General features: G+C 65.8%; 52 protein-coding genes (1 of these 52 running past the window's edge). 29 read left to right on the top strand and 23 right to left on the bottom strand.

Going from position 1 to position 56,018, the window contains the following annotated elements:
- From ACQ3DC_RS15210 to purB, 3 genes are all read right to left on the bottom strand, one after another.
- Nucleotides 1-522: the 5' portion of a histidine phosphatase family protein gene (locus tag ACQ3DC_RS15210; protein WP_157240296.1), read on the bottom strand. The gene continues 150 nt to the left of window position 1, outside the view; 522 of the gene's 672 nt are visible here — the first part of the coding sequence; its start codon is at nt 520-522; its stop codon lies off the left edge, out of view.
- Between the two features lie 93 nt (nt 523-615).
- Nucleotides 616-1,620, bottom strand: coding sequence for a hypothetical protein (locus tag ACQ3DC_RS15205; RefSeq protein WP_430752621.1), 1,005 nt, complete (start codon nt 1,618-1,620; stop codon nt 616-618).
- Between the two features lie 49 nt (nt 1,621-1,669).
- Complete coding sequence (purB, locus tag ACQ3DC_RS15200) at nt 1,670-3,112, bottom strand: adenylosuccinate lyase (protein WP_430752620.1); 1,443 nt, start codon at nt 3,110-3,112, stop codon at nt 1,670-1,672.
- Nucleotides 3,113-3,295: 183 nt separating this feature from the next.
- Here purB and ACQ3DC_RS15195 point away from each other — a divergent pair, with 183 nt between their 5' ends.
- Nucleotides 3,296-3,598 carry a hypothetical protein gene (locus tag ACQ3DC_RS15195; RefSeq protein WP_323058013.1) on the top strand — a complete coding sequence of 101 codons (303 nt, stop codon included), beginning with the start codon at nt 3,296-3,298 and terminating at the stop codon, nt 3,596-3,598.
- A complete protein-coding gene (locus tag ACQ3DC_RS15190; protein ID WP_430752619.1) occupies nt 3,598-4,968 on the top strand; it encodes a hypothetical protein in 1,371 nt (456 codons plus the stop codon). Before ACQ3DC_RS15195 ends, ACQ3DC_RS15190 begins: the two co-directional genes overlap by 1 nt.
- 32 nt (nt 4,969-5,000) lie before the next feature.
- Here the strand turns inward: ACQ3DC_RS15190 and ACQ3DC_RS15185 are convergent, their stop codons facing one another.
- Nucleotides 5,001-5,426 carry a phage holin family protein gene (locus ACQ3DC_RS15185; protein WP_321214761.1) on the bottom strand — a complete coding sequence of 142 codons (426 nt, stop codon included), beginning with the start codon at nt 5,424-5,426 and terminating at the stop codon, nt 5,001-5,003.
- A gap of 91 nt (nt 5,427-5,517) precedes the next feature.
- Between ACQ3DC_RS15185 and ACQ3DC_RS15180 the strand changes: the two genes are divergently transcribed.
- From ACQ3DC_RS15180 to ACQ3DC_RS15160, 5 genes are all read left to right on the top strand, one after another.
- Nucleotides 5,518-6,636: a histidinol-phosphate transaminase gene (locus ACQ3DC_RS15180; protein WP_430752618.1), complete on the top strand. Its 1,119-nt coding sequence runs from the start codon at nt 5,518-5,520 to the stop codon at nt 6,634-6,636.
- Between the two features lie 149 nt (nt 6,637-6,785).
- Entirely contained in the window at nt 6,786-8,027 is a 1,242-nt protein-coding gene (gene pdhA / locus ACQ3DC_RS15175; protein ID WP_321214759.1) for a pyruvate dehydrogenase (acetyl-transferring) E1 component subunit alpha, read from the top strand.
- Entirely contained in the window at nt 8,027-9,007 is a 981-nt protein-coding gene (locus ACQ3DC_RS15170) for an alpha-ketoacid dehydrogenase subunit beta (protein WP_430752617.1), read from the top strand. The genes pdhA and ACQ3DC_RS15170 overlap by 1 nt, the downstream gene beginning before the upstream one ends.
- Nucleotides 9,008-9,028: 21 nt before the next feature.
- Nucleotides 9,029-10,561: a dihydrolipoamide acetyltransferase family protein gene (locus tag ACQ3DC_RS15165; RefSeq protein ID WP_430752616.1), complete on the top strand. Its 1,533-nt coding sequence runs from the start codon at nt 9,029-9,031 to the stop codon at nt 10,559-10,561.
- A gap of 9 nt (nt 10,562-10,570) precedes the next feature.
- Nucleotides 10,571-11,191 carry a phosphatase PAP2 family protein gene (locus ACQ3DC_RS15160; protein WP_421092648.1) on the top strand — a complete coding sequence of 207 codons (621 nt, stop codon included), beginning with the start codon at nt 10,571-10,573 and terminating at the stop codon, nt 11,189-11,191.
- 31 nt (nt 11,192-11,222) lie between these two features.
- Here ACQ3DC_RS15160 and ACQ3DC_RS15155 read toward each other — a convergent pair whose 3' ends face one another.
- From ACQ3DC_RS15155 to ACQ3DC_RS15130, 6 genes are all read right to left on the bottom strand, one after another.
- Nucleotides 11,223-11,558, bottom strand: coding sequence for a hypothetical protein (locus ACQ3DC_RS15155; RefSeq protein WP_157240310.1), 336 nt, complete (start codon nt 11,556-11,558; stop codon nt 11,223-11,225).
- A 149-nt stretch (nt 11,559-11,707) separates the two neighbouring features.
- Nucleotides 11,708-12,136 (bottom strand): universal stress protein, encoded by a 429-nt coding sequence (locus tag ACQ3DC_RS15150; protein ID WP_157240312.1) that lies wholly within the window; start codon nt 12,134-12,136, stop codon nt 11,708-11,710.
- 45 nt (nt 12,137-12,181) lie between these two features.
- Complete coding sequence (locus ACQ3DC_RS15145) at nt 12,182-13,474, bottom strand: PLP-dependent aminotransferase family protein (protein ID WP_321214755.1); 1,293 nt, start codon at nt 13,472-13,474, stop codon at nt 12,182-12,184.
- Nucleotides 13,475-13,570: 96 nt separating this feature from the next.
- Nucleotides 13,571-14,341, bottom strand: a complete 771-nt coding sequence (locus ACQ3DC_RS15140) for a hypothetical protein (RefSeq protein ID WP_421092649.1) — start codon at nt 14,339-14,341, stop codon at nt 13,571-13,573.
- Between the two features lie 127 nt (nt 14,342-14,468).
- The gene (gene ligD, locus ACQ3DC_RS15135; protein ID WP_157240315.1) at nt 14,469-15,713 is read right to left on the bottom strand and encodes a non-homologous end-joining DNA ligase; all 1,245 of its coding nucleotides are present in this window, start codon (nt 15,711-15,713) and stop codon (nt 14,469-14,471) included.
- A gap of 87 nt (nt 15,714-15,800) precedes the next feature.
- Nucleotides 15,801-16,358, bottom strand: coding sequence for an NAD(P)H-dependent oxidoreductase (locus ACQ3DC_RS15130; protein WP_321214753.1), 558 nt, complete (start codon nt 16,356-16,358; stop codon nt 15,801-15,803).
- 123 nt (nt 16,359-16,481) lie between these two features.
- Here ACQ3DC_RS15130 and ACQ3DC_RS15125 point away from each other — a divergent pair, with 123 nt between their 5' ends.
- The 6 genes from ACQ3DC_RS15125 (at nt 16,482) to ACQ3DC_RS15100 (ending at nt 24,656) form a co-directional block, all read left to right on the top strand.
- Nucleotides 16,482-17,090: a TetR/AcrR family transcriptional regulator gene (locus ACQ3DC_RS15125; protein WP_421092651.1), complete on the top strand. Its 609-nt coding sequence runs from the start codon at nt 16,482-16,484 to the stop codon at nt 17,088-17,090.
- 357 nt (nt 17,091-17,447) lie between these two features.
- Nucleotides 17,448-18,431 (top strand): ABC transporter permease, encoded by a 984-nt coding sequence (locus ACQ3DC_RS15120; RefSeq protein ID WP_157240320.1) that lies wholly within the window; start codon nt 17,448-17,450, stop codon nt 18,429-18,431.
- Nucleotides 18,432-18,433: 2 nt separating this feature from the next.
- A complete protein-coding gene (locus ACQ3DC_RS15115) occupies nt 18,434-19,423 on the top strand; it encodes an ABC transporter permease (RefSeq protein WP_430752615.1) in 990 nt (329 codons plus the stop codon).
- Nucleotides 19,420-21,657 carry a dipeptide ABC transporter ATP-binding protein gene (locus tag ACQ3DC_RS15110; RefSeq protein ID WP_430752614.1) on the top strand — a complete coding sequence of 746 codons (2,238 nt, stop codon included), beginning with the start codon at nt 19,420-19,422 and terminating at the stop codon, nt 21,655-21,657. Before ACQ3DC_RS15115 ends, ACQ3DC_RS15110 begins: the two co-directional genes overlap by 4 nt.
- Before the next feature lie 52 nt (nt 21,658-21,709).
- Entirely contained in the window at nt 21,710-23,413 is a 1,704-nt protein-coding gene (locus tag ACQ3DC_RS15105; RefSeq protein WP_321214749.1) for an ABC transporter family substrate-binding protein, read from the top strand.
- 178 nt (nt 23,414-23,591) lie between these two features.
- The gene (locus tag ACQ3DC_RS15100) at nt 23,592-24,656 is read left to right on the top strand and encodes a Gfo/Idh/MocA family protein (RefSeq protein WP_157240326.1); all 1,065 of its coding nucleotides are present in this window, start codon (nt 23,592-23,594) and stop codon (nt 24,654-24,656) included.
- A gap of 69 nt (nt 24,657-24,725) precedes the next feature.
- Here ACQ3DC_RS15100 and ald read toward each other — a convergent pair whose 3' ends face one another.
- Nucleotides 24,726-25,844 carry an alanine dehydrogenase gene (gene ald, locus ACQ3DC_RS15095; protein WP_157240328.1) on the bottom strand — a complete coding sequence of 373 codons (1,119 nt, stop codon included), beginning with the start codon at nt 25,842-25,844 and terminating at the stop codon, nt 24,726-24,728.
- Nucleotides 25,845-26,077: 233 nt separating this feature from the next.
- Here ald and ACQ3DC_RS15090 point away from each other — a divergent pair, with 233 nt between their 5' ends.
- On the top strand, nt 26,078-27,298 hold the full coding sequence (locus ACQ3DC_RS15090; protein ID WP_157240330.1) for a PucR family transcriptional regulator: 1,221 nt from the start codon (nt 26,078-26,080) through the stop codon (nt 27,296-27,298).
- A 12-nt stretch (nt 27,299-27,310) separates the two neighbouring features.
- Here the strand turns inward: ACQ3DC_RS15090 and ACQ3DC_RS15085 are convergent, their stop codons facing one another.
- On the bottom strand, nt 27,311-27,718 hold the full coding sequence (locus ACQ3DC_RS15085) for a helix-turn-helix domain-containing protein (RefSeq protein WP_430752613.1): 408 nt from the start codon (nt 27,716-27,718) through the stop codon (nt 27,311-27,313).
- Between the two features lie 48 nt (nt 27,719-27,766).
- Here ACQ3DC_RS15085 and ACQ3DC_RS15080 point away from each other — a divergent pair, with 48 nt between their 5' ends.
- Nucleotides 27,767-28,549 carry an alpha/beta fold hydrolase gene (locus ACQ3DC_RS15080; protein WP_157240333.1) on the top strand — a complete coding sequence of 261 codons (783 nt, stop codon included), beginning with the start codon at nt 27,767-27,769 and terminating at the stop codon, nt 28,547-28,549.
- 24 nt (nt 28,550-28,573) lie between these two features.
- Here the strand turns inward: ACQ3DC_RS15080 and ptsP are convergent, their stop codons facing one another.
- Nucleotides 28,574-30,259 (bottom strand): phosphoenolpyruvate--protein phosphotransferase, encoded by a 1,686-nt coding sequence (ptsP, locus tag ACQ3DC_RS15075; RefSeq protein WP_321214746.1) that lies wholly within the window; start codon nt 30,257-30,259, stop codon nt 28,574-28,576.
- A gap of 162 nt (nt 30,260-30,421) precedes the next feature.
- Here ptsP and ACQ3DC_RS15070 point away from each other — a divergent pair, with 162 nt between their 5' ends.
- From ACQ3DC_RS15070 to ACQ3DC_RS15055, 4 genes are all read left to right on the top strand, one after another.
- The gene (locus ACQ3DC_RS15070; protein ID WP_321214745.1) at nt 30,422-31,150 is read left to right on the top strand and encodes a TetR/AcrR family transcriptional regulator; all 729 of its coding nucleotides are present in this window, start codon (nt 30,422-30,424) and stop codon (nt 31,148-31,150) included.
- 75 nt (nt 31,151-31,225) lie between these two features.
- Entirely contained in the window at nt 31,226-33,217 is a 1,992-nt protein-coding gene (locus ACQ3DC_RS15065) for a PTS mannitol transporter subunit IICBA (RefSeq protein WP_321214744.1), read from the top strand.
- Nucleotides 33,217-34,380 (top strand): mannitol-1-phosphate 5-dehydrogenase, encoded by a 1,164-nt coding sequence (locus tag ACQ3DC_RS15060; protein ID WP_430752612.1) that lies wholly within the window; start codon nt 33,217-33,219, stop codon nt 34,378-34,380. The genes ACQ3DC_RS15065 and ACQ3DC_RS15060 overlap by 1 nt, the downstream gene beginning before the upstream one ends.
- 178 nt (nt 34,381-34,558) lie before the next feature.
- A complete protein-coding gene (locus ACQ3DC_RS15055; protein WP_430752654.1) occupies nt 34,559-35,050 on the top strand; it encodes a GNAT family N-acetyltransferase in 492 nt (163 codons plus the stop codon).
- A 102-nt stretch (nt 35,051-35,152) separates the two neighbouring features.
- On the opposite strand, the gene ACQ3DC_RS15050 is transcribed toward ACQ3DC_RS15055, so the two are convergent.
- The 3 genes from ACQ3DC_RS15050 to rraA form a co-directional block, all read right to left on the bottom strand.
- Nucleotides 35,153-36,592, bottom strand: a complete 1,440-nt coding sequence (locus ACQ3DC_RS15050) for a sugar porter family MFS transporter (protein WP_157240339.1) — start codon at nt 36,590-36,592, stop codon at nt 35,153-35,155.
- Between the two features lie 202 nt (nt 36,593-36,794).
- The gene (locus ACQ3DC_RS15045; protein WP_430752611.1) at nt 36,795-38,447 is read right to left on the bottom strand and encodes an MDR family MFS transporter; all 1,653 of its coding nucleotides are present in this window, start codon (nt 38,445-38,447) and stop codon (nt 36,795-36,797) included.
- A 110-nt stretch (nt 38,448-38,557) separates the two neighbouring features.
- Complete coding sequence (rraA, locus tag ACQ3DC_RS15040; protein WP_321214741.1) at nt 38,558-39,055, bottom strand: ribonuclease E activity regulator RraA; 498 nt, start codon at nt 39,053-39,055, stop codon at nt 38,558-38,560.
- A gap of 122 nt (nt 39,056-39,177) precedes the next feature.
- Here rraA and ACQ3DC_RS15035 point away from each other — a divergent pair, with 122 nt between their 5' ends.
- From ACQ3DC_RS15035 to ACQ3DC_RS15010, 6 genes are all read left to right on the top strand, one after another.
- Entirely contained in the window at nt 39,178-40,464 is a 1,287-nt protein-coding gene (locus ACQ3DC_RS15035; RefSeq protein WP_157240345.1) for an MFS transporter, read from the top strand.
- A gap of 129 nt (nt 40,465-40,593) precedes the next feature.
- Entirely contained in the window at nt 40,594-41,202 is a 609-nt protein-coding gene (locus ACQ3DC_RS15030; protein WP_157240347.1) for a TetR/AcrR family transcriptional regulator, read from the top strand.
- A gap of 284 nt (nt 41,203-41,486) precedes the next feature.
- A complete protein-coding gene (locus tag ACQ3DC_RS15025) occupies nt 41,487-42,686 on the top strand; it encodes an NAD(P)-dependent malic enzyme (RefSeq protein WP_321214740.1) in 1,200 nt (399 codons plus the stop codon).
- Nucleotides 42,687-42,801: 115 nt separating this feature from the next.
- Nucleotides 42,802-43,305, top strand: a complete 504-nt coding sequence (locus ACQ3DC_RS15020; protein WP_157240349.1) for a DUF456 domain-containing protein — start codon at nt 42,802-42,804, stop codon at nt 43,303-43,305.
- A 39-nt stretch (nt 43,306-43,344) separates the two neighbouring features.
- Nucleotides 43,345-43,719: a nuclear transport factor 2 family protein gene (locus ACQ3DC_RS15015; RefSeq protein WP_157240351.1), complete on the top strand. Its 375-nt coding sequence runs from the start codon at nt 43,345-43,347 to the stop codon at nt 43,717-43,719.
- 46 nt (nt 43,720-43,765) lie between these two features.
- On the top strand, nt 43,766-44,743 hold the full coding sequence (locus ACQ3DC_RS15010) for a hypothetical protein (RefSeq protein ID WP_157240353.1): 978 nt from the start codon (nt 43,766-43,768) through the stop codon (nt 44,741-44,743).
- Nucleotides 44,744-44,749: 6 nt separating this feature from the next.
- On the opposite strand, the gene ACQ3DC_RS15005 is transcribed toward ACQ3DC_RS15010, so the two are convergent.
- Nucleotides 44,750-45,397 carry a LysE family translocator gene (locus tag ACQ3DC_RS15005; RefSeq protein WP_321214738.1) on the bottom strand — a complete coding sequence of 216 codons (648 nt, stop codon included), beginning with the start codon at nt 45,395-45,397 and terminating at the stop codon, nt 44,750-44,752.
- A 105-nt stretch (nt 45,398-45,502) separates the two neighbouring features.
- On the opposite strand from ACQ3DC_RS15005, the gene ACQ3DC_RS15000 reads away from it, so the two are divergent.
- On the top strand, nt 45,503-45,958 hold the full coding sequence (locus tag ACQ3DC_RS15000) for an Lrp/AsnC family transcriptional regulator (protein ID WP_321214737.1): 456 nt from the start codon (nt 45,503-45,505) through the stop codon (nt 45,956-45,958).
- 15 nt (nt 45,959-45,973) lie between these two features.
- Here the strand turns inward: ACQ3DC_RS15000 and ACQ3DC_RS14995 are convergent, their stop codons facing one another.
- Nucleotides 45,974-46,441 (bottom strand): Lrp/AsnC family transcriptional regulator, encoded by a 468-nt coding sequence (locus ACQ3DC_RS14995; protein WP_157240358.1) that lies wholly within the window; start codon nt 46,439-46,441, stop codon nt 45,974-45,976.
- Nucleotides 46,442-46,768: 327 nt separating this feature from the next.
- Here ACQ3DC_RS14995 and gluQRS point away from each other — a divergent pair, with 327 nt between their 5' ends.
- Both gluQRS and ACQ3DC_RS14985 read left to right on the top strand, forming a co-directional pair.
- Entirely contained in the window at nt 46,769-47,650 is an 882-nt protein-coding gene (gene gluQRS / locus ACQ3DC_RS14990) for a tRNA glutamyl-Q(34) synthetase GluQRS (RefSeq protein WP_421094088.1), read from the top strand.
- A gap of 9 nt (nt 47,651-47,659) precedes the next feature.
- Complete coding sequence (locus ACQ3DC_RS14985; protein WP_321214735.1) at nt 47,660-48,337, top strand: HD domain-containing protein; 678 nt, start codon at nt 47,660-47,662, stop codon at nt 48,335-48,337.
- On the opposite strand, the gene ACQ3DC_RS14980 is transcribed toward ACQ3DC_RS14985, so the two are convergent.
- The 4 genes from ACQ3DC_RS14980 to ACQ3DC_RS14965 form a co-directional block, all read right to left on the bottom strand.
- On the bottom strand, nt 48,315-49,574 hold the full coding sequence (locus ACQ3DC_RS14980) for a low temperature requirement protein A (RefSeq protein WP_321214734.1): 1,260 nt from the start codon (nt 49,572-49,574) through the stop codon (nt 48,315-48,317). The two genes, ACQ3DC_RS14985 and ACQ3DC_RS14980, sit on opposite strands and share 23 nt — an antisense overlap.
- 9 nt (nt 49,575-49,583) lie before the next feature.
- Complete coding sequence (locus tag ACQ3DC_RS14975; RefSeq protein ID WP_157240365.1) at nt 49,584-50,900, bottom strand: ATP-binding protein; 1,317 nt, start codon at nt 50,898-50,900, stop codon at nt 49,584-49,586.
- 147 nt (nt 50,901-51,047) lie between these two features.
- Nucleotides 51,048-51,296, bottom strand: a complete 249-nt coding sequence (locus ACQ3DC_RS14970; protein WP_157240367.1) for an SCO4226 family nickel-binding protein — start codon at nt 51,294-51,296, stop codon at nt 51,048-51,050.
- Nucleotides 51,297-51,460: 164 nt separating this feature from the next.
- On the bottom strand, nt 51,461-52,408 hold the full coding sequence (locus ACQ3DC_RS14965) for an L-lactate dehydrogenase (RefSeq protein ID WP_323058029.1): 948 nt from the start codon (nt 52,406-52,408) through the stop codon (nt 51,461-51,463).
- A gap of 182 nt (nt 52,409-52,590) precedes the next feature.
- Between ACQ3DC_RS14965 and ggt the strand changes: the two genes are divergently transcribed.
- The gene (ggt, locus tag ACQ3DC_RS14960; RefSeq protein ID WP_430752610.1) at nt 52,591-54,429 is read left to right on the top strand and encodes a gamma-glutamyltransferase; all 1,839 of its coding nucleotides are present in this window, start codon (nt 52,591-52,593) and stop codon (nt 54,427-54,429) included.
- A gap of 107 nt (nt 54,430-54,536) precedes the next feature.
- Here the strand turns inward: ggt and ACQ3DC_RS14955 are convergent.
- A partial coding sequence (locus ACQ3DC_RS14955; RefSeq protein WP_430752609.1) for an amino acid permease occupies nt 54,537-56,018 on the bottom strand: 1,482 nt, incomplete at its 5' end.

Below are 56,018 nucleotides of genomic sequence, written 5' to 3'. Positions count from 1 at the left end.
TGCGGCGAATTCGTGGTCCGCGTCCTCCGCCCGGCGTCCAGCCCAGGTGCGGATCGCCGCACCGTGGCTGACCACCGCAGCGGCCTCATGCTGCTGGTCGAGTGCCCGCTCCACGACCCGGCGGATGGCAGCGTCGAAGCGGTCAAAGAACGTGTGCCCGTCCGGACCCGCCGGCATCCGCCGGTCCAGGTCCCCGGCGGCCCAGGAGAAGACGGTCCCCATGTAGCGCTTGTGGGCTTCATGGTCCGTCAGTTTCTCGAGGGAACCGGCTTCGATTTCGTGCAGGCCGTCCAGCACCTCGATATCCAGGCCGTGCAGCCGGCCCAGCGGCGCCGCGGTGATCTGGGCCCTGATCAGCGTGGACGCGTACAGCGCCCCGATGGGCTCGTTCGCCAGCGAGCGGGCCATGGCCTCGGCCTGCCGTTCACCGAGTTCCGTCAGCCCGGGGCCGGGATGCGCCGTATCGAGTTGGCCAAGCACGTTACCGGGAGTCTGTCCGTGGCGGATGAGCAGCAGCTTCATGCTTCCAGTTTCGCACTCCCGGCAAGCCGGGATGACCCGGAAGAAAGGCGCCGGGCCCTTGGGAGCCCGGCGCCGTCGTCGTGGTTGCTTCCATCAAGCTGGCTGAGCAACTCCGAAAGCTGTAGGTCTCAACCGCAAAAGGTCGTGAAATACCTCGGCCACCATCTCGCGGTAGCCGTCTCCAGTGTTGTACTCGTCAACGACCTCATGGGGGAAGCTGGGAGCGCCCCCAAGCTTCGAGTAAGAGTTCTGCTCTTGTAAGGCATTTCTGATTTTGTTAATTGCTCGATCTATACTTTCTGCATCCGAAAGTGGTTGATCCGATCGAACCTGAGCGATTCCCACGGTCAGCTCGCTGCCGGGGAAACGCACGAACATATTTTCTACCTTCCGGAGCCACCAAGGACGATTGAAGTTCTCTACAATGAGTATTGAGTAGACAAGTAGCTTGAGGAGAAAATCGCCGTCTGCTTTTTCCGATATCTGACGGCCGTGAATTGACTCCAACTTATCAAACCAATGGATCACGTAAGTCGAGGGCTGTCTCCGGGTGGATGTTGCCGCACTTTTCGTTAGTTTGGTCGAATCTATATATAGCGCAACTAGCAGTGCTGCAAATAGCGATGACCAGAGGTTGTCCCTTAGGCCAGATACGTCGGGCGCAAGCTTGACTAAATAATCATTCTTGTCGAAGAGGGCAACGGCCAATGCAGCACCAAGTGACAGTAGTATGCAAGCAAAGTGTATCCACCGCTCAGCCGGAACGCTGCGTCTCGAGAAAAGGAGGTAGCCACTGCGTGGGGCCGACGAAAGCAGCGCTACTAGAAGTGTGTAAGGATAAACAGGCAGTGCCGGGAAATACTTGTTCAATAGAGCGGCAAGTAAAATCATGATAAGAGCCGGCGGGATTGTACGGAATGCGAAAAAAGATGCCCATCTAATGTGAGGCATGCCAACAGTAGCGCTAACCGAGAGGTAGTTAACCGGACTATACTTAAGTATTGATCTGGGATCGGAACCGGACTTTATTAGCCTGAAGATCAGCTCTACCAGGAATGCCGAACCGGTAGACAGTAATACAGCGAAAAAGATGTCCACAGAATTTAGCAGATTCGTGCCCGAATTGGCAGGGTTGTAATAGTCAATTTCACTTGAGGTGGTCCACCAGCTGGTCCGCGATGCCGGTGTACTTTCCGGGGGTCAGGGCGAGCAGCCGGGCCTCGGCTTCCGGTGACAAGCCAAGGCTTTGCACGAATTCCTGCATGCGGGCCGCGTCCACCCGCTGGCCCCGGGTGAGGTCCTTGAGCCGCTCGTAGGGGTTCTCCATGCCTTCGACGCCGGCGATCGCCTCAGCGCGCATGACCATCTGGATGGCTTCCCCCAGCACTTCCCAGTTGGTGTCCAGGTCGCCGGCCAGGACGTCCTCGGCCACGTCCAGGCGCTCCAGGCCCTTGGCCACGTTGGAGATGGCCAGGAGGGAGTGGCCGAATGCCACACCGATGTTGCGCTGGCTGGAGGAGTCGGTGAGGTCGCGCTGCCAGCGGGACGTCACAAGGGTGGACCCCAGGACGTCCAGCAGGCCCGAGGAGATCTCCAGGTTGGCCTCGGCGTTCTCGAAGCGGATCGGGTTCACCTTGTGCGGCATGGTGGAGGAACCCGTGGCGCCGGCCACCGGGATCTGCGCGAAATAGCCGATGGAGATGTAGCTCCAGATGTCCGTGCAGACGTTGTGGAGGATGCGGTTGAAGCGTGCAACGTCCGCGTACAGCTCTGCCTGCCAGTCGTGGCTCTCGATCTGCGTGGTCAACGGGTTCCAGGTCAGCCCCAGGGCCTCCACGAAGGACTTGGACACCTGCTGCCAGTCTGCGCCGGGGACCGACGCCACGTGCGCCGCGTACGTGCCGGTGGCGCCGTTGATCTTGCCCAGGTATTCGGTTTTCGCGATCCGGTCCAGCTGGCGCGTGAGGCGGTGCGCCATGACGGCCAGTTCCTTGCCCAGGGTGGTGGGGGTGGCCGGCTGGCCGTGGGTCCGGGACAGCATGGGAACCGCCCGGTTTTCCTGGGCCATCTTGCTGATCTGGGCCACCAGGGCCCGCGCGGCGGGCAGCCACACGTCCTCCACAGCGCCCTTGATGCCCAGAGCGTAGGAGAGGTTGTTGATGTCCTCGGACGTGCAGCCGAAGTGGACCATCGCCGTCAGGTTTTCGATCCCGATGGCGGGCAGTCGCCGGCCGATGTAATACTCCACGGCCTTGACGTCGTGGACGGTGACGGCCTCGATGTCAGCAAGTTCTGCCACGGACGCCGCGTCGAATTCAGTGACGATCGCACGCAGCTGCTCCTGCTGTTCCGGGGTGAGCGGGCCGGCCCCGGGAAGGACGTTGTTGCTGGTCAGGTGGATGAGCCATTCAACTTCCACCGCTACGCGGTCCCGGTTGAGGGCCGCCTCCGAAAGGTAGTCCACCAGGGGTGCGACAGCCGACTGGTACCGGCCGTCCAGCGGGCCGAGCGCAATTCTTTCCGGGGACGCGGCAAGGGCCAGGCGTCCTGAGGGCGTACGGGTGTCAGCTGTGGCGGCAGTTTCAGGCATGTGCTGATTCTTTCATGAAGTCCGGCACCCCCTTAAGCGGCGGCTGTCCACGTTACTTGTCCACATACACCACGAGGGATCTTCAGTCCGGAGCGGCCGCTCCGTAGCGTCGGGAATGGAAAGGCAGCTCCCGGATAGGGCGGGGAGTTTCGGATGCAACGGCAAAGGTGTGGTGGAGGGGCAATGGGCAGAGAACTGGCGGGCCCTGACCTGCAGGCCGACATGCTCCGTGCTGCCCAGGTGGACCAGTTGGCCGATCGCATGGCGGCCTGCCTGGTCCGGGCAGAGGAAGTCCTGGCAGGATTCAGGGATATCCAGTTGCTGCAGTGGGAGTCACCGGCCGGCAGGGCCTACCGGGACTCTGTGTCACTGCAGGCCGTTGCCCTGCGCCGTTCCCTTGAATCGTTGATTGAGGCAAGGGCAGCTGTGGCCAGGCACAGCCAGGAGACCTTGGTGGCTGCCTGCTCCTACAGCGGCAGGCCCTGATGGCCGAGGCCACCCCTTCCGGCAGCGGCGGGCCCATCCGGGTTTCCGGCCCGGCGGACGATGGGCCCCTGGCGATCCGGGGCGGCGTGGGCGGTATCCGCTTCCAACTGGAGGAGCTCGCGGGAGGCGCCGAAAAACTGGACGATCTTGCAGGCAGGTTGGCCGCGATCGAGGTTGAGGTCCGCCGCATCTGGGAGGACCTCACTCCTTTCCAGGATCTGCCCCGGTGGACGGGAACCATGGCCCTGAATGCGGTGGGTGAGGCTGGGCGGAGCGTCCAGGTGGTGCGGACAGAGTTGCAGCACATCAGCAGGCAGGTCCGGGCCTGCAAGCACGAGTACGAAATGGCGGAGCGGCTGGCAGGCGCTGCCCGTGGTCTTGGACTGGTCAGTCTCGAAGACATCCACGACTCCATGACCGATATGGCCGCCACCCGCTTCCTCGACGGCAAGTCGATGGAAACCATCGTGGCCCGCCTAGGACTGCAGGCCGCGGACGTAAAACGGCGAACAGAAATGGACCCCTGGGCCTGGGACGTCCTTGAGCAGGTCGGTGTTTTCAGCCGCCCTTTGGCTGTGCACCAGGAAGAGACAGCCCGGGTCGACCTGGACACCTCTCCGGCTGGACTGCTGGAGCGTATTCGGAAGTTGAGTGCGCGGGGTGCCGGATTAATTGAGGTCGTCGAGATCTCCAATGACGGCACCAACGCGTATGTGCTTTTGGTTCCGGGCACGCAGCCTGCCTTTTCGGGCGTCGGTGGGGAGAACCCGTTCGATGAGGCGGGAATCGCTGAGGCAATGGTGTACAGCTCCGACGAAGTGACGGGCGCGGCACTCCAGTCCCTCCAGGCAGCCGGCGCACAGCCCGGATCGCCTGTGGTGGCAGTAGGTTATAGCCAGGGTGGCATCCACGCCATGAACCTCGCCGCGGATCCCCGCTTCCTCGACAATTACGACCTGCCGTATGTCCTGACTGCCGGTTCCCCCGTGGCCGGAATCACCCCCGAGCCGGGCGTGAAGTCCCTGCACCTTGAGCACCGCGCCGACTGGGTGCCAGGTTCGGACGGGGCCCCTAATCCGGACACGAGGGACCGTGTGACAGTCTCCATGACCAACACCCCAAGGGTCTTTGAAGGGGAAGGCGGGATCGGACCAGCCCATTCTCTCAGCACCTACCAGGACGGTGCCCGGCTGGTGTCACAAAGCCGCGACCCTTCGCTGGTGGAGTCCACCGCGGCGCTGGGCGCCATACTCGGGACGGGAGGCGCCGCCACGGCCACGCGGTTTTCCCTGTCGAGGACAAAGGCCCCGGCACCTGCTGCGGCGTCGGCGGATTCCCACAAACCGGCACGTGGTTATGCAGGACGTTAGGCCCGGGCAAGGCCGGGCGGTGAAGTGCAGGCTTACCGGCGGACGCCGACGAGCCGGCCGGCCACCAGCGAGATCAGGGTGATGATGATGGCTCCGAGCACTGCAGTCCAGAAGAACGAATCAATGGTGAAGTGGACCGGCGTGAAACTGCTGATCCAGGACGTCACGTACAGCATCGCGGCGCTGATGACGATGGTGAAGAGACCCAGCGTCAGGATGGTGATTGGGAGGGACAGGAAGCTCACTAAAGGGCGGATGAACGCATTGACCAATCCGAAGATCAGGCCGATGAACAAGTACGCCAGGACAGTTCCTGCCACGTCCGTTCCCTCTGCCACGCCGGTCTTGGCTACCGCGTCTGTTGTAGCCGATGTGGTGATATCCAAGCCGGGAAGAACCCAGCTGGCAATCCACAAGGCCAGCGCGTTGATGAGGACCCGGCCGATGAATGAACGCATGGTCCTATGTTTCCATACCTCCCTGTCAGCTGCTTGAGGGAGGGGGCAGCCTGCGCTTCCCTCCTGCATCCAGCGAAGTAGGCTGGTCTGCATGACGTCATCTGAGACAGTGACGGGCGGCGTCCAGCCCCGTCCCGTGGTGGCCCGGTTACCCCGCTACGCCGCCGGAAAACCCCCCGCCGCCGTTGACGGGCTGGCCAGTTACAAGCTGTCTTCCAATGAGAATCCGCTGCCCCCGCTCCCCGCGGTCCTGGATGCCATTGCGCACCAGACCGACTTCAACCGGTACCCGGACCCGCTGAGCAGCAGGCTCCGCGGTGAGCTGTCCGCATTCCTGGGTGTCCCCGCGGAGGACATCGTCACGGGCGCCGGCAGCCTCGGCGCCCTGAACCAGCTCCTGGCAACTTTCGTGGGACGGAACGACGACGGTTCGCCGGATGAGGTGATCTACGCGTGGCGCTCCTTTGAGGCGTACCCCATCAGTGTGGGCCTCTCCGGGGGTGAAGGCGTGCGCATCCCCGTCACTGCCGAGGGCCGGCACGACCTTCCCGCGATGGCCGCCGCCGTGACGCCCCGGACCAAAATGGTCCTCCTCTGCACACCCAACAATCCCACCGGCCCGGCCCTTCGCGCAGCGGAAACCGAGGAATTCATCCGGCTCGTCCCCCCTCACGTGGTGGTAGTGATTGACGAGGCCTACCAGGAGTTCGTGCGGGACGACGAAGCGGTGGATGGACTCGACATGTACCGCAGGTACCCCAACGTGGTGGTGCTCCGGACCTTCTCCAAGGCGCACGGACTGGCCGGGCTGCGGGTTGGTTACAGCGTGTCCAACCCTGCGCTGACGCAGCACCTTAGGGTGGCCGCAACCCCCTTCGCCGTGTCGCAGATTGCCGAAAAGGCCGCGATTGTGTCGCTGCAGAACTTCCCCCAGGTTGTAGAAAGGGTACAAAGCCTGGTTGATGAGCGGGAGCGGGTCACGGCAGGCCTGCGAAGCCTGGGGTGGGCCGTTCCCGACGCCCAAGGGAACTTCGTCTGGCTGGACCTGGGCGAGCACAGTGCCGAGTTCGCCGAGGCGGCCGGGGCACAGGCGCTGTCCGTCCGCGCATTCCCGGGCGAAGGCGTGAGGGTGAGCATCGGCGAGGTCGAGGCGAACTCCCGGTTCCTTCGGCTGTGTGCGAACTATACAAAGGCGCCACGGGGTTCCTAGCGCTTAACAAGTAGCTCTGCGGCTACCTACTGAAGATAAAGTTAGGATCAGTACAGCAATATATATGCCCCGCAGGGAATCTATTCCTTATGAGGCATATATCCCAGCGACATTGCACTGCATCCGCATGCGGCAAGCGAGGAGACGGTATGGGCACACATCTGCCTTCCACCGAGTTCGACGAAACAGCGGTAGACGACCAGCGCGAGGCTGATGCCGAGGCGGTCATGGGGGAACCCCCGGCGCAGATGGTCCAGCTCCTGGGCCCGGACGGAAAGCTTGGGTTCGATCCCGTCTTCACCGAGTACGCGGAGAAGATCACTCCTGAAGCCCTGCGCGGCCTTTATGCGGACATGGCGGCCATCCGCCGGTTCGACGTCGAGGCAACGGCCCTGCAGCGCCAGGGACAGCTTGCACTCTGGGTCCCGCTGACCGGCCAGGAAGCCGCGCAGATCGGTTCCGGCAGGGCCAGCCGGCCGCAGGACTACATCTTCCCCACCTACCGCGAACACGGCGTGGCACTGACCCGCGACGTGGACCTCGCCGAACTCCTCCGGCAGTTCCGCGGAGTGTCGAACGGCGGCTGGAACCCGAAGGACACCAACTTCCACCTCTACACGCTGGTCCTTGCCGCCCAGACGCTCCACGCCGTGGGCTACGCCATGGGAATCCAGCGCGACCAGAAGCTGGCGGCAGCTACGGGAGCCTCCGGTTCAGGGGAGGACGCTGCCGTCATCGCCTATTTCGGTGACGGCGCCAGCTCCGAGGGCGATGTCCACGAGTCCATGGTTTTCGCTTCCTCCTACAACGCCCCGGTGGTGTTCTTCTGCCAGAACAACCACTGGGCCATTTCCGTGCCCACCAACGTCCAGACCCGTGTGCCGCTGTCCAACCGCGCCAAGGGGTACGGCTTCCCGGGCATCCGCGTGGACGGCAACGACGTGATCGCCGTCCATGCCGTCACCGAATGGGCTTTGGAGCACGCGCGCCAAGGCAAGGGCCCGGTCCTGATCGAGGCCTTCACCTACCGTGTGGGCGCCCACACCACTGCCGATGACCCCACCAAGTACCGCCAGTCGTCAGAAGAAGACGCCTGGCGGGCAAAGGACCCGCTGGCCCGCGTGGAGAAATACCTCCGCTCCGAGGGCCTGGCCGACGACGCCTTCTTCGCGAAGGTGAAGGCCGACGGCGATGAGCTCGCCGCCTACGTCCGGCGCACCACCCACGACCTCGAGACTCCTGACATCCGCTCTGCTTTCGCCAACACCTACGCAGAAGCCCACCCCCTCGTGGCGGAGGAGCTTGCATGGTTCGAGGAATACAGTGCAGGGTTCGCAGCCGGTGAGCATGGCGAAGAATCGGCGCAGGCAGCAGCAAAGGCAGGCCACTGATGACCACAATGACTATCGCCAAGGCCATCAACGAAGGCCTCCGCGCGACGCTCACGCAAGACCCCAAGTCACTGCTGATGGGTGAAGACATCGGGCCCCTGGGCGGGGTGTACAGGGTGACCGACGGACTGATCGGCGAGTTCGGCCCGGACCGCGTGGTGGATACACCACTGGCCGAATCCGGGATCATCGGAACCGCGATTGGCCTCGCGCTGCGCGGCTACCGGCCGGTCTGCGAAATCCAGTTCGACGGTTTTGTCTTCCCCGGCTTCAACCAGATCACCACCCAGTTGGCCAAGATGCACGCCCGCAGCAACGGCAACCTCACGGTCCCGGTGGTCATCCGCATCCCGTACGGCGGAGGCATCGGTTCGGTTGAGCACCACTCGGAGTCCCCGGAGGCGCTGTTCGCGCACACCGCAGGCCTGCGTATCATCACGCCGTCCAATGCGCATGACGCGTACTGGATGGTCCAGCAGGCCGTGGAGTGCCAGGATCCTGTCATCATTTTCGAACCCAAGCGCCGGTACTGGCTCAAGGGCGAGGTGGACGTGCAGGCGCCGGGCCGGGCGGGGGACCCCTTCAAGGCCCACGTCCTCCGCAGCGGCACGGATGCGACCCTGGTTGCCTACGGCCCGCTGGTTCCGGTTGCGCTGGCCGCCGCCAACGCAGCCGAGGAGGACGGCCACAGCGTGGAGGTGATCGACCTCCGGTCCATCTCGCCGCTGGACTTCGATACCGTCACGGCCTCCGTTCAGAAGACCGGACGGTTGGTCGTTGCCCATGAGGCACCCACGTTCGGCGGTATCGGCGGTGAAATCGCGGCCCGGATCAGCGAGCGTGCCTTCCATTCACTGGAGGCTCCGGTGATCCGCGTTGGCGGATTCCACATGCCCTATCCGGTTGCCAAGGTGGAGGAAGACTACCTTCCGGACATTGACCGCATCCTGGAGGCGCTGGACCGCGCCCTCTCCTACTGAGGCTTTCCAACCAAGGACACCATGACTCTCAACAAGTTCAACCTGCCCGACGTCGGCGAGGGACTCACCGAGGCCGAAATCGTCTCCTGGAAGGTCAAGCCGGGCGACGCCGTCGCCATTAACGACGTCCTCTGCGAAATCGAAACGGCTAAGTCCCTCGTGGAACTGCCGTCTCCTTTCGCGGGAACGGTCACTGAACTGCTGGTCCCTGAAGGCGTGACCATCGATGTCGGCACCGCGATCATCAGCGTCAGCGATGACGTCGCGGGGGACCCGACACCCGCGGACGTCCCTGCGCCTGAGATGCCTGTCCAGCCGCTCTACGGAAAGCTTCCGGCGTCCGACGCCGACTCAACGGGAAGTGCCCCCGCCGCCGACAGTGCGTTGGCCGGAGGGCCCCTGGTTGGCTCCGGGCCAAAGGCGGACGCCGTCAAGCGGCGGCCAAGGATTTCGACCAGCTCCACCACCAGGGGCCCGGCGGGTGCACTGTCCGTCAACGCGCCGGAGGTGGAGCCGGTCCAGCCCCGCACGCCGGCCGAGGTGTCCGCAAGGCCGGGGACACCGGCAGGCACTGCCACCCGGGTGCCAGGCGAAACCGCCGTCGACGCCGTGGACAACCGCCCTACGCTGGGCGGCACCATCACCGGCCTGGTCAACAAGGTCCTGGCGAAGCCCCCGGTCCGCAAGATCGCCCGGGACCTGGGCATTAACCTGGCGGACGTGGTGGCAACCGGATCACGCGGCGAGGTCACCCGGGAGGACCTGGTCAGCTACCAGGCCCAGCGGGACGCGGAACTGGACAAGGCGGACGGGTTCTGGGGGAAGGCCGGCAAGCCGCAGGACCAGAGGATCGAACGGATTCCCGTCAAGGGCGTCCGGAAAGCCACGGCGAAGGCCATGGTGGATTCCGCATTCGCGGCGCCGCACGTCAGTATTTTCGTCGACGTTGATGCCAGCCGCACCATGGAATTCGTCAAGCGGCTCAAGGCGTCCAGGGATTTTGAGGGCATCAAAGTCTCGCCGCTGCTTATCCTTGCCAAGGCCGTGATCTGGGCGGCCGCACGGAACCCCAGCGTCAATGCCACGTGGGTGGACAACGCGGACGGAACCGGCGGCGCCGAGATCCATGTGAAGCATTACATGAACCTGGGCATCGCGGCAGCCACACCCCGCGGGCTGATGGTGCCCAACATCAAGAACGCCCAGGACCTGTCCCTGAAGGAACTGGCGCTGGCGCTCAACAACCTGGCCGTCACCGCCAGGGCCGGCAAAACCCAGCCCGCCGAGATGCAGGGCGGCACGCTCACCATCACCAACATCGGTGCCCTCGGGATTGATACCGGCACGCCCATCATCAATCCGGGCGAGGTTGCCATCGTGGCCTTCGGAACCATCAAGCAGAAGCCCTGGGTCCTGGACGGGGAAGTGATCCCGCGCTGGATCACCACCCTTGGCGGATCATTCGACCACCGCGTGGTGGACGGCGACCTCTCCGCCCGCTTTATGGCCGACGTCGCTGCCATCCTTGAGGAGCCGGCGCTCCTCCTGGACTAGGGCAGCACTGTGGCCGCCGACAGCAGCAGCACCATCCGGCTGAAAAACCGTGCCGCACGATGGCTGACGGAGGTGTTCCAGCCGCCCGTGGTGGTGAGCATCCAGTTGCTGATCAGCCCCATGACGCAGCCGGGGTTCCCCGGAACCATCGGCTACGGAGCGCTGGCCGCCCTGTTCGTCTGCGTGCTACCGCTGTTCCTGCTCCTCCTGCTGGTACGGATGGGGAAGGTGACGGACCACCACGTCAGCGACCGCCGGCAGCGTGCGCCTGTGCTGCTGATGGCGTTGGCCTGCATCCTGGCCGGGCTCCTGGTGCTGGAAGCGGTGGGGGCGCCGCAAAGCGTGGTGGCAATGGTCCTTGCGGTGGTGGCGGGGGTCGTGGTGCTGGCGGCCGTGAGCCCGTTCTGGAAGATCAGCGGGCATGCGGCTGCGGTGTCCTCTTCAGCCGTGATCGCCGTGCTCATGCTTGGGCCGGTCTGGCTTCCGCTGCTGCTTCTGGTACCCGCCGTGGGCTGGTCCCGCGTGGTGCTGCGCGCGCATTCACGGGCACAGGTGATCGCCGGCGCGCTCTTTGGCGGCGTGGTGATGGGCGGGATCTGGTGGGCCCTCGAAGGCTGGATGGTTCCTTAGCCAAGCACCCGGCAGGACGGGTGTCCGCTCCCTAGTAGGAGGTATGCGCGGCCAGCATCTCGAGGGTTGCCGGGTCTGCGGTGGTACCCAGGACCACTGCGGCACCCGTCATGAGTACAGCCATGGCCGCTGCCATGCCGGCCCAGGCCGTCAGGAGCTTCCAATCCTCCCGCAACACGCTGCCCACGGTCTCGGGAAGCCTCAGGCCTGGGGCGATGAGGTTCGGCGCGCTGTCCACGCTGCCGTCGTCCAGCAAGGCGACCACCCGGTCATTGCTGCGGTCAACCCGCATGGAGCAGATGTGGTTGCCGTGGCGGGCAAGGAGGATGTCGTGGCCTGCCAGATGGCGGCGCTGGAGGGTAATCATTGGGGCCCCTTGATGGTGGTGGTAGTGGGTGTCCGCACCGTTGGGGGCTTATCCAATTTTATCGTCGGGGCAGCACCGGAAAGGCGCTTTCGGGCGTGAGAACGGACACCATGCAGGGGCCTGGCTCCCGCATGGTGTCCGTAAAGCCGCTACTCGGCGTCGTACGTGTTTGCGATGTAAACGTCGCAGGGGGCATTGTGGGCAACGCTGTTGGCTACGCTGCCAAGCACGCGGCCAATACCGTGCATCCTGCGGTTTCCCACCACGATGATCCGGGCTTCCATCCGCAGGGCCTCCTTGATGAGTGCATCGGCCGGCCGGCCGCGGGCGGCGGAGTACGTCACCTTGATGTCCCTCCCCAGCGATTCTGCGACTGTCCGTGCCACGTGCTCGGCGGCATCCGCGTCGGACACGATCCACCGGTCGCTGCCGCTGCCGAACACCTCGGTCTTGTCGCTGTCGAAGGCGGACACCACATGGAGGGAGGCGCCGAGGGCCGCGGCGAGGTCCCGCGCCGCTTCGGCTGCTTTCTTTGCCGTCCCGCTGCCGTCCACCCCTACAACGATGATTCCGCTCATGTGTGCTCCTTTGCTTGGTTTCGGTGGCGCTTGGTCAGGCCAAGGCTACAGCGCGGCGATGGCTTCCTGCAGCACCGGCGCCAGGCGGCGCACGCCTTCGGTGATGGCTTCCGGGGGCACGGCGCTGAACGCCAGGCGCAGCTTGTTGGACGGTTCGTCCGACGGCGTGAAGGCGGCCCCGGGGATGAACACCACTCCGGCGTCGATCGCCTTCTGCAACAGGGGATAAGTGTCCACCCCCTCCGGGAGGGTCACCCATACGAAGAAGCCGCCCTCGGGGCTGGTCCAGGTGGTTCCGGCCGGCATGTGCTCGGCCAGGGCGGCGAGCATGGCGCTGCAGCGTTCGGCGTACAGCTCGCGGTAGGTCTGGATCTGGCCCCTCCAGTCATAGTCGCGGAGGTACGCCGAGACCAGCATCTGGTTGAAGGCCGGCGGGCAGAGCGTCACGGCCTCGGCTGCCAGGTAATACCGGCGCTGCAGGTGTTCGGGAACCAGGGCCCAGCCGATCCGCAGGCCGGGGGCGAAAATCTTGGAGAAGGAACCCATGTAGATGACGTCGTCCGGGTTTTCTGCGCGGAGCGGCTTAAGTGGCTCACCGCCGAAGCGGAGCAGGCCGTAGGGGTTGTCCTCGATCACCAGGATATTCGCTTTGCGGCATATGTCCACCACCTGCTGGCGGCGCTCCTTGGCCAGCGTTATCCCTGAGGGGTTGTTGAAGTTGGGGATGGTGTACAGGAACTTGACGTTCTTTCCGGCCGTCTGGAGGGCGGCAATCCGCGCCTCCAGCAGTTCCGGCACCAGGCCGGACTGGTCCATCCCTATGGTTTCCACCTGCACCTGGTACGCCTCGAAGGTGTTGAGTGCGCCCACGTAGGTGGGCTCCTCCACGAGGACCACGTCGCCCGGATTGCAGAAGACCTTGGTGGCCACGTCCTGCGCAGACTGCGAACCGGCGGTGATCACCACGTTCTGCGGAAGGGCGTCGAGAATGCCTTCTGCCGCCATCACCTCGCAGATCTGGGCGCGGAGCTCCTCGGATCCTTGCCCGCTGCCGTACTGCAGTGCGGTCAGCCCGTCGTCGGCGATGATTTTCGCGGCCGTCGCGGCGAGCCGGTCCAGCGGGAGGGACTGCAGGTAGGGGCTTCCGCCGGCAAGCGAGACAAGCCCTGGACGCATGGAAATGTCAAAGACATCCCTCACCGCTGACTGTCGGATGTTCGCGGCGCGTGCTGAAAACAGTTCTTCATGGCGGTGGGCGGAGGTTGCCGCCCGCTCGATGGCATCAATGGCTTCGGCCGGCAGCGTCCCTGCTGCGGCGTCAAGTGTTTCGTGGGTCACATCATCAGGATACCGCGGAGTGTTGCCTAAAAAGCAACACCTGTATATCAATGAGTCACCCGGGTTGTGTGCCCGGCCCTTGGAAGCAGGGCAGCCCTAGTCGAGCTCCAGCGCCTCCGCCAGGCTGCGTCCGTTCACGTAGATCTCTGCCCTGATGGCGCCGGCGGCCGCTACGGCTGTTTGCGTGAGCTGTGCTTCCATGCGGGGCACATCGCAGGTCCCTCCGGGCCTAAGGACGCCGGTGAGGTACACCGTGACGGTGGTGCCGTCGAAGCTGCCGGAAAGGAACTTCAGCCGCGACCCGGACAGGGCGTTGTAGGCCTTCGGTTCATGCTCGGACAGCGCCTCCCCGGGCGGGTCCAGCAGCGCGCCGATGGCAGCAGGAAGCGCCTCCGCGGCAGGGCCGGCGTGGGCTATGCCCACCAGGCTGTCATTGCAGCCAAAGCGCACTCCGTTCCTGCCGCCGTCGTCCACGAGCACGTAGTACGCGGTGACCGTGCCGGCCTCGGATTCGCCATGGATGGTGCCGTCCGGGAGCCCAGCTTGCGCCGCCCCGGCTTCGGAGCTGCCGGTTGCCGGAACGGATGTAGCCGGCGCGTCCGGTCCGGCAGCGGGGCCGGATGAGTCCGGCGGCACGGCGGGAGCCTCCGGCGGCGCGGCGTCCCGGGGCTGCGGTGCGGGGGTAAGGGACTGCGGGGCTTCTGCCGTCGCGCCCCTGTTGACTGCCAGCGGGGCGGAAGGCGCCTGCCTGGGCTCCTGGGGGGCCTGGACTACGCAGGCGCCGAGCCACAATGGAAGCGTGAGGCTGGCCACTGCTGCTGCCCGCAGCCTGGCCCTGCGTTCTCCTGCATTCCACCCTGCTGGCATGCCTGCACCGCAATCCTTGTCCGGTCCGGTGGATTAACGTTACGGCCGGGGTTTTGGAGCGGGAATGCCGGGAAGGTACCGGTTGGGATAAGAGTTGGTCACGGGAGCGCGGCAGGCAGCGCCGCAGTCAGGACGTCGGCTGGCCCGGCCATACCCTGCCCTCCCATGGATCGTAGTCCGCAATGAGTTCCTCCTGCTCCGGGCGCTCCGCCTCCGGGACGTGCTGCAGGTTCACCCGCACCCGGTACCAGAGCGAGCTCGATCCGCGCATCCCGTCCACCATGACGTCTGCTGGATGGAGGTCTTGGACAAGGCCGGCATGCCGGGACTTCCACTCCCCAAGGGCGGCCAGCGCCTCGGGCTTGGTCCTGGTCCGGGCCACTTCGATGAGCGGCATCACCGATTGCCGGCGGCCGGAGCCGTCCCCGGCACGCGGCGCCTTCTCGGCGGGTCCCAGCTCGGCAGCCAGGGCCAGGAGTGCATCCAGGGTGCCCACGGCGTCGTCGATCCCCGCGTGGGGGTCGCCCATATCAGCGAAGCGCCCGGGCACTGTTAGGACCGTAAACTGTTCGGGCCGGGCGGAGCGGACTTCATCCCACGTCAACGGCGTGGAGACCCGGGCGTCGGGCAGGGGTCGGATCGAGTAGGCCGATGCCACGGTGCGGTCCTTGGCGTTCTGGTTGAAGTCCACAAACACACTCTCACCGCGCTCCTCCTTCCACCACCGCGCGGTGGCCAGGCCCGGAGCGCGGTTCTCAACCTCACGGGCGAGGGTCTCTGCGGCGAGCCGGACGTCACGGTAGGACCACTGCGGCGCGATCCGCACCAGGATGTGGAGCCCGCGCGAGCCGCTGGTTTTTGGCCACCCCGCCAGGCCGACGTCGTCGAGCACCTCCCGCGCCACATAGGCGACGTCGACGATCTGCGACCAGTCCACGCCCGGCATCGGGTCAAGGTCCACGCGGAGCTCATCGGGGTGCTCCAGGTCCTCGGCGCGCACGGGATGCGGGTTAAGGTCCAGGCACCCGAGATTCACCACCCAGGCCAGGCCGGCGGCGTCCCGGATGACCGCCTCTTCGGCCGATGTCCCGGACGCGTAGTGCAGTGTTGCGGTGTCAATGAAGTCCGGGTGGTTTTCCGGCACGCGCTTCTGGAAAAACGGCTCTGCGCCGATGCCCTTGGGGAAGCGCTTGAGGACCATCGGCCGCCCGCCTGCACCGCGCAGTGCGCCCTCCGCGACGGAAAGGTAGTACCGCACCAGGTCCAGCTTCGTCAGCCCCGGTTCCGGGAACACCATCTTGTCGGGGCTTGAGATGCGGACTTCTGTCCCGGCAATGGAAAGGGTCTCGGCCGGGGTCTTCGACGGGCTCATTCCGTCACGCTAGCAACGATCGGATGCGGCAGCCAGAGCGGGAGCGGCCGCCGCGTTAAACCGAAGTGCCCGCGGACGGCCAGCTGGCTAGGCTGCCGGCCGGGCGGCCGCGAGGGCGTCGAACACACCCTTGATCTGCTCCACCACCTCAGCGTCGTCCTTCGGGTGGATCTCAGCGAAGCGCACCATGGAGCCGGGCACGGCGAGCTTGACGTCCTCGAGAACCCGGGCGCCGGCGATGCCTGCAGCCTTGCGGGCCTCGTCCTGGGCCCAGACCCCGCCGTACTGGCCAAAGGCAGTTCCGACGACGGCGGTGGGCTTGCCGGCGAGGGCGCCGGCGCCGAAGGGGCGGGACAGCCAGTCGATGGCGTTCTTCAGGGCGGCCGGCACCGTGCCGTTGTGCTCCGGAGTGACGAGCAGCAGCGTGTCCGCCTCATTGGCGGCGGCGCGCAGCGCGGCAGCCGCCTCGGGCACCTGGCCCTCGACGTCGATGTCCTCGTTGTAGAACGGAATGTTGCCCAGGCTCTCGTGGATCACCACGTCCACCTGCTCCGGTGCGTTCAGCTGGATTGCCTCGGCAAGTTTCTGGTTGGTGGAGTCGGCGCGGAGGCTGCCGACGAGGGTGAGGACGGTGCTCTTGGTCATGGGAACTCCTGGATCAGGGCTGCGGGAGGGCCGCTGCCGTTAGAAAGCTGGGGCAGTTACTGCCTTCACAATAATAAACGGACCGTAGTCCGTTTATTATTCCCGGGCCTTAGAATAGCTGATGTGAGCTTCATCCCACTGCGGCCCGGCCTGACCCCGGAGCCCTCCCCCGAACGTAGCGACGCCGCGCGGAACCGGGAACGACTGCTGAAGGCTGCGCAGGAACTTATTGAGGAGTGCGGCGCCCAGGGCTTGACCATGGACCGGCTCGCTGAACACGCCGGTGTGGGGAAAGGCACCGTTTTCCGCCGGTTTGGCAGCCGGGCCGGGCTGATGCTTACCCTCCTGAGTGAATCGGAGGCTGCCTTCCAGGCGCGCTTCATGTTTGGACCGCCGCCGCTAGGGCCGGGCGCTCCCGGGCTGGAACGGCTCATCGCGTTCGGTGCCGAAAGAATCGCGTACGTGATGGAATTCGGCGAGCTTGTGCTCGCGGCGGAGAACGCAGCCCGGGGCCGCTTCGAAGCGCCTCCCGCGGCGCTCTGGCACCGCCATATCGAGGTGCTGCTCCGGGAAGAGGGATTCGAGCCCGACCCCTGGCTGATGGCGGGATCCTTGAGCGCAACCCTTGATCCGGAGCGGCTGCTGACCCTGGTGAGGGTGCACGGAGTTACCCCCGAACGGTTGGCGGCTTCGTGGCGGGAGCTTGTCACACGGGTGGTCCGCGGCGCGTAGATTACGCCAGTTTCGTGCCGGCCGTCCAGTCACACGAACTTCACAAACTTATTCATAACGATCTGATACGGGCGGGTAGCTTTCCGGGCGTCCGCCCGCATTTTCGCTCGGGGCTTGTGATAGTTTCCTCTGGAATGTGACCCGCGACATAGTCCATCAGGACCTGGCCTGCCAAGGCTGCGGGAGGCCAGCCACCCGCTGGTGAAGGACCCGATGACGCGGCACAACCCCCGCTGAACCGGGGATGACGGAAGGATCCAGCACGTGATTGTTGACAGGGCCAAGAACCCGGCGCGCCAGTGGATACCGCTGTGCTCCTTCCCCCGGCCCGTGGCGGCGAAACGGAAATAGCGCCCCATGCTCAGGTACCTCGCCAAGCGCGGCATCACGTACATCTTCATGATCTTCCTGACTACCTCGGCGGGGTATTTCCTGGCGGTCAGTTCCCTGAAGCCCGCGCTGCTTGAGCAGGAACGGATTCCCCGGCCCACCCCCGAGCAGGTGGCAAACTCCATGCGGCTGAAGGGCCTCGATCCAGATCTCAGCCCGTGGGAACGGTACGTCGAATGGCTGACCGGGATCGTGACTCGCTGGGACTGGGGCCGGAGCCCCAACGGCGCCTTCATCAACGCCGAGTTCGGAGACCGTGTCTGGATCTCGACGCGGCTCTTCCTGGCCTCCATCATCCTGACGCTGGTGATTGGCGTGGCCCTGGGGGTCTACTCGGCCGCACGCCAGTACAAGTTCCAGGACCGGGCCATCACTTCGTACAGCTACCTTGCCTACATCGTTCCCGCCCCGATTGCCTACTTCCTGGTGCAGCTGGGTGCCATTAACATCAACGAAACCGTAGGCGAGCGCATCTTCTTCGTCACCGGCATCTCCACACCCGGCATAGAGCCGGGCTGGGCCCAGTTCATCGACATGCTCGCGCACTACGCCGTTCCCACGGTGGCCATCACACTGGTGGGCTGGGGGTCCTACCAGATCGCCCAGCGCCAGTACCTCCTGGACAACGTTAACGCGGACTTCGTCCGGACGGCCCGCGCCAAGGGGCTCACCCGCAACCAGGCGATCTCCCGGCATGCACTGCGCGTCTCCTTCATCCCGGTGGCCCAAAGCATCGCCTTCACCATCCCGGCCATCTTTGCCGGCGGCTTCTTCGCCGAGAAGATCTTCGCGTGGCCGGGCGTGGGTTCGTGGAGCATCGACGCCATCTCGCTCCAGGACGTGAATGCCGCCACCGCCACCCTGGCGTACGGTTCGGTCATCTTCGCCCTGGGCGCCATCCTGGCGGATTTCGCCACCACCCTTGTTGACCCGAGAGTGCGGGTGCAGTAGCCGTGACCAACCTCAATGCAGTGGATCCGGCCGCCGTCGCGCAGGACGCGCACCTGGAGAACGCCGACGTCGTCATTGGCAAGAACACCATCATCTTCCGCCGCTTCATGCGGAACAAGACGGCCGTGGCGGGCCTTGCCATCTTCCTTGCCCTGACCCTCTTTTCCTTTGTGGGCGGATACTTCACCCAATGGGACAAGGAAACCATCGACCCCTTCAACATCGGCATGCCGCCGTCGGCCGAGCACTTCCTGGGGACCTCCCAGGCGGGCATAGACCTCTACGCGATGACGGTGGAAGGCACGCGGATCTCCATCCTGATCGGCCTGATTGTCGGTCTCGTTTCTGTCCTCGTCGCCGCCGTCTACGGCTGCACCATGGCCTACTTCGGCGGCAAGGTGGACAAGGTGATGCTCTTCATCCTGGAAGCGCTCATCATGATGCCGGCCCTCCTGGTAGTGGCGGTGGCCACCAGCGGCGGAGGTGAGGGGCTCAGGCGGAACCTGCCGTCGTGGCTGCTGCTCATCATCGTGCTGCTCGTCTTCAGCTGGATGGGCACGGCACGGCTGATCCGGTCCATGTCCATGTCACTGATGCAGCGGGACTTCGTCAAGGCAGCCCAGTACATGGGCGTCCCGGCGCGCAGGATCGTGTGGCGGCACCTGGTCCCCAACATCGGATCGCTGCTGGTCCTGGACATCACCCGCGGCGTTACCGGTGCCATCCTCGCGGAAGTGGCCTTCTCCTTCATCGGCATCGGCATCAAGGTTCCGGATGTGAGCCTCGGCGTGCTGATCGGCGGCGCCACGTCCCAGGTGCAGACCTTCCCCTGGATGTTCTGGGTGCCGCTGACCGTCATGTTCCTCCTCACCGGGTCCCTGGCCATGATGAACGACGGCCTGCGGGACGCCTTCGACCCCAGCTCAAGTTCATCCGGCAGCGCCAGGAAACGCACCGCCCTGAAAACCCGCGTAAAGGGGAACGCCTCATGAGCAGCGAAACTGCCGCCGGTCCGGTTGGGCAGCCCCAGTCAGCGGTGGAGCGGCTGCACGTCGCGGGCCTGCACGCGCCCACGGACGCAGTCCTGTCCGTCCGGGACCTGAACGTCCGCTTCAACACCGAGAACGGCGTGGTGCACGCCGTCCGGGGAGTGGACTTCGACCTGATGCCAGGAAGGACGCTGGGCATCGTGGGTGAGTCGGGCTCCGGCAAGTCGGTGACGTCCCTCGCCATCATGGGCCTGCTCCCCGCCACAGCCGAGGTCACCGGCTCGGTCCGGCTCAAGGGCAAGGAACTGCTGGGGCTCAGCGACAAAGCCATGTGCGGGTACCGCGGCAATGAGCTGGCCATGGTCTTCCAGGATCCGCTGTCTTCCCTGACGCCCGTCTACACGGTGGGCACGCAGATCATCGAGGCGCTGACCATCCACAACCCCACCATGAGCAAGCAGGCGAAGGAGGCGCGCGCCGTCGAACTTCTTGCCATGGTGGGCATCCCCAGCCCCAAGGAGCGGCTCAGGGCCTTCCCGCACGAGTTCTCCGGCGGCATGCGCCAGCGGGTGATGATCGCCATCGCCATCGCCAACAACCCGCGGGTCCTCATCGCGGATGAGCCGACGACGGCCCTGGACGTGACCATCCAGGCCCAGGTGCTGGAGGTGCTGCATACCGCGCAGGAGGAGACCGGCGCCGCCGTCGTCATGATCACGCACGACCTCGGCGTGGTGGCCGGCATGGCTGACGACATCATGGTGATGTATGCCGGCAGGCCGGTGGAGACGGGTGCAGTGGATGACCTCTACTACAACCCGCGGATGCCCTACACCATGGGCCTGCTCGGCGCCGTACCCCGCGTTGATGTCGCGGAAAAGGCATCGCTGGTCCCCATTGAGGGAATGCCGCCCAACCTGGTCCACACACCCACCGGCTGCTCGTTCGCCCCCCGCTGCCCGCTCGCGGAGGACGCGTGCCTCGATGGCGAACCGGCGCTCCTCCCGGTACCGGGCAGCGCGTACCACAGCGCGGCCTGCATCAAATCGGAGTCCCTGGGCGGTGACGTTGATGCCCACGATGTCTTCGCCGCCCCGCCCGTGCCCGTCTCACGTTTCGACGCCATCCCGCGGGAGGAGCGCTCAACAGTCCTGCAGCTCAAGGACGTGCGCAAACACTTCCCGCTGACCCGGGGCGCGCTGCTCAAGAAGCGGATCGGCACCATCAAGGCAGTGGACGGACTGACCTTCGATATCCGCGAAGGGGAGTGCTTCTCCATCGTGGGGGAGTCCGGCTCAGGCAAGACCACCACGCTGCTGGAAATCATGGAATTCCACAAGGACCAGGATGGCGAAGTGGTGATTGGCGGCATCAGCAACAAGCAGGCCGCCGATGCCCGGACCAAGAGCGCCATGCGCCGTGAACTCCAGATGGTGTTCCAGGACCCCACCGGCGCACTGGATCCGCGATTCACGGTCTATGAAGTGCTCGCCGAGCCGCTCCAGAACGCGGGCATGGACCGGCAGGCCATCAAGAAGCGCATCATGGAGCTCATGAAGCTGGTGGGCCTGCAGCCGGACCACGTCAACCGCTTCCCCAACCAGTTCTCCGGCGGCCAGCGCCAGCGCATCGGAATAGCCCGCGCCCTGGCCGTGAACCCGAAGCTCGTTGTCCTGGACGAGCCTGTCTCCGCCCTGGATGTCTCCGTCCAGGCCGGCGTCATCAACCTCCTCGACAAGCTCCGCGCTGAACTGGGCCTCAGCTACCTTCTGGTGGCCCACGACCTCTCCGTGGTCCGGCACATCTCCAACCGGGTAGCCGTGATGTACCTGGGGAAGATCGTGGAGATCGGCGAGGTGGACCGCGTGTTCGACAACCCCCGCCACCCCTACACCCGCGCCCTGCTCTCGGCCATCCCGGTTCCGGACCCGCAGCTGGAACGCACGCGGGAACGCATCATTCTCCGGGGGGAGCTGCCCTCGCCGCTGGACGCCCCCAAGGGCTGCAACTTCGCCACACGCTGCCCCGTTTTCGCAGCGCTGCCGGCGGCGAAGCAGGAAAAATGCCTGACTCTCGAACCACCACTGGAGCCCGTACCGCCGTCGCCGGCGGCCCAGGCCTTGGCGGCGCACCCGCTGCCCGCCGTGGACCAACGCTTCGCCTGCTTCTTCCCCGACGGGGAGCTGGACGAGGACATGCTGGTGGTCCATGACGCGGCGGACCACCATGCATCCTAGGTTTTACCGGCCCATCACCAGCACCACCACTCGCACCAACGAAGGGAACACCATGAGGAATCTGAACAGGATCGGCGGAGCGGCGGCAATTGCCGCAGCTCTGGCGCTGACTGCCTGCGGCGGCGGTGGCGGGTCCACCGGGCCGGAAACGGCCAAGGGCCAGGAGGCAGGCAGCGACCTGTCCAAGCTCATCAGCATCAATGAGAAGCCTGCGGCCGATCTTAAACAGGGCGGCAAGGTCACCCTTCCGCTGGGCAACATCGGCCCGGACTTCAATGGGTTCTCCAACAACGGCAACAGCGCGGACAACACCGCGCTGCACCGTCCCATCGACCAGGCGGGAACCTGGGGATGCTGGGACATTGCCTTCGACGGAAAAGTGACTCCGAACAAGGACTTCTGCGAGTCCGTGGAAAACAAGGTAGAAGACGGCAAGCAGACCATTACCATCACGGTCAATGAGAAGGCCGCGTACAACGACGGCACGCCGATTGACGTCAAGGCCTTCCAGAACACCTGGAACATCCTCAAGAGCCCGGACGCCGGTTACGACATTGTCAGCTCAGGAAACTACGAGTTCGTTGAATCCGTGGAGGCCGGCAGCAATGACAAGGAAGTCATCGTCAAGACGAGCCGGCCGGTCTACCCGCTGGACTCCCTCTTCACCGGACTGATCCATCCGGCCGTGAACAGCCCCGAAATCTTCAACGAGGGCTTCAACGGCGAACTGCACCCTGAATGGATGGCAGGGCCCTTCAAGGTGGACCAGTACGACGCCGCCGCAAAGACGGTATCCCTGGTTCCCAACGAGAAGTGGTGGGGCAACAAGCCGGTGTTGGAGAGTGTCGTGTTCCGACAGCTGGAAACCAGCGCCCAGATCGCAGCCTTCAAGAACGGCGAGATCGACGCCATGTCTGCCAACACCATCTCCCTCTACAAGCAGCTTGACGGCACCAAGGACTCCGAGGTCCGCCGCGGCCAGCGCCTGTTCGCCGGTGGCATGAACCTCAACGCCCAGCGCATCACCGACGTGGCTGTCCGCGAGGCGATATTCGCCGCCGTTGACCGCGAAGCCCTCCGGAAGGTCCGCTTCAACGGCCTTAACTGGGAAGAGCCCAGCTCCGGCTCCATGATGCTGCTGCCCTTCTCCGAGTACTACCAGGACAACTACCCCGTGAAGGAAACCGGTCCGGACGCCGCCAAGAAGGTACTGACCGACGCCGGCTACACCGCGAATGCAAACGGCATCATGGAAAAGGACGGCAAGCCTGCCGCCTTCAAGATCAGCAACTTCGGTGACGACCCCACCACCCTAGCCTTCACCCAGACCCTGCAGAAGCAGTTGCAGGCCGGCGGCATGGATGTTGGAATCGACCAGCGGGCTTCTGCCGATTTCGGCAAGGTGCTGGGTTCCCGGGAGTTCGATATGAGCGTTTCCGGCTACACCGTCAGCGCGGACGCCACTGAAGCCGTCAAGCAGTACTACGACTCCAAGACCAACGAGAACCAGTTGGGCGACGCCGAACTGGACAAGAAGATTGCCGACCTGGCTTCCATCGAGGACAACGCCGAGCGCAACAAGGCGGCCATGGAGGTGGAGAAGGAGCACATGGCGAAGTACTTCTCCATGGGCGTGGTCATGAACGGCCCGCAGATCTCCTTCGTCCGTACCGGCCTGGCCAACTACGGCCCGTCCCTTTTCCGCAGCCTGTCCCAGGTTCCGGACTGGACCGCCATCGGCTGGGAAAAGAAGTAGACCCCACCCGCTCTGTAGCGAAGGCCGGCACTCCCTGGGGACAGGGGGTGCCGGCCTTCGCCGTCTGCCCGAACCCTCAACGCTCTCTCACTTAACGTGGGTTTCTTTGGAATGCTCTCTCACCTAAGGCCCCCATTTCGGCGCCTCGCATCCAGGCCTGCGGGAGTAGCGTAGGAATATGACCGGGGACCCAGCTTCGCAGCGCACCATCCGTACCGCCGTCGTGGGTTTCGGGCTTTCGGGAAGTGTGTTCCACGCTCCCCTGATAGCGGCGGACCCCCGTTTTTCGCTGGACCTCATTGCCACCTCCAACGCCGGAAGGGACGCCGCGGCAACCGCCCGGTATCCGGGGGTGAGGACAGTGCCGGACGGCCATGCGGTCCTTGCCCGCGCGGACGAAGTGGACCTCGTGGTTCTGGGAACGCCGCCTGCCACCCACTACCCGTTGGCCAAGGCTGCCTTGGAGGCAGGCCTGGATGTTGTGGTGGACAAGCCGTTCGCCGTGACCAGTGGACAAGGCCGGGAGTTGATCACGCTGGCAGGGGAGCTGGGGCGGGTCTTGACGGTGTTCCAGAACCGGCGGTGGGACGGCGACTTCCTGACGGTGCAAAAACTCCTGTCCGCTGACGCGCTGGGCAAGGTCACGCGGTTCGAGTCCCGCTTCGAGCGGTGGTCCCCGGCCATCGCGAAGGCTTGGAAGGCGCGCGCCACGGCGGCGGAGGGCGGCGGTACCTTGTTCGATCTAGGCAGCCACCTGATCGACCAGGCACTCCAGCTCTTTGGCCCGGCCTCCGTGGTCCACGCAGAGTTGAAGGCACGCAGGTCGGACGAGCGGGCGGACGACGACGTGTTCCTGGTACTTCGGCACGAATCCGGTGTATTGAGCCACCTCACCATGAACATGATGTGCGCCCAGCAGGGACCGCGGTTCCGGGTGCTGGGTTCCGTTGGCGGATTCACCAAGAAAGGCGTGGACCCGCAGGAGCCGTACATTGCCGCGGGCGGCAGCCCGTTGGACGCCGAGTACGGCGAGGAGGCGCCGGAGTGGGCAGGACTGCTGGGCCGCGATGGCCACCTCGACCCCCTGCCCACCGAACGCGGCGCCTACCCCGAGTTCTACCGCATCCTCGCGGACAAGATCCTCGACGGCGGCACGGCATCAGCCCTGCCGCTTCCGGTGAAGCCGGAAGACGCCGTCGAGGCCCTCAAACTAATAGAAGAAGCACGAAAGCTCGCGCATTAAGCATCGATTGCTCCGTAAATGTCGTTTAGGGGGTTCAAAACGACGCGTACGGAGCAATCGATGGACTACTTAAGCCGAAACGAGTTCGTGCCAGTCGGCGACGAGCGGCAGGTTGTGTGCCTCGGACACGGAGTGGTGTGCCACGTGGCCGGCGGCGATGTTCAGGCCTGCGGCCAGGGCGGGGTCGCGGTCGAAGGCGGCCTTGACGCCCAGGTTGGCCAGGGACACCGCGTAGCGCAGCGTGACGTTGGTCAGCGCGTAGGTGGACGTGTTCGGCACGGCGCCGGGCATGTTGGCCACGCAGTAGAAGATGGTGTTGTGCACCTTGTACGTGGGTTCCTGGTGCGTGGTGGGGTGGGTGTCCTCGAAGCAGCCGCCCTGGTCCACGGCGATGTCAACGAGGACTGAGCCGGGCTTCATGCGGGCCACGAGGTCGTTGGTGACCAGCTTGGGGGCCTTGGCGCCGGGGATCAGGACGGACCCGATCACCAGGTCGGCATCCACCACGGACTTCTCGATCTCGTACTTGTTGGACGCCACCGTCTTGAGCCGGCCCTGGTACTGGGCGTCCAGCTCGCGCAGGCGGTTGATGTTGATGTCCATGATGGTGACGTCGGCACCCAGGCCCAGTGCCATGGCTGCGGCATTGGTTCCCGCAACGCCGGCGCCCAGGACAACCACCTTGGCGGGGCGGACCCCGGGAACGCCGCCCAGCAGCACGCCCTTTCCGCCGGCGGGTGCCATCAGGGAAGCGGCGCCCACCTGGACGGACAGCCGGCCTGCTACCTCGGACATGGGGGCCAGCAGCGGGAGGGTCCGGCCTTCCTGGACGGTTTCGTAGGCGATGGCGGTGACGCCGGAGTTGATGAGCTCGCGGGTGAGTTCGGGCTCCGCGGCGAGGTGGAGGTAGGTGAAGAGGATCAGGCCCTTGCGGAAGCGGTGGTACTCGGCCTTGATGGGCTCCTTGACCTTCATGACCATGTCGGCGCGGGCCCAGACGTCGTCAGCCTCATTGACGATCTCGGCACCGGCAATGGCGTATTCCTCGTCGGTGATGCCGGAGCCCAGCCCTGCGCCGCGTTCCACCAGAACGGTGTGGCCGTTGCTGCGGAACTCGTGGACTCCGGCGGCGGTGATGGCCACCCGGAACTCGTTGTTCTTGATTTCTTTGGGGACGCCGATGATCATCGTGGGCTCCAGGTTCTCGGCTTGATAAGCCGGAAAGTGCGGAAGGATTTCGTATATCAACGATAAATCCGGTTGTGAGCCAGCCGACACGAGACCTAGCAGCCGCTAGCGAAGAAACCGCGTATTTCCGGGAATTTTCCTCCTAGCAGCTGGACATTTGTCGAGCAGTGGGGCGGCAGGTGTCGCCTCGTGTCCGTTCGTCCCGGAGGCTGCCCAGGCAGTAATGTTGGCCCATGCAGCAGCAGGGTGTGGAACAGCTGGTTGAACAGGTGGCTCAGAAGTTGGGCCGTGGCCTGTCACTGGAGGACCTGGACGGGGTGCTGCTGGCTTACAGCTCCAACCAGTCCCACGCGGACCGGGTGCGGGTCAACTTCCTGCTGAGCAAGAAAGTCCCGGCCGACGTCAGCGCCTGGCAGCTCTCGCACGGCATCGCCACCGCCGTCCGTCCGGTGGTGGTGCCGGCCAACCAGGACCTGGGCATGCTGGGCCGGGTGTGCGTACCGCTGATGGTGCGCGGCTTCCGGGTGGGGTACCTGTGGGTGCAGCAGGACTCCGCCGATGAAAATCCGACGGCGATCCTCACCCAGTTGCCGGCCGTCAACCACGAGCTTGAAACGCTGTCCGGGCTCCTGCTCGATTCGAACACGGCCGAGTCTGAATTCCGGCGGGGGCGTGAACGGGAGTTCCTGGCCGCCTGCGCCGGCGAGCCAAACGCCGTGGCCGCCATTGCAGGCTGGAAGGAAATCCAGGGCCGCGGTCCCTGGCAGGTGGTGACAGTGCTCGACGCCGATGGCTGGTCCGGCGGATCCGACCCCATCGCCTCCACCCTCATCCACCGCTCTGCCGCGCTCCAGGCGACCATCGGCGTCGACGCTGCCCTGTTCAGCGCCGGCACGGACACCCATTCCGTCGTGCTGTTCCGCGAATTGTCCGGCCGGGCCAACCACGCCCAGGTGCTGGTCCACTACCAGCTGGAGCTTGCCAAGCGCTCCGGCCGTCCGGTGCAGCGCATCATTCTGGGCATCAGCGAGGGCTTCGGCCGGCCGCGTGAGCTCGCCGCGGCGTACCGCCAATCCAAGCTGGCGGCCCAGGCTGCCGCCGTGGACCCGCAGCTCGGGGAACTCGTGGACTGCAGGGCCACGGGCGTCTACCAGTTGCTTGCGTCCGCGGGGGGAGGCGCGAGTGCCTGGGCTGACTCGGCGTCGGTCTACTTCCGCATGCTTGAGGACCAGGACCGGAACGGTGAGCTGCTTCCGGTCCTGGAACTCCTGTACGACAACGACGGCTCCGTCCAGGACGTGGCCACCAAGCTCCACCTGCACCGCAGCAGCATCTACAACCGGCTGGGCCGGATCCGCCAGCTGCTCGGCGTTGATCCGCTCAAGGGGATGCCCCGCCTGGAGCTCCATGCAGCGTTGAAGATGCGACGCTGGGCGGGCCGGCCACGGATCTAGGGCGGGCAGAACCTAGGCGTCCTTCCCGGGACCCTTCGCGTCGTCGCCCTGTTCGGACTTCTTCTGCCCCTCCAGCCAGGCCATGACGGCGGCCCGCGGTATCCGCCGGTGGGTGCCGCGATATTCCACCGGGATCTCCCCGCGGTCCGTCATGTTGCGCAGGTACGTATGGGAAATACCCGCCAGCTCGGCTGCCTTGGACGTGGTGAGCATGTCCTCCACGCTGCTGACGGTCACCGCTTCGCCGCGGCTGAAGCGGTGCAGGAGGTCGACGACGGCGTCCCTCGCCAGTGGCGGCAGCCGATGGACCGTGCCGTCCACGAAGACGGTGATGTCATCGCTGCCCGCAAGCGCCCGGCCCAGCTTCTCAGCATCCTCCGACGGGAGGGCGCCAGTTACCCGGGGAGCTATCAGTGCCATGCACCCAGCCTACCGGCGGCCACCCCGCCCCGGGGGTAAGCTCGGCAAATGGAACTTACTGGCGGCCGGGACGTGGAAGCGGGCGGACTCCGGGGCAGGCTGTACGCCTCAGTCCTCCCCGCGGGAGCCCCGAACCGGCCTGCCTACGTCCTGCTGCACGGCATCGGAGTTTCGCACCGTTACCTGGCCCGGCTCCATCTTGAGCTGGCCGAGGAGGCGGACGTCTATACGTTCGACCTCCCGGGCTTCGGCAAGGCTTCAAGGCCGCCCCGCCAGCTCCAGATCGATGATTTTGCGGAGTTCGTGGGCGCTGTCCTGGCTGACTCCGGCGTTTCCAGCTATGTGGTTGTGGGTCATTCCATGGGCACGCAGTTCGCAGTGGAACTGGCGCTCCGGGAACCTGCCAGGGCGGCCGGTGCCGTCCTGATGGGGCCGGTGGTGGATTCCCCCAGGAAGACCGTCACCAGGCAGGCGCTGGCCCTTACCCGCGATGCACTCCTGCGGGAGAGCCTGACATCGAACGCCCTCGTGTTCAGCGACTACTTCAGGGCGGGACCGCGCTGGTACCTCACGGAACTTCCGGTAATGATGGACTACCCCATGGAGGAAAGGCTGGCCGCCGTCAGCCAGCCCGTCCTGGTCCTTCGCGGCGCCAAGGATCCCATTGCGCGCCGCCCCTGGTGCGAACGCCTCGCCGCCATTGCGCAGCAGGGCACAATGGCTGAAATCCCGGGACAAGGCCACGTTTTGCAGCACACCGCCCCCGGAACGGCGGCCGAGACCATCAGCGGCTGGGTCCGTGCCCTGGATGGCTTCGGCGTGACCGCCTAGGACGGCACGAGCCGGACGGCGCCGCTAGAGCCCGAGTTCTTCCAGGACCGGCAGCTTCTCCCGGACCCAGGCCCGCGCTTCCGTGGCGCTGGGAGCGGACAGTGCCAGCTTGGCCAGCTGCTGGGCTTCCTCGAGTGTGACGGTCTTCAGCACTGCTGCCACGGCAGCAAGGGAGCGGGCCGTCATGGACAGGGTGCTTACGCCCAGGCCGGTAAGGACGACGGCGAGGGCAGGGTCGGCAGCCGCCTCACCGCACACGCCCACGGGTTTGTTGTTCCCTTCCGCGCGGGATCCTTCAACGGTCAGGCCCACGAGGCGCAGGACGGCCGGCTGCCAGGGCGTGTTGAGGTTGGCGAGCGGGCCGAGCTGGCGGTCTGCGGCCATGGCGTACTGGGTGAGGTCATTGGTGCCCAGGCTGGCGAAGGCAACTTCGCGAAGGATGGCCTCGGCGGTCAGGGCGGCGGAGGGGACCTCCACCATCACGCCGGGGGTCTTGATGCCGGCGTCCGCGCACATCGCGGCAAACCGGGCGGCCTCTTCCGCCGTCGAAATCATGGGGGCCATGACCCAGACGTCCGCGTCGGACTGCTTCTCCGCAAGTGCGATCGCCTCCAGCTGGCGGTCCAGGACACCGGGGGTGGTGAAGTCCGTGCGGTAGCCGCGGACACCCAGGGCAGGATTCGGCTCGGTGGAGTCGGTCAGGAACGGGAGCGGCTTGTCGGCCCCGGCGTCGAGGGTGCGCAGGACCACCTTCTTTCCCGGGAAGGCGTCAAATACGCTCTTGTAGGCCGCGGCCTGCTCTTCGACGCTGGGTTCGGTGTCGCGCTCCAGGAAGCAGAACTCGGTGCGGAAGAGGCCTACGCCCTGGGCGCCCAGCTTGGCGGCCGCCTCGGCATCCTTGCCGCCGCCCACGTTGGCGAGCAGCGGCACCAGGTGGCCGTCCGCCGTCGCGCCCGTGCCGCTGAACTCGGCCAGCAGGGAAGCCGTGGCCGCCCACGCCTCCGCTGCTGCGCGCAGGGATTCGTCCGGTTCGGAGGTGATGTTGCCGGCGGCGCCGTCCACATAGACTTCGGTGCCGTCGGGGAGCTCATCAACACCCACGGCGGCAACAACGGCGGGGAGGCCGAGGGACCGGGCGATGATGGCCGTGTGGGACTGCGGGCCGCCGCCTGCGGTGACGAGGGCGAGGACCTTGTTCGGGTCAAGGGTGGCGGTGTCCGCCGGGGCCAGGTCCTCCGCCACCAGGACGAACGGGGTGCTGGATGCCGGGATGCCGGGTGCCGGCACGCCCCGCAGCTCGGCGACAATCCGGGCACGGACATCGAGGACGTCCGTGGCGCGTTCTGCCATGTAGCCGCCCAGGTTGTGGAGCATTTCGGAGACCGACGAGCCGGACTCCCAGATGGCGCGTTCGGCGGACGTGCCGCGGGCCACGAGCTTGGCGGCACCCTTGATCAGCATGGTGTCCTTGGCCATCAGGGCGGTTGCTTCGAGGACGGCTTTGCCGTCACCGGTGGCGTGGGCTGCACGGTGCTTCAGTTCATCGTGCACGGCCTGGGATGCCGCCTTCAGGGCTGCGGTTGCTTCCTCCGCGGTGGTCCCTGCCGCCAGCTGCTCGCCGGCAGGAGGTTCGCTGATGGGTTTGGGCATCTGCCGGACGGTGCCGATGACGCGGCCTGGGCTGACGCCTACTCCTGGGAAGTTCTGCACTGAAGGTCCTCATTCTCTGCCGGTTGCCAGGCCCGCCGATACGTCCGGCGCCATGCCGGTCCGCCGTTGGACTGCTTACGTCCGGAGGCGGGAAACGTGCCTGAAAAAAATTGTATGTGATTCAGTTCATATAGCAATGCTATAGGTGCTAGGGTAGCGGTTATGAGTTTGGATGGCCAGCTTCCCCCCAAAATGCGACTGCTCCGTGCTGCCGCGGAGCTGCTGGCAAACTCGGGGGGTGCTCCCGTGTCCACGCGCCAGATCACGCAGCTGGCGGGGGTTACAGCACCCACCCTGTACCACCACTTCGGTGACAAGGAAGGTCTGTTTGACGCCGTCGTCACCGCAGGGTTTGAAGAATATGTAGCGGGCGAAAGGGACTTCGCCCCCTCCGGGCAGCCGCTTGAGGACATCCGGAGAATGTGGGACAACCACGTGCAGTTCGGGCTGAAACAGCCGGAACTGTACTTGGTCATGTTCGGCAACATCCGACCGGAAAGCCGCCCGGCAATCGTCGCAGATGCCGAGGCGCTCATGGAGGAGATGCTGAACAAGGCAGCGGCGGCAGGCCAGTTGAACGTCCAGCCCAGGGAAGCGGCCAGGTCAATCCTGGCGGCCAACGTGGGGGTGACGCTGATGCTGATTGCGGAGCCCGCCTCCGAACGGAACCTCGAACTGTCCACCATGACCCGGGACGCCATGATCTTTGCGGTGTCAGCCGAGCCCGCCAGCGGCCCGGCCCCGGGCGGCGCCGGGAAATCCTCGGTAGTGGTGGCAGCGATCGCCCTGAACGCCGCACTTCAGGCCTCGCACTCTGACCAGCTTTCAAGCTCGGAACTCAAGCTTTTCCTCGAATGGCTCCACCGCATCTCCACCAGCCCGGCCGGCTGAATCCAGGCCGGCACTACGTCGTCGTAAGTATCGGACCATCCTGCGGAGCAGCAGGAATGACGGTTAGGAAATCACATGGCAACAGAGACAGTTGCAAAGCCCCGCACCAGCGCGCGCGTGCACGTCCAAAAGTTCGGGACCTTCCTGTCCGGAATGATCATGCCCAACATCGGCGCTTTCATTGCCTGGGGCCTTATCACCGCCCTGTTCATTGAAAAGGGCTGGCTGCCCGTGCCCCAGCTGGGCGGTTTTGGCGAGACGGGCGGAAAGCCGAACACCGGCCTCGTCGGGCCGATGATCACCTACCTGCTGCCCCTGCTGATTGCGTACACCGGCGGCCGGATGGTCTACGACGTCCGCGGCGGCGTGGTGGGCGCCATCGGCACCATGGGCGTGATTGTGGGTGCCGGCATCCCCATGTTCATCGGGGCCATGATCATGGGCCCGCTGGGCGGCTGGACCATGAAGAAGATCGACTCGATCTGGGACGGCAAGATCCGTCCCGGCTTTGAGATGCTGGTCAACAACTTCTCGGCCGGCATCTGGGGCGCCCTGCTGGCCATGCTTGGCTTCTACGGCATCGCCCCCCTGGTTTCGGCGTTCAGCACAGGCGCCGGAAACGTGGTCCAGTTCCTGGTGGACAACGGCCTGCTGCCGCTCACCAGCATCTTCATCGAACCCGCCAAGGTGCTGTTCCTCAACAACGCCATCAACCACGGCGTGCTCACCCCGCTGGGCGTCCAGCAGTCGCTGGAGCAGGGCAAGTCCATCCTGTTCCTGCTCGAAGCCAACCCGGGCCCCGGCCTGGGCATCCTGCTCGCCTACATGTTCTTTGGCCGGGGAGCCGCAAAGGCTTCCGCCCCGGGTGCAGCCATCATCCACTTCCTGGGCGGCATCCACGAAATCTACTTCCCGTACGTCCTGATGCGCCCGCTGCTGATCCTTGCTGCGATCGCAGGCGGCATGACGGGCATCGCCACGCTGGCCATCACCGGTTCGGGACTGGTGGCGCCGGCCGCCCCCGGTTCCATCTTTGCCGTGCTCGCCCAGACCTCCCGCGACAGCTACCTAGGAGTGATTCTCGCGGTCCTGCTGGCCACGACGGCCTCCTTCCTGGTGGCCTCCATCATCATGAAGACCACCAAGCACAGCGACGAAGTGGACCTCAGTGACGCCACCTCAAAGATGGAACAGATGAAGGGCAAGAAGAGCTCAGTAGCCTCCACCCTGACCGGCGCCGGTGCGGCTGCCGGCGCGGGCGGTGTGGCCGTCCTGGCCGGTCCGGTGCGCAACATCGTGTTCGCGTGCGACGCCGGCATGGGCTCCAGTGCCATGGGCGCCTCGGTGCTGCGGAACAAGATCAAGGCGGCCGGGTTCCCGGACGTCAAGGTCACCAACGCGGCCATCGCCAACCTTCGCGACGACTACGACGTCGTGATCACCCACCAGGACCTGACCGAACGCGCCAAGCCGGCCACGTCCAGTGCCGTCCACTACTCGGTGGACAACTTCATGAGCAGCCCGCGCTACGACGAGATCGTGGAACTGGTGCGGGAGAGCAACACCGAGGGCGGGCAGGCGGGCGGTGCCGACGCAGCCGAGGCTCCGGTGGCAGCCGCCCCCGGTGCCGGCACCCATGAGATCCTGGCCCGCGAGAGCGTGGTGCTGGAGGGATCGGCCACCACGCGCGACGCCGCCATCGACGAGGCCGGCCGGCTCCTGCTGGACCGGGGTGCCGTGGACGAGGGTTACATCGCAGCCATGCACGAGCGGGAGCAGTCGGTGTCCACGTACATGGGCAGCTTCCTGGCCATCCCGCACGGCACCAATGCCGCCAAGGACCACATCCGGAAGTCTGCGGTGTCCGTGATCCGCTACCCGGAGGGCATCGACTGGAACGGCAAGCAGGTCAAGTTCGTCGTCGGCGTCGCAGGAGTCAACAACGAACACCTGCACATCCTGTCCTCCATCGCAAAAGTCTTCACCAACAAGGAACAGGTTGCCCGGCTTGAGGCTGCCACCTCCGTGGACGAAGTCCTGGAGCTCTTCGGAAAGGTCAACGCATAGTGAAGGCTGTACATTTCGGAGCTGGAAACATCGGCCGCGGCTTTGTTGGGCTGCTCCTGCACGACGCCGGCTACGAGGTGGTGTTCGCGGACGTTGCCGAGGAACTCATCAACCAGCTCGCTGCAGCGGACAGCTACGCCGTACACGAGGTGGGGGAAAACCCTGCAGTGCGGACAGTCACCAATTTCCGCGCGCTGAACTCCACCACGCAGGAAGCGGAGCTCGTCGCGGAAATCGCGACGGCGGACATCGTCACCACCGCAGTGGGCCCGCACATCCTGAAGTTCGTGGCACCCGTCATTGCCAGGGGCATCGTGGCACGGGAACCCGGCCTTCCGCCGCTGCAGGTCATGGCGTGTGAAAACGCCATCAACGCCACGGACATCCTTGCCAAGGAGGTGGCCTCCCAGCCGGGGGCCGCCGCCGGGGCGCTGGACGGGAAAGTCGTGTTCGCCAACACCGCCGTGGACCGGATCGTGCCCAACCAGGAACCCGGGCAGGGCCTGGACGTCACCGTGGAGACCTTTTACGAATGGGTCATCGACCGCTCCGCCTTCGGTGATTCCGCACCGGTGATCCCGGGCGCCACCTTTGTGGATGACCTCTCGCCGTACATCGAGCGGAAGCTGTTCACCGTCAACACCGGCCACGCCTCGGCCGCCTACTTCGGGTTCGAGGCGGGGCTGGAGAAGATCTCCGACGCCATGGCTGACCAGGACGTGGCCGAGGATGTCCGGGCAGTGCTGGAGGAAACCAAACAGCTCCTGGTCAGCAAGCACGGCTTCAGCAACGACGAGCAGGAAGCCTACGTCCAGAAGATCCTGGTCCGGTTCTCCAACCCCTACCTGCCGGACACCGTCCACCGGGTGGGCCGTGCCCCGCTGCGGAAGCTGAGCCGGCACGAACGGTTCATCGGCCCCGCAGCAGAACTCGCGGAACGTGGCATAGTGCCCGAGGCGCTCCTGGGCGCCATCGCGGCGGCACTGCGCTTCAATGATCCCGCCGACGCCGAAGCGACGGAACTCGAGGGGATACTGGCGTCCTCCAGCCCGGCGGAGGCCACCGCCCGCATTACCGGCCTGGAACCGGACCATCCGCTGTTCAACGCCGTGGTAACGCTGGTGGAAGAGCGGCAGGCAGAGGCCGCCAGCGCCCCGGCCTGAACGCTCTCGCACTTCCTGCGGCTTTTTCGCCAACCCTCTCGCAGATAACGCGGGTTTTCCCCCAACCCTCCTGCAATCACGACGCCGGCACTCACCCGAGTGCCGGCGTCGTGATTTGTCATGTCCCCACGTGTGGAATGCTGGTCCGGTGATTCGCAACCCAGGTGCCCAGCCCTTCCTGTTGACCGCCGGCGTCGACGGCGGGACCTTCCGCCTCCGCCCCGCCGCACCCGCAGACCTTCCGGCCATTGTGCAGCTGCTCGCGGATGATTCGCTGGGCGCAGGGCGGGAGCGCCGGGAAGACATGGCGCCTTATGAGCGTGCCATGGAAGCGATCGACGCCGACCCCTGCCACCTGCTGGTCGTGGGGGAGTTCGTGCCGGACGGCGCAGCGGACGGTCCCTTGGTGGCCACCTTCCAGCTGAGTTTCCTCCCGGGTATGTCGCGGCAGGGCGCCTGGCGCTCGCAGATCGAGGGCGTGCGGGTGGCCGCGGGCCTCCGTGGCAAAGGGCTCGGGAACCTGATGGTGCGGTGGGCCATCGATGAATCCCGGCGCCGCGGCTGCACGCTCATGCAACTGACCACCCACAAGACGCGGAAAGGGGCGCACCGGTTCTACGAGCGCCTCGGCTTTGAAGCCTCCCATGAAGGCATGAAGCTTCCGCTCTGATCGCTGCGCACCCACAAACGGACATTGCACCCGGGCGTTCCGGGGTGCAATGCCCGTTGAAGGGTGCAATGCCCGTTGAAGGGTGCAGAACGGGGGCGGGCGCTAGGCCTTCTTCGAGCCCTTGGCCACGAACAGGGTCTCCGCCTGCTCCAGGGACATGCCGTTGGTCTCCGGCACCTTGAACATGACAAAGAAGAACGACGCCGCGGCGAACAGCGCGTACATGGCATACGTCAGCGGCAGCGAGCCGGCGGCCATCACGGGGAAGCTGAGCGTGATCACAAAGTTCGCCACCCACTGCGCGGCCGCAGCCAGGCCAAGGGCGCGGGCACGGATCCTGGACGGGAAGATCTCGCCCAGGAGCACCCACACCAGCGGTCCCCAGGACGCGCCGAAGCTCACCACAAAAACATTCGCAGCCACCAGGGCCACCGGACCCCACGCGCCGGGCAGGGAAATCTCGGAACCGGAGCCCACGGCGGTGGAGAAGGCAAGGGCCATGGCGCCCAGTGATACGGCCATGCCCACGGAACCGGCCAGCAGGATGGGCCGGCGGCCGATGCGGTCCACCAGGGCAATGGCCACCAGGGTGACGAGGATGTTGGTGACGGACGTGGCCACCGAGATGGCCAGGGAGTCCTTCTCCTCGAAGCCCACGGCCTTCCACAGGGTGGTGGAGTAGTAGAAAATCACGTTGATGCCCACGAACTGCTGCAAAACAGACAGGACGATGCCCACCCATACCACTGCCTGCAGGCCAAAGGTCCTGCCGCGCAGGGAGCCCTTCTGGCCCGCCAGCTTGTCCTCCTCGATGGCGTCCTGGATCTCCCGGATGTGCCGGTCTGTGTCCTCTGCCGGAGCAATCGAATCAAAGACCGCACGCGCTTCATCCTCCTTGCCCAGGAACACCAGGAAGCGCGGGGACTCGGGAAGGGTGAAGGCTACCCAGCCGTACACCACGGCGGGCAGGGCTGCGGCCAGGAACATCCAGCGCCAGGCCTCGATCCCCAGCCAGTACGGCTGGTCCGCGCCGCCGGCGCTGGTGGCCAGGAGCGCATCGGACAGCAGCGCTGCGAAGATACCCGTGGTGATGGCCAGTTGCTGCAGCGAGGCCAGCCGGCCCCTGACGTGCCGCGGGGAGATCTCCGAGATGTAGGCGGGGGCGATCACCGAAGCCAGGCCGATTCCGAGCCCGCCCACCAGGCGCCAGAAGATCAGGTCCCAGACGCCGAAGGCAAAGCCGGTGCCCAGCGCGCTGACCAGGAAGAGTAGCGCACCAAGCTTCATGGCGGGGATGCGCCCGTAGTGGTCCGCCACCTTGCCCGCAAGGAACGCGCCGGCGGCGCACCCCAGCAGGGCGATGGCAACCGCGAAGCCGGTCACGGCCTCGGACAGTGCGAACTCGTCCTTCATGGCATCCACCGCGCCGTTGACCACCGACGAATCGAAGCCGAACAGGAATCCGCCCACCGCCCCTGCGAGCGCCAGCCAGATCACCCGCTGCGGTATCCGTGCGGTTGTCTGCTCCTGTGCAGTGGGCATGGTTCTCCCTTGGTCTGGGTTTAGGTGGATGCGGTGCGGACGTCGTCGGCTGCGGGACCGGCCGAGACGGCCGGCGCACACGCGCTACACAGTGTGGCACGTCACCGCCCGCGGTTCCACTTACGGACTGTCGCCCTCCGAAACAGAAGACGACGACGGCGGTGCGCGCCGCCGTCGTCGTCCCTGTCTGGTGCGGGTCAGCTTAGTGGACCGCCGCGGGCTCCTGCGGGGCAGCCAACTGGTCCGTGAGCTTCTTGTCGGGCAGGGCGAAGCTGATGAGGAACGCGACGCCGGTGAGCACCGCCGCGGTGAGCATCACTGCGTCGATGGCGTAGGCGAAGCCCTCCGTGATGGGACGGGTCAGCGTGCTGTTGGCGGTGTGGAGCCAGCTGGTGTCGTTGAGGGACTCGTTGGACGCGCCGTTCCGGAAGAATTCGTACAGCTTGGCGTTGGCGGGGTCGGCTGCGACGGACGGGTCGCGGAGCACTGCCTGGTAGTCCGGGCTCTCCATGGCGGCCCGCATGCTGTCCGCGATCCGGCTCGCCGCCAGGCTGAACAGCATGGAGATGAACACGGCAGTGCCCACCGCGCCGCCCATGGAGCGGAAAAACGCCGCTGAGGAGGTGCCCACGCCCATGTCGCGGCGCGGCACGGACACCTGCATGGCCAGGGTGAGCGGCTGCATGCAGAAGCCCAGGCCCATGCCGAAGAACACCGCGATCACGCCGGGAACCCACAGTCTGGTGTCCACCCCGAGGGACAGTCCCATGACTGTGGCGGCAGCCGTGAGGATGGCCGTGCCCAGGATGGGGAAGATCCGGTAGGTCCCGGACGAGGAGATGGTGCGCCCGGCCGTGATGGACCCGGTGAGGATGCCCACGGTGAAGGTGATCATCATCAGGCCGGCCTCGGTGGGGGTGAGGCCCTTCACCAGCTGCAGGTACATCGGCAGCATGGCGATGGCGCCGAACATGCCGATGCCGATGATGAAGTTCAGCAGCGAGGACAGGCCAAACGTGGCATTCCGGAAGAGCCGCAGGGGAATCAGGGCGTAGTCGCCGGCACGCTTTTCGGCCAGCAGGAACCAGGCAATGCCCACCACACCCAAGCCGTAGCAAAGGAAGGAGTTGAAGGAAGCCCAACCCCAGCTGCGGCCCTGCTCCGCCACCAGCAGCAGCGGCACGATGGCCAGGGTGATGGCTGCCGCGCCCCAGTAGTCGATCTTCTGCTTCACGTGCTTGGCCGGCAGGTGAAGGAAGAGGAAGACCACTGCCAGCGCTGCCAGGCCGATGGGCAGGTTGATGAAGAACACCCAGCGCCAGCCGTCGAACCCCAGGATGGTGGCGGAACCGGCGAACGCGCCGCCCACCACGGGGCCGAGCACGGAGGAGATGCCGAACACGGACATGAAGTAGCCCTGGTACTTGGCACGGTCCTTGAGGGACACGATGTCGCCGATGATGGTCAGCGCGAGGGCCAGCAGGCCGCCGGCGCCCAGGCCTTGGATACCCCGGGCAATGGCGAGCTCCGTCATGGAGTGGACCGAGCCGGCGTACAGGGAACCGGCCAGGAAGATGATGATGGCGGTCAGGTACAGCGGGCGGCGGCCGAAGATGTCGCTCAGCTTGCCGTACAGCGGGGTGCTGACAGTGGAGGTGATGAGGTAGGCGGTGGTGGCCCAGGCCTGGAGCGAGAGCCCGTCCAGGTCGTTGGCGATGGTGTAGATGGACGTGGACACGATGGTCTGGTCCAGCGACGCCAGGAACATGCCCAGCATCAGGCCCACCATCACGGTGACAATCTGGCGCTGCGTCAGGGTTTCTCCGGCGGCGCGCGCGGCGGGGGTTTTGGACATGGCTGCTCCAGGGGTAAGGAAGAGGATCAAGCATTGATAGTTGCTTTCAGTAACTATCTTACGCCGGGTCCTATTCCTGGCAGCCGAAAAAACTTCCTGCGCCCGGGACGCTACCGTTCCACCAAAATGCCGTCAGGGTCGCACCAGATCATGGCGCCGGTCCGGATCGTCACGTCGCCGATCTTCACATCCACGTCAACTTCGCCGGCTCCTGCCTTGGCGCTCTTGCGGGGGTTGCTGCCCAGGGCCTTTACGCCGAGGTCCAGCCGGGCGATCGCTTCCCGGTCACGGATTGCCCCGTTGATGACGACGCCGGCCCAGCCGTTCGCCACCGCGCTTTCTGCGATCATGTCCCCCATCAGGGCCGTGCCCAGCGAGCCTCCGCCGTCCACCACCAGCACGCTGCCGTTGCCCGGCGTGGCCAACGTGGATTTCACCAGCGCGTTGTCCTGGAAGCAGCGGATGGTCCGCGCCCGGCCACTGAAGTGCGAGCGGCCGCCCAGGGACTGGAACTGCAATGAAATCGATGCCAGTTCGTCGCCGCGTTCGTCGTAGAGGTCTGCGGTGTTGATGGCGGTGCCCTCCGCGGGCGTGGACGCTGCACTCATGTGGTTCTCTCCCTGATCCTCGGTGAAGCTTGTGGCGCCGTTCCGGTGTAAGGCACGGCCGCACGCTTACGCCCACGATAGTCTGATTCCGTCGCCTGTCAGCCGTCCCCGGGGAGCACGTCATGAGCCTGTCCGATACTCCCGCACCGCTGGATCAGGGCGCAGGGACGCAGAGTACGACGGCGGCGCTCGCCGAGCCAACCCAAAAGGTCACCGCGCGCTGGGTCGCAGGGCTGGTGCTGGTCAACGTCGGTATCAACGCCGCATTCTTCGGCCCCATTAACGTCTTCATCGGGCAGCAGGCCATCAGCATCGATGCGCCCAGCAAGGAAGCCATCCTTTCCCTGGTCACTGCCTGCGGCGCTGCGGTATCCCTGGTGGCCAATCCGCTCTTCGGCGCGTTGTCGGACCGGACCACGTCGCGGTTCGGCCGCCGTTCACCGTGGATCCTGGCCGGTGCCGTGCTGGCTGCCGCCGCGCTCCTGGCCATGTCCGGAGCCCCCACCGTGGCGCTGATGGTGATCTTTTGGTGCCTGGTACAGCTCGGCGCCAACGCCGCGTACGCCGCCATCACCGCCGCTGTGCCGGACCGCGTGCCGGTCACGCAGCGCGGCGGAGTGGGCGGTCTGGCCGCCATGGGCCAGACGCTGGGAATCCTGACCGGCGCCGTCTTCGGAGCTGTTGTGGCCGGCAACTTCATGGTGGGCTACTGGCTGTGCGCTGTGGCACTGCTGCTGTCCGTGCTTCCCTACCTGTTCCACCGGAACGATCCCGCACTGCCACGGGGGGAGCACCCGGAGTTTCGGCTGCGGCAATTCCTCCGGGGCTTCTGGATCAGCCCGCGGCTGTATCCGGACTTCGCGTGGGCCTGGCTGACCCGCTTCCTGGTGAACGTGGGCAACCAGCTGACCATCGTCTACCTGCTCTTCTTCCTTCGCGACATCATCAGGCACGAGGACCCGGCGGCGGGAGTGCTGGTCCTCACCGGCATCTATGCCGCGATGGTGATAATCACCGCGGTTGTGGCCGGGCCTTGGAGCGACAGGGTTGGCCGGCGCAAGCCGTTTGTCATAGGTTCCTCTGCCGTCATCGCCATGGCCGGCATGATCCTGGCCTTCTTTCCAGTGTGGCCCGGAGCGCTGGTAGGCGCGGCTGTCTTGGGAATTGGCTTCGGAGCGTACCTTGCGGTGGACTTCGCGCTGCTGACCCAGGTCCTGCCCCAAGCGGCCCACCGCGGCAAGGACATGGGAGTCATCAATGTGGCCGCCTCGCTGCCCCAGGTGGTGGCACCGGCGCTGGCGTTCGTGGCGGTACGGTATGCCGGCGGTTACGTCTCGCTGTTTATCACTGCAACCGTCATCGGGCTGCTCGGGGCCGTTTTTGTAGTGAAGATCAAGAGCGTCCGCTGACGCTCTGACGGGCCGGAAGTAAGGCACCTGACTGATTAGGGCATATTGGTGTGCCGTATAGTTGAACCGGATTGCAGGCGGTCCGGCATGGGGAGGACCGCACCATAGGAACACAACCCCGGAATGCTGATGCCCGAGATTCTTCCAGACCATCCGCCCATGGCCCCCAGGCCCACCGCACCGCGCCAGCGGTTCCGCTACGCCAAGATCCTGGAAGCTGCGGGAGGCTTCGCGCGCAAGGGCCTGGACTCGGTTGACCTTCCTGAGGTGGCCGCCAAGGCCGATGTCCCGCTCGGCACGCTTTACCGCTACTTCCCTTCCCCCACCCACCTGATGCTCGCCCTGTACCGCCACCAGCTGGAGGAACTCCAAGGGCCGGCCGGGACCAGCGCCGCCCGTTTCCGCGGCCGGGCGCTCGCCGGGCTGGTGATGGAGATCTTCCACATGCGCGTCATGCAGCCGGCTGTGGAGCAGTGCCTGACCCGCGGCGTCTACCTCCCGGACAGGGACACCACCGGCCTCCTCCGTGAGATCGATGCCTTGGGGGAGAAGGCACTGACTGCGGCGTGCGGTGATGCCACGGCCGCCCGGGTGCTGCTGCTGACTGTCACTGGTCTGGTCCAGTCCGTGCGAAACCGGCGGCTGTCCCTCTTCGAGGCCGAGGAAGACCTCAAAAAAGCCTGTGCACGCCTGTCCGGAACCGGCCAGCCCGGCTACACACTTCACCAAAGCGCGTAACAGGTCTAGACCAATCCGCCATTAAATCAGCCATATTGGCGTGGCGTACCTCACAAAAAGCCGTGCTAAAACGTTGTGGCACTGGTGTCTTGCCGTCAAATCGGATCGGCGTCCCTTCTGTCCCGCCTACCATGGTTCAAACGGAGCAGCAGGGACCATCCCCCAAGCTCCCACGGACCCGCCACCCCTTGGGTTTCCTGCCGCACCATCGCCACTGCCTCGAGCCGTTCCGGACTTGAGCCCCACGTGCCGTGCGCCCACGGCCAGCACCAGGAGACAACGACGTGTCCATTGACGCATTTGCAGCCACTGACAATTCCGCAGCCACCGCCCTGAGCGAAGCCGAGATCTTCGACGCCCACCAGGGCGGCAAGCTCTCCATTGCCAGCACCGTTCCGCTGTCCAACAAACGCGATCTTTCCATCGCCTACACGCCGGGAGTGGCCGAGGTCAGCCGCGCCATCCACGCCAAGCCCGAGCTCGCCCGCACCCTCACCTGGGCCCAGCGCCTGGTGGTGGTAGTCAGTGACGGCACTGCCGTCCTGGGCCTGGGCAACATCGGGGCCAGCGCTTCCCTGCCCGTCATGGAGGGCAAGTCCGCCCTGTTTAAGACCTTCGGCGACCTCGACTCGATCCCCCTGGTCCTCAACACCACCGATGTGGACGAAATCGTGGAGACCCTGGTCCGCCTGCGCCCCAGCTTCGGAGCCGTCAACCTCGAGGACATCTCCGCGCCCCGCTGCTTCGAGCTGGAAGAGAAGCTCATCGAGGCCCTGGACTGCCCCGTCATGCACGATGACCAGCACGGCACCGCCGTCGTCGCCCTTGCTGCCCTGACCAACGCCGCCAAAGTCACAGGCCGCGCCCTGGAGGGCCTGCGCGTTGTGGTCTCCGGCGCAGGGGCAGCCGGCATCGCCGTCGCTGAAATCCTGCTCGCAGCCGGGATCACGGACGTCGTCCTGCTCGACTCCCGGGGCGTCATCAACAGCGGCCGCGCCGACCTCGCCGCGGACACGGCCAGCAAGAAGGCTGACATCGCGGCCCGCAGCAATCCCCGCGGGGTGGAAGGCGGCCCGGCCGAGGCCCTCGCCGGCGCGGACGTGTTCATCGGCGTCTCCTCCTCCAAGCTGGACGAGGAACACCTGAAGCTCATGAACCAGGACGCCATCGTCTTCGCGCTCTCCAACCCGGACCCCGAAGTCCTGCCCGAGGTGGCAGCCAAGTACGCTGCCGTCGTCGCCACCGGCCGCAGCGACTTCCCCAACCAGATCAACAACGTGCTTGCCTTCCCGGGCATCTTCCGCGGCGCCCTGGATGCCGGCGCCCGGCGCATCACCCCCGCCATGAAGCTGGCCGCGGCGTACGCCATCGCCGAGCTCGCGGCGGAGGACCTGTCGGCCGACTACATCGTGCCCAGCCCGCTGGACCCGCGCGTTGCCCCGGCGGTCACCGCCGCCGTCGCAGCTGCGGTGGAAGCGGAGTAGCAGCCCTTCCGCTGGCAGACCTACCCCTTAGTGGAATGTACGACGGCGGTGCCTCCCCTGCGCGGGAGGCACCGCCGTCGGGGGTTGACAGGGCGCCAACCATAGACTGGAGTCCATGACCTCCGAAACTGTCGTGACCATCCTGTGCGGCCTGGCTATCCTCGTAGGCGTGGCGGGGACAGTCATTCCGGTGCTTCCGGGCAGCATCCTGATTGGCGCAAGCCTGCTGGCCTGGGCAATCTGGGGCGGCGCCGGCACCGCGGGCTGGGTGGTGTTCGCGATTGCCATGATGTTCGTGGTGGCGGGCATGGCTGCCAGCGCTGTCCTTACCGGCAGGAAACTGAAGGAACATTCCATCCCCAGCCGAAGCATCGTGGCCGCGCTGGTGGCCGGCGTGGCGGGAATGTTCATCATCCCCGTGGTGGGACTCTTCGTGGGCTTCGCCGCCGGACTCCTGCTCAGCGAATTCCTCCGCACCCGGAACGTGGGTTCCGCCGCGACCTCCAGCTGGGCAGCCCTCAAGGCCACCGGCCTGGGCATGCTCGCCGAGTTCGGCCTGGCATGCCTGGCGGGCAGCACCTGGGTGATCGGCGTGTGGATCGCTGCCGCAAGCGGCTGAGTGCTTGCGGGCCGGGACTGCGGGGCGTAGAACGGCACCATGACTGAACCGACTTCAGCACGCGAGCACGTGCAGGGCTGGATGGACAAGTACCAGGCCGCCTGGACCAGCAACGAGCCAGAGGACATCCGGGCCCTGTTCACGGAAGATGCGCGGTATGAAACGCGGCCGGGCGATCCGGACCCGTGGCTGGGCCAGGACGGCATTGTGGAGGGCTGGCTCGCCGCCCGGGACCAACCGGGCGACTGGACGTTCAGCTGGGAGCTGGCGGGGGCCGACGCCGACACCGCTTTCGTGCAGGGCGTCACCGTTTATTCGGGCGACCGTCCCAGCTACGACAACCTCTGGGTCATCCGGTTCGACGGGGCAGGCCGCGCCGCTTCCTTCACCGAATGGTACATGGAGCGGGCCTAGGCGCTGGCGGCATCCGCGCGGGGCAGCCGCCGGTTAGCATGGAAAGATGACCGCCGGGGATACTGCACCGATCTACTGGGACAGCCGGGACCTCACCCCCTTCGGGCAGCCGCAGCTGCGCACGCCGGTCCATGAACTTGCCGGGGGAGTGGGCGACATTCTCAGCGGCGTGCTGGGTGGACGCCACCCGGCCCTGCTGTCTGTGGACGGGGAGATCCCCCGGCTCAAGCGGATGCTGCCCAAGCCCGCCAAAATAGTCCACGAGGCCATCTTCACCAGCCGGGAGCCCGAACGGCTGATCACCCTGGCGCGTGCCTATCCCGGCTGGGCCGGGATCTGCTACCTGATGTCAGGCCTCCTCGTCTACAAGCACGGCGGCTACCTCCGGGCTTCGGAACTGCTGCAGCGCGGGCTGACCACCAGGAACGACGACGACGCCAACCGCTACTCGTCCACGTACCTGACGCGGATTGTGACCCGGATCGAACTCGCCGAACGCGTGGAGGTGCCGGTCCTCTTCAGCGAGGAGTCGGTGTTCCTGGCACTCGCCCATGCACTGCGCGAGACGGGCCGCGCCGAAGCCGCACTGGACGCACTGGGCGGACTGCCGCCGTCGCTCCCCATGGCATTGGCGCGCTGCTCGCTGGCGCTGAGCCTGGGCCGCAGCCGTACGGTGATCGACTGGACCGAAGGCCTCCTGAACGCGGACGACCTCTCGGCAGCGTTGCTGCTGGTCCGGGCCCGCGCCCTGCGCAGGGAAGGCCGGCTGGAGGCTGCCCACCAGGCGATCGCCGAGGTGCTGCGCCGGCGCAAGACCCATATGGTGCTGCGCAATGACGCCCTCACGGACCGCGCACTGCTCGTGCTGGATTCCAGCAGGCGCTCGCTCAACCCGCGCGACTGGGGGCGTCGCCGCGAGGACCCGGTGCCGCAGAAGGAGATCGCCGCACCCGTGCCCATCCGCAAGGACGAAGAGATGCGCCGGATCTGGGAACAGGACTGGAAACGGCTCAGCGACGAATAGCCCGGCCTAGCCGGCGGCCGGGCCGGCGAGCACCGGCAGCAGCTGTTCACCCAGCAGCACCACGCCCAGGGCCACCATGATCACCCCGCTGGCGAGCGTCACCGTGCGGGCGGCGCCCGGCCGGCTTTGCAGCAGGGTGCGGGACAGCAACGCGACGGCGGTGTACACGAGTCCCGCGAGCAGCACGAAGGTCATGCCCAGCAGGCCGGACTGCACCGGTACGGGCAGCGGCGCCTCTGCGCTCACGAACTGGGGGACGAGCGCCACATAGAAAAGCAGGCCCTTGGGGTTGATGCCGCTGGTGCCCATACCCTGCAGGAAGGTGCGGAGCCGCGTCTGGCCGTCACGGCCCGGCCCGGCCGTGAAACTCGCCCCGCGCCAGGAGCGCAGCGTGTTGATGCCCAGCCACATCAGGTAGCCGGCGCCGGCCAGGGTTATCCAGCCCAACACCCCGGGCGCTCCCGTCAGGACGGCAGCCAATCCCGCCACCAGCAGGACCGTGTGGAGCACGTACCCGCCGCACAGCCCTGCCACCGCGGGGACGAAGCTGCGCTGCCGGAGGCCCGCCGCGATGGAGTACGCCCAGTCCACCCCGGGCGTGCAGGCCAAGGCGGCCGCCACCAGCACAAAGGCCAAAAACAGCTCCGGGTTCATTCTTTCTCCTGCCACGAGGTCCGACAGAAGAAACCCTAGATACTTCGGCTCCGGAAGTGCTGTCCTTTTTCGCCCGCTAAAGCACCAAGAATGTAAGATTCTTGCGTGATAGACCATATCGACAGAAATATCTTGCGTTACCTCAAGGAGGACGGCAGGATGACGGCCACCGCGCTCGCCGCCAAGGTGGGCTTGACTGTGGCGCCGTGCCACCGGCGGCTCCGGGACCTGGAAAAATCGGGCGTCATCCGGGGCTACAAGGCGGACATCGATCCTGCCGCCGTGGGGCTGGGGTTTGAAGCGATTGTTTTTGTCACGCTGCGCCAGGTGGACCAGGCCACCATGGCGATTTTCGAGAGCCGCGTGGCGGAGGACCCCAACATCGTGGAGGCCCAGCGCCTCTTCGGCTCGCCTGATTACCTGCTCAAGGTCATCGCCGAGGACCTGCCCGCGTACCAGCGTTTCTACGACGCCGAGCTTACGTCCCTGCCCGGCGTTGAGCGCCTGACGTCCACGCTGGTGATGAAGAACCTGAAGTCCAACGCTGGACCCCCGGTGTAGCGCGCCGGACTGCTGCTAGTCCCTGAGCAGCCCGGTGGTGCGGTAGGGGATGACCTCGCGCAGGAACATGCTGGTGGAGGTGCGCACAATGCCGGGGCAGAGCCTGATTTCCTCCGACACGCGGTAGAGGTCGTCCGGACTGGTGGCCACCACCCGGATGAGGAGGTCGGTGTCGCCGGCCGGCGCGTGGCATTCCAGGACTTCCGGAATTTCACGGAGGGCGGCAATGGCCTCGTTGAGGTGGCTCTGGTCCAGTTCGGCACTGACGGCCGCCGCCACCCCGCGCCCGAGCGCTCCGGGAACCACCCTGCTGCTGTTGGGCCTTAATGCCCCGGATGAGGACATCCGCTCGAGCCGGGACTGCACCGTGCCCCGGGCCAGCCCCAGCCGCTGGGCCAGCACCATGATGGGAACGCGGGGATCCTCGTCCAGGGCCCTCAGGATCCGCTTGTCGGTGGAGTCCAGTTGCTGCAATCTGATCATTTCCTGTCGGTTCGGGGGGCGGCGGGTGGTCAAACTGATCAATAACGCGCCTGCCGGTTGCACCAACTGTAGGTCTGCTGGTCAAATGTTGGCAACGGTCAGGCTACCGCCGGCCCCGTAGGCTACCGCTTCCCGGCACACCACCCGGACGGCGGAACATCGTTTCCCGCAAGGAGACTGCCCTGATTGACTCTTGTTCACACTATGGTCACTCTGCATACACGGCAAGAGCCCCTGAGCTACCGGCGTCGGATTCCCGAAAGTCATCGGTAGCTGAGGGGCTCTTGTGCTGTCCCCGACATCGCGCCGCCCGCATAGTGTTGATCCATGACCCCAGCCGGCCGCTTTGCCCCCAGTCCCTCCGGCGAGCTGCATGTAGGCAACCTCCGGACGGCCGTCCTTGCGTGGCTGTTTGCCCGCTCCACCGGCCGGAGGTTCCTCCTCCGAGTGGAGGACCTGGACCGTGCGAGGGCAGGTGCGGAGGCGGTGCAGCTGCGCGACCTGACAGCCGTCGGCGTGACCTGGGACGGCGGCATCGTCCACCAGACGGGCCGCGGAACCCTTTATGCCGCGGCGATCTCCAGGCTGCAGGATGCAGGCCTCACCTACGAGTGCTTCTGCACCCGCAGGGAAATCCAGGAGGCCCCGTCCGCTCCGCACGCGCCCCAGGGGGCGTACCCGGGGACGTGCCGGAACCTCGGCCCGGCAGAGCGGGAATTCAAGCGCTCCACCCGCCCCGCTGCCATCCGCCTGCGTGCCGACGTCGCGGAGTACCGCGTACATGATGTGCTGCATGGGGAGTTCACCGGAATAGTGGATGATTTCGTGCTGCGCCGCAACGATGGAGTGACCGCCTATAACCTCGCCGTGGTGGTCGACGATGCCGAGCAGGGCATCGACCAGGTGGTCCGCGGCGACGACCTCCTGCCCTCCACTCCCCGCCAGGCGTATCTGGCGTCGCTGCTGAATATTCCTTCTCCGGAATATGCCCACGTGCCGCTGGTGGTGAATAAGGACGGCGCCAGGCTGGCAAAGCGCGACGGTGCGGTTACGCTTGCAGACCTTGCGGCGTTGGGTGTGGATGCGGCCGCCGTGCGGGACCGGCTGCTGGAGTCCCTTGGCCTGCCTTCGGGTCCGCTGTCCACGGCGTTGGCCGCATTTGATCCGGCTGCCCTGCCCAAAGCGCCTTGGGTTTGGTCCGGCCCGTAGGCTGGAGTCATGCCAGAAACCACGGAACAACCGCCCGCCAGCAGTTTCACACCCGAGACGGCCAAGGTGCTGGCCGAGGTGGCGCACAACCGCCAGAAGGACAAACTGAAGCGGCCCTACAAGGACCACGTACTGGCGGTGGGGGACGCTCTAGCTGATTTTGACGACGACATCCGCATCGCAGGCTATCTCCACGACATTGCCGAGGACACCCCAATGACCAGGCAGGCCCTGCTGGACATGGGCGTCTCCGACCGGGCCGTGCAGATCATTGAACGGGTCACCAGCCGCCTGCACAGCAACCCGGACGACTACCAGGCCGTCATCCGCGAGATCGCCGAGGACCATGACGCTGCCTTGGTCAAGATTGCGGATAACGCGCACAACTCGCTGCCTGAGCGCGTCCAGGCGCTGGCCGAGAAGTGGCCGGACAAGCCGCCGGTCACCAAATACCGTGACGCCCGCCCGGTACTCTATGCCGCCGTCGAGGTTGACGAGGTGCGGAAGATCCTGGCCCGGGTGAATCCGTGGCTGCTGGCGGAATTCGACGACCAGTTGGATGAGGATGACACCACGGACTACGAGAACCTGTCCTATGAGGAGCCGGATGCCGCCGGCGGGGCTGCTCGGCAGGCGGACGCAGAGGAAAGGGAGGCTCCCGGCGCTACGCCCTCCGGGGAGCGGTAGTTCCTGCCTCCAGCTTCTGAAGGGCAAGGTGTAGCCGTTCGGAGCCGTGGCGTTCGTCGATCACGATAGAGGCGCCGAGCGCCAGCACAATCACGAAGAGGCTGACGGGGACTGAGGCGCCCGCCGCGGCCAGGCCAACGGCAGCAGCCATTGCTGCCAGTACGCCGCCGGCCACAGTGATCACGGTGCGGTCTGCTCCCACCATGACGCTGTACAGCCATGTTATGGAGCCCTTGAACAGTGCCACCGGAATGGCAATGCTGGCCACGGCCGCGGCGGCGCTGATCCGGGCCTCGTGGTCAATATAGTAGGCGGCCACGTGGAGGCCGGCGCCGGTGGCTGCGATGGCGGCGAAAACGGGGATGTGGCCGTAGCCGAAGAGGAACGACCGGTGCCGGCGCAGGTGCAGGGCGCGTCCGGCCGGCAGCATGAAGTAGATCCACCACATGGCAAACGCCAGGGCCGTGCCGCCGAAGCCCACCAGCGCCGCATCAACACTCCAGCCGTGGTTGGCCACGATGGCCCGAAGCGTTTCAATGGCGCCGATCAGGCATTCGCCCAAGGCAATGATCGCCAGCAGCCCGTACCGTTCGGCAATGTGGTGTGCGTGCCAAGGGGTCCTGGTTTTCCGTTCGGCGGCGAAGGGGGTGGCCATCTCCAGGGCAACCAGCGGGACGATCATGAGGAACGAGGTCAAAACGTCCGCCTCGATGAAAAGCACGGCGATCCACCCGAGCTGCACCAGGGCCAGGTATCTGGCGTACCGCAGGCAGGTCTCACGGCGGGCCGGATCCTGCCGCGCGGCCCGGAGCCACTGCGACACCAGTGCCAGCCGCATGATCACGTAGCCGCCCACAATCACCGCGTTGTCCACGTGCTTGCCCTCCACCAGCGAGTGGAACATGGGCTCAATGCCCATGGCGAGGATCAGGACACCCACGATCTGGACCATGGTGACCACCCGGAAGATCCAGTCATCGGTGTCGTAGGCGCTGGCAAACCAGGTGAAGTTGATCCATGCCCAGACCACGGCGAACATCGCGAAGGAGAACCCCAACAGGCCGGGGACGACGTGGGCTGCCGCGATTTCATGGGCAAACTGGCTGCCTGCCACACCGAACGCGATCACAAACGTCAGGTCGAAGAAGAGCTCAAGCGGGGTGGCGGCGCGGTGCTTCTCATGCGGGTCGCGGCCGCCCATCCGCGCCATGGCATGACGGAGGGGGTTGGAGGACATAAATAAAAGCTACACGCGCCCCAAAGCGTCGATGTCCTCCAGGAAGTCCTGGTGCACCTCGGCGCTGACGGTGGTCCGGGTGTCGGCGATGGCGTCGAGGTAATCCTGCGTGGAGGGCCCCTTCCGGACCGCCTCGCGGACAGAGGCCGTGCCGCCGGAAGCCAGCCCGCCGTCGTCGTACACTGCTTTTTCCAGCGCACGCTGGGACGCGCTGCGGGCCGCATACTCGATATCCGCGGGGGAGAAGCCTTCGGTTTTGTCCACCAGCAACTCCACGTCCACGGCGTCCACCACGGGGGCAGGGATGAAGCGCTGCCACATGGCTTCGCGGGCCTGCCGGTCCGGCAGCCCGATAGGAATTACGTAGTCGAACCGGCCGTGCCGCAGGAAGGCGGAATCCAGGGCGCGGATAAAGTTGGTGGCGCACACCAGCAGCCGGCCGGGCTGTTCGCGGAAGGCCGGGATGATCTTGAGGAGCTCGTTGGTGACGCCCTGCAGGGGTGACGGCGGCTCGCCCGAGCGCTGGGCGGCGATCTCTTCCACCTCGTCGATGAACACCACGGCGTGCTCCAGCTCGGCGATTTCCAGGAATGTTTCGCGCAGTGCCCCGGCCAGGCCCTGCGGGTCGGCCGCGAGCCGGGAGGGGAACACCTCAACGAAGGGCCATTCCAGGCGGGAGGCGATGGCCTTGGCGAAGGTGGTCTTGCCGGTGCCGGGCGGGCCGAAGAGCACGACGGCGCGCGGCGGCACTACGCCGAATTCATCGGCTAGATCGGCCTCGGCCAGGGGAAGGACCAGGCGGCGTTCCAGCAGTTCCTTCTCCTTGCGCATGCCCGCCACGTTTTCCCACAGGTCCCGCGCCAGCACACGCCCGCCGAGCTGGCCCAGCGCGCCGAGTTCCTGCCGCTGGACGGGAATGGTGCGCTCGAAGTAGCGCAGGTTCTTCTTCAACGCGAAGCCCCGGCTGAGGAATGCCTCCACCCGGGTTTCCGATTCCGGCATGAGGGCCGAGAGCTTGTTCAGGCCGTGGGGCGCCATCCGGTTTTCGACGGCGGCGAGCAGCGAGGTGCCGATGCCCCGGCCGCGGTACTCGGGCAGCGTTGCCAGGAAGACAATCCAGCCCTGGTCGTGGGCGGCGCGTCCGACCGCGGCGCCCACCACCTGCTCGCCCTGCACCGCCACCACGGCATGGTCCTTCTCACAGGAAGCCAGCACCTCGGAGAGGGCATAGACGGGTTCCACATTGTTCGCTTTGAGGGTCTCCCACAGGTGAAGGATCCCGTCCAGGTCCGCCGAGTGGAAGTCCCTGATCCGCCAGTTGGTCATGCCGTGTCTCCCGGGTGGTTCGTCGTTGAACTGCGTCGCTGGCTTGCACAGAGCAGCAAGGTAAAGCGCTCTGCTGAGCATAGGCGATCAGCCCGCGACGAAGGGTTGCGGGGACGTTGCATTACATGGCGGCCAACGGGCCAGTGGTCAGACCTTGATCGGAACAGGATGTACTTCGTCTGCGGGGTGGCCCGCGCGCTCATGGATACGACGCACAGCGTCAGCAGAGGGGGCTTCTGACAGGCAGTAGACATAACCTGATTCGGGATCGGCCCAGGCCGATTTGAAGTCAACGCTCTCGTCGCCTTGGATGGCAAGGTCCGCGTTGTGGGCCTCCTGGAGGGCCTCCTTGGTGATTCCGACCATATTGTGGTGGACGTCCATGAATTCCGGCATGCTGGCTGTGCTCCTTAACTAGGTTCATCGTTGAAACAGCAGGATGTGCCCGAGGCTAGACCTAAGCCCGCGGGCCGTCAACAGGGTGGACGTGTTGACTCAAAGAATGCCTCTGGCACGAGGGCCTCTTGGAGGACAGGGAGGGGGCAGGCCGGTCAGATCCCTCAGATCCCCAGGGTGCCCAGCGTGTTCCGGAGGGTATCCGCGGAATGCTGCAGGGCCGCCACTTCACCGTCGTCCATGGGCATTTCGAGGACGGTGCGGACGCCGCCGCGTCCCACGATGCTCGGCAGGGAGAGCGCCACCCCTGAGATTCCGTGCTGTCCCGCCAGGACCGTGGACACGGGCAGCACCGCGTTCTCGTCCCGAAGGAGCGCTTCCACGATGCGTGCGCCGGAGAGGCCGATGGCGTAGTTGGTTGCGCCCTTTCCGGCAATGACCTTGTAGGCCGCCTGCGTCACTTCGCGTGCCGTTTCGGCAAGGTAATCGGGGGTGAAGACGCGCTCGCCGTCCACCTTCCAGTCGCGGACCGGGATGGGGCCGATGGTGGCGGTGGACCAGGCCGGGAACTCCGTATCTCCGTGCTCGCCAATAATGCTGGCGTGGACGCTGGCCACGGCCACGCCGGCACGGCGTGCCAGCAGCCACCGCAGCCGGGAGGTGTCCAGGACGGTTCCTGACGAAAAGATGCGTCCCGTTGGAAGTCCGGAGATTTGCTGCGCTGCCACCGTGAGCACATCGCAGGGATTGGTGACCAGGACGTAGACGGCGTCCGGGGAGCGCTCGAGCAGCCGCGGCATGAGGTCTTCCAGGATCCGGACGTTGGTTCCGGCCAGGTCCAGGCGCGTCTGGCCCGGCGCCTGCTTGGCCCCGGCGGTGATGACGACGACGTCCGCACCCTCCGTCACGGCGATGTCACCGCCGCCGGTCACGGACGCAGCGGCAGCAGCGAACTGGGTGCCGTGGGCGAGGTCCAGGACTTCGGCGTCGGCCTTGGCGGCGTTGACGTCGAACAGGGCGATGCTGCCGGCTGAACCGCGGATGAGGGCGGCGTACGCCAGGGAGGTGCCGACGCTCCCCGCGCCGACGATGGCGAGTTTCGATCCTGACATGGAGTACCTCGTCTTCCCCGGCCCTGTGGCGCGCCGGCGCTGGTGGTCCTGCTGCCCGCAATGGCTTTCATGCTACCGAGCGCGGCAGCCTGCGGGGCAAGAGCGTGGCCGGCACCGTTGAGAGTGTCATGCCCGAGGAGTAGCGTGTGACCCACCTCACCCACACCCATTCAGGAGCAACCATGCCATATCCGGGACGCCGGCTCGCTGCCGTAACCGCAGCGCTGGCGATGAGCGTGACCACCGGCGCCATCATGAGCCCCGCCGCTTCCGCTGACGAGCGGCAAACCCAAAAACAACCCGTGGCCACCGGCTACGGCGGTGCGGTCAGCACCGTGGACCCTGAAGCCTCGGCGGCGGCCATCGAAGTCCTCCGCGAGGGCGGCAACGCCGTCGACGCCGCCGTCGCGGCAGCAGCCACCCTGGGAGTCACGGAGCCGTACAGTGCCGGTATCGGCGGCGGCGGCTACTTTGTGTACTACGACGCTGACAGCGGCAAAGTCAGCACCATCGACGGCCGCGAGACGGCCCCGGCCGCCATGCCCCGGGATGCATTCATTGACCCTGCCACGGGTGCGGCATACCCGTTCCGCAAGCAGGCCACGAGCGGCATGTCAGTGGGCGTGCCCGGCACGCCTGCCACATGGGAACGCGCACTCGAGCGCTGGGGGAGCGTCAGCCTGGAGGAGGCCCTTGAACCGGCCATCGAGGTTGCCACCAGGGGCTTTGTTGTAGACGCCACATTCCAGCAGCAGACGCTGGACAACAAGGACCGGTTCCAGCCCTTCACATCCACCAGTGAGCTCTTCCTGCCGGGTGGCGACGCACCGGCCGTGGGGACAATCTTCAAGAATCCCGGCCTCGCCGATACCTACCAGCTCCTGGCCAAGAAGGGCATGAAGGCCTTCTATAGAGGTCCCCTTGCGAAGGAGATCGCGGAGACAGTCCAGAACCCGCCGATGGTTCCCGGTTCCGCCCTGCCCGGCCCGGCGGGGGTCATGACCACCAAGGACCTCAAGGACTACGAGGCGCTGGACCAGGAGCCCACCCATGTGAACTACCGCGGCTACGACGTCTATGGGATGGCCCCGTCCAGCAGTGGAGGAACCACGGTGGGTGAGGCGTTGAACATCCTGGAGGTGTTCGATCTTCCGTCCCTGAAGGCTGACGTGCCCAAGGTGCTGCACCACTACCTCGAAGCCAGCGCGCTTGCCTTCGCGGACCGCGCCAAGTACGTCGGCGATCCCGCCTTTGTGGACGTTCCCACGAATGCGCTCCTGGACCCGGTGTTCGGCAAGGAACGGGCCTGCGAGATCAATCCGCTGGCGGCGGCCGTCAAGCCGCTGCAGACCGCCGGAGACGTCACGTCGTACGACGGCGTGTGCCCGGTGAAGCCGGCAGCGCTCGCCGATGAGAAGGACACCGAGAACATCTCCACCACCAACCTGACCGTTTCAGACAAGTGGGGCAACGTGGTGGAGTACACCCTCACCATCGAGCAGACCGGCGGTTCCGGCATCGTGGTTCCCGGCCGGGGATTCATCCTCAACAACGAGCTCACGGACTTCTCGGTGGTGTACAGCGAAACGGATCCCAACCGGATCCAGCCGGGCAAGCGGCCCCGCTCGTCCATGTCGCCCACCATCGTCCTGAAAGAGGGCGAACCTTTCGTGGCACTCGGCTCGCCGGGCGGTTCCACCATCATCACCACCGTCCTGCAGACGCTCATCAACCGTATTGACCTGGGGATGACCATCTCGGAGGCCCTGGCTGCTCCCCGCGGCACCCAGCGGAACACGGAAAATGTTGTGGCTGAACAGGCCTTCATCGATGCGTACGGGCCCGTCCTGGCGTCGACGTACAAGCACAAGCTTGTGGCAGCGGGCGCCCCCGGAACCTCGGCGGCAGAAATTGGCGCCGCCACGGCGATTGAGTTCCTGGATGACGGACTGGTGGTCGCCGCGGCCGAGCCGGCAAGGCGCGGCGGCGGATCGGCGATGGTGGTGGATCCCGCCAAGTAACTGGTCCGCCGGCCGCCTCAAGCGTCGAGCTTTAAACCGCGACGGCGGCACACAGGTTCTGCAGCTCCAGAACCTGCGTGCCGCCGTCGGACGTAAAGGACGGTGGCTTACTTCTTGAAGGCGGCCGCCGGCGGGTTGGCGATGACGGGGGAGAGGCCGGTAAAGCCTTCGCGGGTTTCGGCGATTTCGCGGATGCGGGTGCGGCAGGCGTACCAGCCGACGACCATGAGGGCGGAGGCGATGGCGGTGACGAGCATGGTGAGGGGGGAGTCGATGAAGACCATCACGAGCACGCCCACCAGGAAGAGCAGGGAGAGGTAGCCGGTGTAGGGGGCGCCGATCATGCGGAAGGAGGGGCGTTCGAGCCAGCCTTTGTCTGCCCAGCGTTTGAGCTGGATCTGGCACAGGACGATGGTTGCCCAGGTCATGATGATGCCCACGGAGGCGACGTTGAGGACGATTTCGAAGGCCTGGGCGGGGACGAGGTAGTTCAGGGGGACGCCCAGGAGGGAGACGCCGGCGGTGATGGCGATGCCGCCGTAGGGGACGCCTGCTTTGTTCATGCGGGAGGCGAAGCGCGGGGCGGAGCCGTTGACGGACATGGAGCGCAGGATGCGTCCGGTGGAGTAGAGGCCGGCGTTGAGGGAGGACAGGGCTGCGGTGAGGACGACGAGGTTCATGATGACGTCCACGCCCTGGATGCCGATGGAGCCGAAGAACGTGACGAAGGGGCTGACGCCCTTTTCGTAGGAGGTGTAGGGCAGCAGCAGGGCCAGGAGGATGACGGAGCCGACGTAGAACACGGCGATGCGGAAGACCACGGAGTTGATGGCTTTGGGCATGATCTTTTCGGGGTTTTCGGTTTCGCCGGCGGCGGTGCCGACGAGTTCGATGGAGGCGTAGGCGAAGAGGACGCCCTGCATGAGGATGATCATGGGGAGCAGGCCGTTGGGGAAGATGCCGCCGTTGTCCGAGAGGAGGCTCAGGCCGACTTGCTGGCCGTCCACGGGGGTGCCGAAGATGACGAAGTAGGTGCCGGCGATGAGGAAGATGACCAGGGCGGCGACCTTGATCAGGGCGAACCAGAATTCCATTTCGCCGAAGACCTTCACGGAGACGAGGTTCAGGGCCAGGACCACGATCAGGGCGGTCAGTGCCCAGGCCCATTGCGGGACGGCTGCCATCCAGGGGATGTAGTTGCCGAAGAAGTTCATGTAGAGGGCTGCGGCGGTGATGTCCACGATGGTGGTGGTGGCCCAGTTGATCCAGTAGAACCAGCCGGAGACGAAGGCGGCTTTTTCGCCGAAGAATTCACGGGCGTAGGAGACGAACGAGCCGGAGGAGGGGCGGTGGAGGACCAGTTCGCCCAGGGCGCGCAGGATCAGGAACGCGAAGAACCCGCAGACGGCGTAGGCGATGACCAGGGACGGGCCCGCGGCGTTGAGCCGGCCGCCGGCGCCGAGGAACAGGCCGGTGCCGATCGCACCGCCGATCGCGATCATCTGGATCTGCCGGGGCTTGAGGTTCTTGTGGTAGCCCTTGTCCTCGGCATGCAGGGCGGTCTCGGAGGCATGGGCGTGCCCGCCGTC

The sequence above is a fragment of the Paenarthrobacter sp. NEAU-H11 genome, assembly GCF_050573415.1.
Classification (GTDB): Bacteria; Actinomycetota; Actinomycetes; order Actinomycetales; family Micrococcaceae; genus Arthrobacter.
Note: the sequence above shows the minus strand (reverse complement) of the source record. Positions and strands in the feature narration are given on the sequence as shown.

Excerpts from the sequence above, each read along its gene's own strand:
- purB (WP_430752620.1), bottom strand. The coding sequence starts at position 3,112 with ATGCCTGAAACTGCCGCCACAGCTGACACCCGTACGCCCTCAGGACGC.
- ACQ3DC_RS15195 (WP_323058013.1), top strand. The coding sequence starts at position 3,296 with ATGGGCAGAGAACTGGCGGGCCCTGACCTGCAGGCCGACATGCTCCGT.
- ACQ3DC_RS15190 (WP_430752619.1), top strand. The coding sequence starts at position 3,598 with ATGGCCGAGGCCACCCCTTCCGGCAGCGGCGGGCCCATCCGGGTTTCC.
- ACQ3DC_RS15185 (WP_321214761.1), bottom strand. The coding sequence starts at position 5,426 with ATGCGTTCATTCATCGGCCGGGTCCTCATCAACGCGCTGGCCTTGTGG.
- ACQ3DC_RS15180 (WP_430752618.1), top strand. The coding sequence starts at position 5,518 with ATGACGTCATCTGAGACAGTGACGGGCGGCGTCCAGCCCCGTCCCGTG.
- pdhA (WP_321214759.1), top strand. The coding sequence starts at position 6,786 with ATGGGCACACATCTGCCTTCCACCGAGTTCGACGAAACAGCGGTAGAC.
- ACQ3DC_RS15170 (WP_430752617.1), top strand. The coding sequence starts at position 8,027 with ATGACCACAATGACTATCGCCAAGGCCATCAACGAAGGCCTCCGCGCG.
- ACQ3DC_RS15165 (WP_430752616.1), top strand. The coding sequence starts at position 9,029 with ATGACTCTCAACAAGTTCAACCTGCCCGACGTCGGCGAGGGACTCACC.
- ACQ3DC_RS15155 (WP_157240310.1), bottom strand. The coding sequence starts at position 11,558 with ATGATTACCCTCCAGCGCCGCCATCTGGCAGGCCACGACATCCTCCTT.
- ACQ3DC_RS15150 (WP_157240312.1), bottom strand. The coding sequence starts at position 12,136 with ATGAGCGGAATCATCGTTGTAGGGGTGGACGGCAGCGGGACGGCAAAG.
- ACQ3DC_RS15140 (WP_421092649.1), bottom strand. The coding sequence starts at position 14,341 with ATGCCAGCAGGGTGGAATGCAGGAGAACGCAGGGCCAGGCTGCGGGCA.
- ligD (WP_157240315.1), bottom strand. The coding sequence starts at position 15,713 with ATGAGCCCGTCGAAGACCCCGGCCGAGACCCTTTCCATTGCCGGGACA.
- ACQ3DC_RS15130 (WP_321214753.1), bottom strand. The coding sequence starts at position 16,358 with ATGACCAAGAGCACCGTCCTCACCCTCGTCGGCAGCCTCCGCGCCGAC.
- ACQ3DC_RS15120 (WP_157240320.1), top strand. The coding sequence starts at position 17,448 with ATGCTCAGGTACCTCGCCAAGCGCGGCATCACGTACATCTTCATGATC.
- ACQ3DC_RS15110 (WP_430752614.1), top strand. The coding sequence starts at position 19,420 with ATGAGCAGCGAAACTGCCGCCGGTCCGGTTGGGCAGCCCCAGTCAGCG.
- ACQ3DC_RS15105 (WP_321214749.1), top strand. The coding sequence starts at position 21,710 with ATGAGGAATCTGAACAGGATCGGCGGAGCGGCGGCAATTGCCGCAGCT.
- ACQ3DC_RS15100 (WP_157240326.1), top strand. The coding sequence starts at position 23,592 with ATGACCGGGGACCCAGCTTCGCAGCGCACCATCCGTACCGCCGTCGTG.
- ald (WP_157240328.1), bottom strand. The coding sequence starts at position 25,844 with ATGATCATCGGCGTCCCCAAAGAAATCAAGAACAACGAGTTCCGGGTG.
- ACQ3DC_RS15090 (WP_157240330.1), top strand. The coding sequence starts at position 26,078 with ATGCAGCAGCAGGGTGTGGAACAGCTGGTTGAACAGGTGGCTCAGAAG.
- ACQ3DC_RS15085 (WP_430752613.1), bottom strand. The coding sequence starts at position 27,718 with ATGGCACTGATAGCTCCCCGGGTAACTGGCGCCCTCCCGTCGGAGGAT.
- ACQ3DC_RS15080 (WP_157240333.1), top strand. The coding sequence starts at position 27,767 with ATGGAACTTACTGGCGGCCGGGACGTGGAAGCGGGCGGACTCCGGGGC.
- ACQ3DC_RS15070 (WP_321214745.1), top strand. The coding sequence starts at position 30,422 with ATGAGTTTGGATGGCCAGCTTCCCCCCAAAATGCGACTGCTCCGTGCT.
- ACQ3DC_RS15065 (WP_321214744.1), top strand. The coding sequence starts at position 31,226 with ATGGCAACAGAGACAGTTGCAAAGCCCCGCACCAGCGCGCGCGTGCAC.
- ACQ3DC_RS15050 (WP_157240339.1), bottom strand. The coding sequence starts at position 36,592 with ATGCCCACTGCACAGGAGCAGACAACCGCACGGATACCGCAGCGGGTG.
- ACQ3DC_RS15045 (WP_430752611.1), bottom strand. The coding sequence starts at position 38,447 with ATGTCCAAAACCCCCGCCGCGCGCGCCGCCGGAGAAACCCTGACGCAG.
- rraA (WP_321214741.1), bottom strand. The coding sequence starts at position 39,055 with ATGAGTGCAGCGTCCACGCCCGCGGAGGGCACCGCCATCAACACCGCA.
- ACQ3DC_RS15035 (WP_157240345.1), top strand. The coding sequence starts at position 39,178 with ATGAGCCTGTCCGATACTCCCGCACCGCTGGATCAGGGCGCAGGGACG.
- ACQ3DC_RS15030 (WP_157240347.1), top strand. The coding sequence starts at position 40,594 with ATGCCCGAGATTCTTCCAGACCATCCGCCCATGGCCCCCAGGCCCACC.
- ACQ3DC_RS15020 (WP_157240349.1), top strand. The coding sequence starts at position 42,802 with ATGACCTCCGAAACTGTCGTGACCATCCTGTGCGGCCTGGCTATCCTC.
- ACQ3DC_RS15015 (WP_157240351.1), top strand. The coding sequence starts at position 43,345 with ATGACTGAACCGACTTCAGCACGCGAGCACGTGCAGGGCTGGATGGAC.
- ACQ3DC_RS15010 (WP_157240353.1), top strand. The coding sequence starts at position 43,766 with ATGACCGCCGGGGATACTGCACCGATCTACTGGGACAGCCGGGACCTC.
- ACQ3DC_RS15005 (WP_321214738.1), bottom strand. The coding sequence starts at position 45,397 with ATGAACCCGGAGCTGTTTTTGGCCTTTGTGCTGGTGGCGGCCGCCTTG.
- ACQ3DC_RS14995 (WP_157240358.1), bottom strand. The coding sequence starts at position 46,441 with ATGATCAGATTGCAGCAACTGGACTCCACCGACAAGCGGATCCTGAGG.
- gluQRS (WP_421094088.1), top strand. The coding sequence starts at position 46,769 with ATGACCCCAGCCGGCCGCTTTGCCCCCAGTCCCTCCGGCGAGCTGCAT.
- ACQ3DC_RS14985 (WP_321214735.1), top strand. The coding sequence starts at position 47,660 with ATGCCAGAAACCACGGAACAACCGCCCGCCAGCAGTTTCACACCCGAG.
- ACQ3DC_RS14980 (WP_321214734.1), bottom strand. The coding sequence starts at position 49,574 with ATGTCCTCCAACCCCCTCCGTCATGCCATGGCGCGGATGGGCGGCCGC.
- ACQ3DC_RS14975 (WP_157240365.1), bottom strand. The coding sequence starts at position 50,900 with ATGACCAACTGGCGGATCAGGGACTTCCACTCGGCGGACCTGGACGGG.
- ACQ3DC_RS14970 (WP_157240367.1), bottom strand. The coding sequence starts at position 51,296 with ATGCCGGAATTCATGGACGTCCACCACAATATGGTCGGAATCACCAAG.
- ACQ3DC_RS14965 (WP_323058029.1), bottom strand. The coding sequence starts at position 52,408 with ATGTCAGGATCGAAACTCGCCATCGTCGGCGCGGGGAGCGTCGGCACC.
- ggt (WP_430752610.1), top strand. The coding sequence starts at position 52,591 with ATGCCATATCCGGGACGCCGGCTCGCTGCCGTAACCGCAGCGCTGGCG.